The organism is Citrobacter sp. Cpo089, assembly GCF_030332695.1.
Lineage (GTDB): Bacteria > Pseudomonadota > Gammaproteobacteria > Enterobacterales > Enterobacteriaceae > Citrobacter > Citrobacter portucalensis.
The window spans coordinates 1-57,671 of sequence record NZ_JAOWHJ010000028.1 but is presented as its reverse complement, the minus strand read 5'-3'; the positions used below and the strand labels follow the sequence as shown (position 1 = coordinate 57,671).

Sequence of the window (57,671 nt, the reverse complement as noted above, 5' to 3'; positions counted from 1 at the left end):
TACGTGACCAATCGTCAGCACCCCGTGGTTAGCGCCCCAGTTAGCCATGACGGAATAGACGTCGCTGAACGGGCCCTTGCCGGTTAAGCGCGGAGCAAACCAGGTGGTTGGCCATGTGGAGTTGGTACGCGCATCAAGCTGGTCGTGCATATCTTTCGGCAACTCCACGCTCCAGCCTTCCGCGATTTGTAGCACCGGCCCCAACCCTTTGATGATGTTGATACGGCTCATGGTGAACGGCACACCGCCTTCAGTCAGGAAGCGAGATGAGTAACCGCCCCCGCGGAAGTATTCGTGAATAGCCGGGCACCATTCGGTTGCCGCCAGGCATTCATCCGCCTCTTTCTGCGAGATTTCCCAGTGTGGTTTCATGGTCGGTTTACCTTCGCTGTCGCGCTGTTTGCAGGAACCGTCCAGTGCCGCAGAACCGGAGTTAATCAAGTGAATGATGCCGTGCTCAGCAAGGCCGGTCAGCGGTTTACCCGTCACGCGTTCAACCGCCTCTGGCGACCAGTAGGTGCGCACATCGGCAAAGACCTGGGCCGTGCCGGTGAGTTGATGGCCGAACAGCATCGCTACGCCGTTCAGGCTGTCGTTTTCGGTTGCGACAACGAACGGTTCACGAACGCCATTCCAGTCAAAGGAACTGTTGAGCAACGCTTCGGCGGTATCGCCATTTGGGTATTGATCGGTCCAGTGACGTTGCCCCTGGAAGCCCGCGGCGATCGCGTTATAGCCCAGGGATTCTTCGACCAGACCTTTGTCTGCCAGCTTTTTGTTACCCTGCATCATGTCGCGAATGCACATAGCCATCAGCAGGCTTTCTTTCAGCACTGCGTGGCTTTGTTCTGCGTTACGTTTATATTGTTGTGCGTTCTGATCTTCGCCGTAGCGGAAGTTTTTGTCCGCCCACGCCAGCGCCATTTCCAGCTCGGTTTCATCATAGATTTTCTGGTCAATGCGACGACGCAGTTCGGTCATATCAACCGCCTGCACCTTCATACCCAGCCAGGATTCAAAGAAGTTATGGTCGACGATAGAACCGGCGATGCCCATTGATACACCACCGACAGACAGGTAGCTTTTCCCTTTCATACTGGCGACCGCTAAGCCGGCACGGGCAAAGCGCAGCAGTTTTTCTTCAACATCGGCAGGGATAGATGTGTCGTCTGCATCCTGTACGTCATGACCATAGATGGAGAAGGCAGGAAGTCCTTTTTGGCTGTGAGCTGCCAGTGCGGCGGCCAGGTAAACCGCCCCCGGACGTTCCGTGCCGTTGAAGCCCCAGATCGCTTTCGGGCGCATCGGATCCATGTCGATGGTTTCACTGCCGTAGCACCAACATGGGGTAACGGTAATCGTCACGCCAACATTCTGGCTGCTGAATTTTTCTTCACAGGCTGCGGATTCCGCCATGCCGGCGATACAGGTATCGGCAATCACACATTCAATTTGTGCGCCGCAGGCATGACGAAGTTTTTCAGTGATAAGCGCTGCGGTAGCTTTAGCCATATTCATGGTTTGCTCTTCGAGCGACTCACGTACACCCATACGACGTCCGTCAATAACCGGGCGAATACCAATTTTTGGTAAGCTGATTTTTTTCATCACAGATTCCTCACGTTATTCGGATAAATATTCAGTTGGCTGCCGTTTGTGAACGGAAGCGGGCAAAAATAAAGATGATGGCGAAGCAAAGCGCCGGGACCAGTTCAGCGGTCGGGATATTGCCAGCGGCATCGCTGACAAAGCCCATCACCGGGGTCACAATGCCGCCGCCAATGATGGTCATGACGATAAAAGACGAGCCGTATTTGGTGTCTTGTCCCAGATTTTTGATCCCCAGAGAAAAAATGGTTGGGTACTGAATCGACATAAATGCACTGCACAGCGTCAGGGCCAGTAGGCCGATCTGACCACCGGTGAAGGCGGAAATGAGGCACAGGATCATGGCAAGCAGGGCATATGCGGCCAGCACTTTATGCGGCGCAAAGCGACTGATAAGCCAGGTGCCGGAGAAACGACCGATAAAGAAGCACACCATGGTGCCGGTCAGGTAGTTGGCGGCGAAACCTGGCGTCATGCCTGGGATCTCTTCGATTGCGTAGCGAATCAGGTAGCTCCAGCAGGCAGTTTGTGCACCGACGTAGCAGAACTGCGCCAGTACCGCCCAACGCCAGTGGCGAATGCGCACCAGGCGGGAAAGGGACGCGGAGAATGAACTCTGAGCGTTGTCACTGTGATCGTCACTTTGCAGGGTCGGAAACTTGGTAAACATGATCAGCAGGGCGACCAGCAAAACGACCGCGACGATGATCATATAAGGGGTTTGAACCGATAACACCAGGCTGTGCTTGTAGGCGTTTAGCTGTTCTGGCGCCATCTTATCGAGTACGTCTTGAGATTGATGTGGCACATTAGACAAAATAAGACTTTGCCCAAAAACAACCGCAATAATGGCACCAAATGAGTTAAAAGTTTGCGCGAGATTTAATCGGAAGTGACCGCCGCTTTCCGGGCCCAGTACGGTTACAAAGGGGTTGGCAGCCGTTTCCAGACAACCTAAGCCCGCCGCAATAATAAATAGGCCAATCAGGAATAAGGTGTAATTCATTACCTCAGCCGCTGGCCAGAATAATGCTGCACCGATGGCATATAAGAATAATCCGGTAATAATACCTGCTTTATAACTTAGTTTTTTCATCAGGATCCCGGCTGGGATTGGAATGACGAAATAACCAAAATAAAAAGCAGATTGAATCAGACCAGCCTGAAAGTTTGTTAATGTAAAAGCTTGCTGAAATTGTGGTAATAAAATGTCATTAAGATTATTGGCAACCGCCCAAAGAAAAAACAGTGAACAGAGTAACGCGAAGGGAATGACATAATTTTTTGTCTGCCCCCGCTCTACCGCATGAAAACTTTGTGTTTGTATTGATGTGTTTCCCATAGCATCCTCATCAGTTCATAAGCATGTTCAACAGCTTAAGAGTACGATTGGTGATTTTTACCAACCTGCTAATCCAGGTGAGTTCCGGTAACCTGCCAGATAAAATTGGCCTTCATGAATGAACTCATGAATTCATTTTCAAATAAAAACCGGCCATTAATATGATGGTGGTCACATTTATGCTCAGGGTGTGGGTTTATGTGATTATCATCACTTTAATTTCTTTAAAACAATGACCGTTTGAGGAAAATAAATTAAAAAGCCACAGGGATAATGCCCGAATTAATTAGTTAAGTGGAAAACGGGCAATAGTAACAATTTATTCGCAAATGACCGTTTTACAATGGTTTTATTAAGAACGGACATTTTGCAATTGTAATATTATGCTTGCATGTTTTTATTCATCGTTATTAGTTGATGAACATCACAAAATCCAGTGCTAAAAATTCCCTTCTCTTTATTCAGCATGATGATAGTTAGCAAATACCCGCTTAAATCAACAGAGCGTCGAGGTATTAGCAATGTTCTGTTGTCGCATTTTGACTCACTGAGAGAGGTAAGTAATGGAACGAAATACGCTGGCACGGCAGATTATCAATACCTGCCTGGAAATGACCCGTCTGGGGCTGAATCAGGGGACTGCGGGTAATGTAAGTGTGCGTTACCAGGACGGGATGTTAATTACCCCGACGGGTATTCCCTATGACAAACTCACCGAATCCCACATAGTGTACATCAATGCTGAGGGGCAGCACGAAGAAGGGAAATTACCTTCCAGCGAGTGGCGGTTCCATATGGCCGCTTATCAGACGCGTCCCGATGCTCAGGCGGTGGTCCATAATCATGCCGTGCATTGTACTGCTGTTTCTATTCTCAACCGGCCAATCCCGGCAATCCATTACATGATTGCGGCGGCTGGCGGTAACTCAATTCCCTGTGCGCCATATGCGACGTTTGGCACGCGTGAGCTTTCCGAGCACGTTGCGGTAGCGCTGAAAAACCGAAAAGCAACGCTGTTGCAGCATCATGGGCTGATCGCCTGCGAAGAAAATCTGGAAAAAGCCCTGTGGTTAGCGCATGAAGTGGAAGTGCTGGCGCAGCTTTATCTCAGCACGCTGGCGATTACCGATCCGGTTCCGGTACTGGATGATGAGGCTATCGCTATTGTGCTGGAAAAATTCAAAACATACGGATTGCGTATTGAGGAATAGGAGATAAAACGATGGCGAACAGAATGATTCTGAACGAAACGGCATGGTTTGGCCGGGGCGCTGTTGGCGCATTAACCGATGAAGTTATTCGTCGTGGTTATCGCAAAGCGTTGATTGTGACTGATAAAAATCTGGTGCAGTGCGGCGTTGTTGAGAAGGTGACTTCCCGAATGGATGCTGCAGGTCTGGCATGGGAAATCTATTCAGGCGTTATTCCTAATCCAACCATTGCGGTAGTGCAGGAAGGATTGAGTGTCTTTCAGCAAAGCGGCGCAGACTATCTGGTCGCCATTGGTGGAGGCTCCCCGCAGGATACCTGTAAAGCGATTGGCATTATTAACAATAACCCAGAGTTTGCGGATGTACGCAGCCTTGAAGGGTTATCGCCGACACGCTTCCCGAGCGTGCCAGTTATGGCTATCCCAACCACTGCGGGAACGGCGGCGGAAGTGACCATTAACTACGTGATCACTGACGAAGAGAATCGGCGTAAGTTTGTTTGTGTCGATCCACATGACATCCCGCAGGTGGCGTTCATTGATGCTGACATGATGGACGGCATGCCTGCTGCATTAAAAGCGGCTACTGGCGTAGATGCGCTGACTCATGCCATTGAAGGCTACATCACGCGGGCTGCGTGGGCGCTTACCGATGCGCTGCACATTAAAGCCATCGAAATTATTGCCGGGTCATTACGCGGTTCCATTGCGGGCGACAGCCAGGCGGGGGAAGCGATGGCTCTGGGCCAGTACGTTGCCGGGATGGGTTTCTCCAACGTAGGTCTGGGATTAGTGCATGGTATGGCACACCCGTTAGGCGCGTTCTACAACACGCCGCACGGCGTCGCGAATGCCATTTTGCTGCCGCACGTGATGCACTATAACGCCGAATTCACCGGGGAAAAATTCCGCGATATTGCCCGGGTAATGGGGGTTAAGGTTGAAGGACTGACGCTGGCAGATGCACGCAAAGCGGCGGTGGATGCCGTCTTCACCCTTAATCGCGATGTAGGTATCCCACTGCATCTACGCGATGTTGGCGTCCGTAAAGAGGATATTCCTGCGCTGGCGCAAGCCGCATTTGACGATGTTTGTACCGGGGGAAATCCGCGTGAAGCGAGCCTTGGGGATATCGTTGAGCTGTACCATACTGCCTGGTAATCACCTGGCGCTTATCCGGCCTACAGGGTTGTACGATAAGTAGGCCGGATAAGCGCAGCGCCATCCGGAAATAAGACTACCGCGCCAGCCGTAGCTGCTGTAGGTTTCCGTCGATATGTAAGTCCGTTTGCAGCCGCGCGATATCGCGGCACAAAAACGCCATCTCCCGATGTTCTTCGAGTTTCTTGCGCCATTTCTCCGGTACGTCATCCAGATGTTCATACAGCGCCTCCAGCGTTGGAAACTGTGCCAGCAGTTGTGTGGCGCTTTTAGGACCAATACCGGCAACCCCCGGTATTTTAGAACTGCTGATCCCGGCCAGTCCCCAATAATCTGGCAGCTGTTGCGGCAGTACGCCGAACTCTTTCTCGATAAACGGCGCATCCAGCCAGCGTTTCTGGAAATAATCGCGAATCCGCAGCGTTGGGGAGAGTAGCTGACAGTAGCCTTTATCGGTTGAAACGATAGTCGCCTGGTGTCCCGCCTGGCTAACTTTCACCGCCAGAGTGGCGGCTAAATCATCGGCTTCATTCCCGCTGGATACCCAGCAGCAGACGCCGCGCTGTTCAAAAGCGGCGCGTAAGGCGGACATTTCCTGGTGTAAATCGTCAGGCATCGGCGGGCGACCGGCTTTGTAGTCAGGTAACCGTTGGTGACGCCAGCCGCTGTTACGCGCTTCGTCATCAAATACCGCCACGGCGTGCGTGGGTTGACTGTGCACAATCAGCTGATCGAGCGCGTGCTGGCATGTCTCCACGCAGGGGGAGCCCTGTACGGCGTGAATACGGCGGATGAGATTCAGTGCATCAACAATGAGCAGGTGGACGGCCACGGTGTTCTCCCTAACAAATTAGTCTGTAGGGTAACATTCACGACGAGTGGAGACGAGCATTGCGAAAGAGCGCTATCCGAAAGCCTGATAAGCGAAGCGCCAGCAGGCAATAAAAGCCGGATACGGCGAGCGCCTTATCCGGCCTACAGATACGAAAATGTGCTGAGAATTAATCGCAGGTGACAATCTTCATCGCCAGACCACCACGAGAGGTTTCGCGGTATTTGGCATTCATGTCTTTACCGGTTTCGTACATGGTCTCGATAACTTTATCGAGGCACACGCGTGGTTCACTGGTACGGCGCAGCGCCATACGTGCAGCGTTCACCGCTTTAACCGAAGCAATGGCATTACGCTCAATGCACGGTACCTGAACCTGGCCGGCAACCGGGTCGCAGGTCAGACCCAGGTTGTGTTCCATACCGATTTCTGCCGCGATGCATACCTGCATTGGGCTACCGCCCAGCAGTTCAGCCAGACCAGCCGCTGCCATGGAGCAGGCGACGCCAACTTCACCCTGACAGCCGACTTCGGCACCAGAGATAGAGGCGTTCATCTTGTACAGTGAACCAATGGCGCTCGCGACCAGCATGTAGCGTGCCAGCGAGTTAGCGTTCACTTCACGGATAAACTTGTCGTAATACGCCAGTACGGCAGGAACAATCCCGCATGCACCGTTGGTTGGTGCAGTCACCACGCGTCCACCGGCTGCGTTTTCTTCGTTCACGGCCAGCGCGAACATGTTGATCCAGTCAACAACCGCCATCGGGTCGGTGGTGGTTTTGTCGCTGCTGACCAGCATGCGACGCAGCGCAGCAGCACGACGCGGAACGCGCAGTTTGCCCGGCAATACACCTTCGGTGGTGATGCCGCGTTCAATCCCGCTACGCATCACTTCCCAGACGTTAGCAAAGTGCTGTTCCAGCTCTTCTTTGCTGTGCAGCGCCAGTTCGTTTTGCATCATCAGACCGGAAAGCGACAGGCCGGTTTCCTGGCAATGACGTTGCAAATCAGCTGCGGATTTATACGGATATGGCACGTTTACCGGAGAGTTGTTCGGTAAACCAAAATGTTCTTCATCAACGATGAACCCACCGCCAATGGAATAGTAAGTCTGGCTGTAAATGGCCTTTTCGCCCGCCAGTGCGGTAATGCGCATCCCGTTTTCGTGCAGGGACAGATTGTCCGTATGGAAATTCATGCACTTATCGACCGGGAACTCGACCTCATGTTGACCGTCTGCCAGCAGCAAACGCCCATGAGTATTCACATCCTGGATAAAGGACGGAATGGCATCAATGTCTACGGTATCCGGCAAATTACCCGCCAGGCCCATAATAATCGCGATGTCGGTATGGTGACCTTTCCCCGTCAGAGATAAAGAGCCATAGACATCAACCACTACGCGGGTTACGTCAGTGAGAATTCCGCGTGCAATCAGGTCATCCGTGAATTGTTTGCCTGCTTTCATCGGGCCAACAGTGTGGGAGCTGGAAGGGCCAATGCCGATTTTGAAAATATCGAATACGCTAATCATGAGGCGTCCATTGTGTATCGAGATGCGCCGCCCCGAGGAGCGGCGCAGGGGAATTAACTGAACAGAGAGTAGAAAATAGCGGAGATAGCGATCAGGCCCATAATCACAACGAAGACGTTGCTGATATGGCCGCTGTACTTACGCATTGCCGGTACTTTCTGAATGGCATACATCGGCATCAGGAACAGAATCATCGCGATGATTGGGCCACCCAGGGTCTCAATCATGCCGAGGATGCTTGGGTTCAGCGTCGCCACAATCCAGGTGGTTACCAGCATGAACAGCGCAGTGATTTTGTTCAGTTTGTTGATTTCGATGGATTTGCCTTTGCCGCGCAGAGACTTAATCACCATACCATTGAAGCCTTCACGTGCGCCCAGGTAGTGGCCCAGGAAGGATTTGGTGATAGCGATAATCGCGATGATCGGTGCCATCCAGGCAATAATCGGCGCGTTAAAGTGGTTCGCCAGGTAAGACAGAATCGAGATGTTCTGCTCTTTCGCTGCTGCCAGGTCTGCCGGAGTCAGGCTGAATACGCAGCTGAAGACGAAGAACATAACGGTCAGTACCATCATGATGTGAGCGAATGCCAGAATCTTGGAGCATTTTTTCTCTGCTTCATCACCGTACTCTTCACGCTTCGCCACGGCGAAGGAGGAGATGATCGGGGAGTGGTTGAAGGAGAACACCATTACCGGAATTGCCAGCCACAGGGTCAACAGCAGGCCGTTGCCGGTGGTTGCCGCAGAGTCAAAAGACATGGTTTCCAGAATCGCACCGCTCCACTGAGGGATCAGGTACAGCGCCAGCAGCATCAGCGCCGCAACGAACGGGAATACCAGGATGCTCATCGCCTTAACGATCATCTGCTCACCGAAGCGCACGATGGTCATCATGCCGACAATCAGGATCAGTGACAGGATTGCGCGCGGCGGCGGCGTAATCGCCAGCTGGTGGGTCAGGAAGCTTTCAACCGTGTTGGTGATGGCTACGCTGTAAACCAACAGAATCGGGTAGATAGCGAAGAAGTAGAGCAGGGTAATCAGTTTACCTGCACCAACACCAAAGTGTTCTTCTACAACTTCGGTGATGTCTTCACCCGGATTTTTACCGGACAGCACAAAGCGAGTCAGGCCACGGTGTGCAAAGAAGGTCATTGGGAAGGCAAGGATCGCCATGATGATCAGCGGGATCATACCGCCTACGCCTGCGTTAATCGGCAGGAACAATACACCCGCCCCAATCGCCGTGCCGTAAAGGCCCAGCATCCACATGGTGTCTGTTTTGCGCCATGCGCTGCGGGTCTGGCCCGTAACGATAGTGCTGGTTTGAGTGTTTTCCATCTATTTCTCCTGGAGGAAGCTTAAAAAGTCGGGTTTGGGGTCAATCCAATGAGAAAGTACCCGACTGTAAATCGAAATTCGTTGAGCGATTTTTATATAATTTTTCGCCGTAATAATTTTCGGGCGGAAAGATACATTTTAGTAATGAATGTATCAGTGATCGGGATCCCAAATGCAATAATCCACCTTTTATGTGGATAAATTTGGGCCATTAATCTGTTAAAAAATAGTCAAAGCGAATTTACGGGCGCGAAGGCTAACATTAACGACATATCTCATGAAAGCGAAGGCGCGAAGATAGGCGTGTTCAGCTGTAAAAACTGTTGTTTTTAGATGATTTCGGCGACTAATAATAATTTTCTAAGATAAATCACGGTTGGTTTTTCAAGGTAATCGTTTGCGTAGCTCGCTGTTTTTTATGAATCATCACTGGCATTTATATGATTGTCGGAGCTATGTGACTGGTATCACTAAAAAAAGCCGGGAGGCAAGTGCGCCAAACCCGGCTTTGATATGGACAAAACTGTCACCGCTATAGCGCTGCTAGCGGGTGTTGAAGGTTAGGCGCAGATCTCGTAACAAGGGATATACGCAGTGCCCGGTAACTTCATACGATGTTGTGCAACAAAGCCCTGCAGGAGATCGTCCATGCGGCGCATCATTTCGCGGTCACCGTGGATTTTGTACGGGCCAAACTCTTCAATAGCGCGGATCCCGACTTCCTTCACGTTACCTGCCACAATACCGGAGAATGCACGCCGTAAATCGGCGGCCAATACTTCAACGGGTTGATCCGGGTACAGCTTCAGGTTGGCCATGTTTTCATGGGACGGCTCGAACGGCATCTGCAGATCGGGCGCGATACGAATCGACCAGTTAAAGCTGTAAGCATCTCCTGTGTCGCGACGGTTTTCTTTCACCAGCGGCATCGCTTTTTTCATCAGACGCGCCACTTCTGCCGCATCGTCAATGATGATGCGATAGTGGCGACGCGCATCTTCCCCCAGCGTGTGCACGATAAATTCGTCCAGCACGCGGAAGTAATCCGCACTCTCTTTTGGTCCGGTCAGGATCAGCGGTAGAACCTGATCTTTGTTGGCAGGATTCATCAGGATCCCCAGCAGATACAGCAGCTCTTCTGCTGTCCCTACGCCACCCGGGAAGATGATAATACCGTGGGCGATACGCACGAACGCTTCCAGACGTTTTTCAATGTCCGGCATGATGATCAGTTCGTTTACCAGCGGGTTAGGCGGTTCAGCGGCGATGATTGACGGTTCGGTCATGCCAATAAAGCGGCTGTCTTTGTATCGCTGCTGGGCGTGGCCGACCGCAGCGCCTTTCATTGGCGCTTCCATCGCCCCCGGACCGCAGCCGGTACAGATGTTTAGTTCGCGCAGGCCCAGTTGGGTGCCGACGCGACGGGCGTACAGGTATTCATTCTCGTTGATTGAGTGACCGCCCCAGCAGACGACCATGTTCGGCGCTTCACCAACGTGCAGCGCCCGTGCATTACGCAGGATCGAGAATACGAGGTTGGTAATATGCACCGAGCTTTCGAGATCCAGATGCTGAAAACGACCAGCGTTATGGATCTGGCCATTGACGAACAGAATGTCACGCAGCACGGCAAACAGGTTTGCCTGTAGCGCACGAATAATGCGTCCATCAACAAACGCATCTTCAGGTGGGTTGATCAGTTCCAGCTTCACGCCCCGTTCGCGGCGCAGTACGTTAATATCGAAACTTTCAAAGCGTGACAGCAGTTCTTTGCTGTTGTCGGTCAAACTGCCGGAGTTCAGAACGGCAAGCGAACAGTTACGAAACAGTTGATACAGGTCGCTGCTGGCCGTGCGTTTAAGCATATCGACTTCCAGCTGCGACAACATGTCCATTGAGCCAAGCGGGCTAATATGTGTAATCAAGTAAACTCCTTATGGGACGCAACACGTCATTCCCTATTGATTACAATAGCCCTGGCTTATGACCTTTCACAACCTTGCGCGCGGAATCCGACACGCAAAATTGAGAAAAAAGATTACTGACGTACCAGACGACCGGTTGCCGGAGTGAAATCGGTGTTGGTGCGCCATGGGTTAATGTCCAGGCCGCCACGTCGCGTGTAGCGTGCGTAGACGCTCAGTTTCTCTGGCTGGCAGAAGCGCAGAATGTCATTGAAAATACGTTCCACGCACTGCTCATGAAATTCATTATGGTGGCGGAAGGAGACCAGATAACGTAGCAGCTTCTCTCTGTCGATTTTCCGTCCACGATACTGAATTTGTATGGAGCCCCAGTCGGGTTGATGGGTAATCAGACAGTTGGATTTCAGCAGGTGGCTGACCAGCGTCTCTTCCACTGCTTTTTCACCGCTCACGGCATTTTCCAGATACGCAGTGCTGAACTGGTAGTTGTCGATGACGATATCCTGATTGTCGATACAGGTCCCATTAAAGTGGGCTATCGGCTGCCCTTCCAGTTCGTCAAGGCGGTACAGCGCCACGCTGACATCACCTTGAGCGCAGGCGCGAAGATCGTTTTCCAATGTCTGGCGTACCGCGTCCCAGGAATCAAAACGCGTCTGGTTAAAACTGTTCAGGTAAAGCTTAAAGCTTTTCGACTCAATCAGATTTACGCTGGTGTAATCCAGTTCCACGTGACCGACCGCGACTTGCGGTAAGCCGTTGGCATTCAGCCACGACAGTTCATATAGCGTCCAGATATCCGCACCGTGAAAAGGCAAGTTATCGGCCTTTAAATCCAGCGGGTCGCGATTCAGGCTGCGCGGAACGCCCTGCAACAGACTTGCATCGTAATTGTCTCGGTAATCCGTTGATTTACCAAGAGTCAGGCCGTTAAGCGCTTGATGATTTTCATAAGAGGACATGTTTCACCGTCATAAACCAGATACACTATGCGACAAGTGTATCCTGGCTTTTGTGAAGAGAGAAATCAGTGGACGAATTGACAGCGCAGGCGTTGATAGCCTTTACGACGTGTTATTGCGACGCATGGCATGAAAAAAACAACAGTTGGCCGCTCAGCGAAGAGCTGTATGGCGTACCTTCTCCGTGTATCATTTCTTCCACAGACGATGCCGTATTTTGGCGGCCTCAACCTTTTGTCGGCGAAAATAACCTCAATGCGGTTGAACGGGCCTTTGATATTGTGGTACAACCTGCCGTTCACGCTTTTTACACCACCCAGTTTGCTGGTGATATGCACGCGCAGTTTGCGGATGAAAAGCTCACGCTGCTGCAAACCTGGAGTGAAGATGACTTCAGGCGCGTTCAGGAAAACCTGATTGGTCATCTGGTTACGCAAAAGCGCCTCAAGCTATCACCTACGCTTTTTATTGCCACACAAGATAATGAGCTTGACGTCATTTCGGTGTGCAATCTGTCCGGTGAAGTGTGCAAAGAAACGCTGGGAACCCGTAAACGAACGGTGCTGGCGGCTTCACTTGCGGAATTCCTCACTCAACTTAAGCCAGTTCTGTAATCCAGTTTGCCCTGAATCTTGTGAGAGATCTCTTACAAACCCTGTAGGACATTGCCAGGTGATAAGTAAAGACTTAATGAATTGATAAAATAATAATTTATTATTATTCAATTGTTTAGTGTCTTATTGTCAACTTTCATACGAAAATAATCGTAAGGGTAAGCCTGTAAGCATCTTGTAAGACAAAGCGAAACAGGCGATTCTATATCTGTCGACAAGGAGTCGCACAACGAAGAGAACATCAGGATGATGGCTCTTCGACAGGACACACCAGGACGGTGTTGCAAGGACAGGCTTCAGGACGAAGCAAAGAGGAAGACGCTGGATGCGTTAAAGGACACCTCCAGGATGGAGAATGAGAGCCGGTCAGGATGTTCGGCGGGTCTGGATGGCCAGGATACTTCAGGATGAAGTTTTCACATCGGGGTGATGTGAGCAGGATGCAAAAGTTCAGGATGAACACGGTCGTAAGACCACAGGAAAAGTTGTCACGGATGAGCAGGGAGCACTAAAAGTAGCTGGAATGCTGCGAAACGAACCGGGAGCACTGTTTTTACAGTGCTCCCTTTTTTTATTTCCCTTCACTAGTGCTATTCTTCGCGCCAGATTTTTTCATCATTGAGGTTAATTTCATGACGACTCATGACCGTGTGCGCCAGCAGTTACACGCACTTGAAGCGCTACTGCGTGAACATCATCACTGGCGGATGGATGAGCCAGCAGAGCATCTGTTTACCAGTACGCAGCCTTTTTGTATGGATACCATGGAGCCGGTCGAGTGGCTGCAGTGGGTGTTGATTCCCCGCATGCATACGTTGATTGATAACGCGCAGCCGCTTCCGCAGGCTTTTGCCGTCGCACCGTATTACGAAATGGCGCTGGCAGCCGATCACCCGCAGCGCGACATTCTCCTGGCTGCATTGCAGGAGCTGGATGCGCTGTTTACAAGTGATAACGCCTGATGCTGGAAATTCTTTATCAGGACGAATGGCTGGTCGCCGTCAATAAACCTTCGGGCTGGTTGGTTCACCGCAGTTGGCTCGACCGGGATGAGAAAGTGGTGGTGATGCAAACGGTGCGCGACCAAATTGGTCAGCACGTATTTACCGCCCATCGACTCGACAGACCAACCTCCGGCGTGCTGCTGATGGGACTGTCCAGCGAAGCCGGGCGTTTACTGTCCCAGCAGTTTGAACATCATCAAATTCAGAAACGCTATCATGCGATTGTGCGTGGCTGGCTGATGGATGATGCCGTGCTGGATTACCCGCTGGTCGAAGAGCTGGATAAGATTGCCGATAAGTTTGCCCGCGATGATAAAGGCCCGCAGCCTGCTGTCACCCATTATCGTGGCCTGGCAACGGTAGAAATGCCGGTAGCGACCGGGCGTTATCCGACTACCCGTTACGGGCTGGTGGAGCTGGACCCTAAAACCGGTCGCAAGCACCAGCTCAGACGCCATCTGGCGCACTTGCGCCATCCGATTATCGGCGACAGCAAGCATGGTGATTTGCGGCAAAACCGCAGCGCCGCAGAGCATTTCGGTTGCCAGAGATTGATGCTGCATGCCAGCCAGCTTGCGCTGACCCATCCTTTCACCGGCGAACCGCTGGTTATTCGCGCCGGACTGGATGACGTCTGGATGCAGGCGTTATCACAGTTTGGCTGGCGTGGACTTCTCCCTGAGAATGAAAGGGTTGAGTTCAGCGGGCTGTCAGGTCAGGATGAGCAGATAGATTCTTAAGTCCCAGGAGATTACGGTTATGGCGGAAATTGGAATTTTTGTCGGCACGATGTACGGAAACGCGCTGCTGGTTGCCGAAGAGGCCGAAGCTATTTTGACGGCGCAGGGTCATAAAGCTACGGTGTTCGAAGATCCGGAGCTTAGCGACTGGCAGGCATATCAGGATAAATATGTACTGGTGGTGACTTCCACGACCGGGCAGGGCGATCTGCCGGATAGCATCGTGCCGCTGTTTCAAGGGATCAAAGATAATCTCGGTTTCCAGCCAAATCTGCATTACGGGGTAATTGGGCTGGGCGACAGTAGCTACGTTAATTTCTGCAATGGCGGCAAACAGTTCGATGCCTTGTTGCAGGAACAAAGCGCCCACCGTGTAGGAGAAATGCTGCTGATTGATGCCAGCGAGCATCCTGAACCGGAAAGCGAATCCAATCCCTGGGTAGAAAACTGGGGAACCTTGCTTAAATAACTCCCTCGCCCGTACGGGCTGCAACCCCCATTTGAACCGCAAGCCGGGCCAGGCGAAGCCGCCACCCGGCAATAAAACCCCAATTACGTGAACTAACTTCCACTACTTTGGGCTTATGCCCCAAACAACTTCTCACTGCCTCCCTAATGTTGTGTTCATGCACGGTGAGGGCAAGTGGCACTCCTTCATATACTTTTCCCGTCAGTTCCCGGAATGGCAGCGAGTCAGAATAAAACGGCCCTGAGCTGTACCAACACTGCCACACACTAACCTCTCATTCTGATCACCCTACAGGTGCTGTACAGAATGAACTGGCGAAAGCCAGGATTCAGGAGTGCAACAATGAGTTCATTAAGTCAGGCGGCGAGCAGCGCGGAAAAACGCACTAACGCTCGCTACTGGATAGTGGTGATGCTGTTTATCGTCACATCCTTCAACTACGGCGATCGCGCCACCTTATCCATTGCCGGTTCGGAGATGGCCAAAGACATTGGTCTGGATGCGGTAGGGATGGGGTATGTATTCTCCGCTTTCTCATGGGCCTATGTTATCGGCCAGATTCCTGGCGGCTGGTTGCTCGACCGCTTTGGTTCAAAACGCGTTTATTTCTGGTCCATCTTTATTTGGTCCATGTTTACCCTGTTGCAGGGTTTTGTCGATATCTTCAGTGGTTTCGGCATTATCGTTGCGCTGTTTACTCTGCGTTTCCTCGTCGGTTTAGCTGAAGCGCCCTCCTTCCCCGGCAACAGTCGTATTGTGGCGGCGTGGTTCCCGGCACAGGAAAGGGGCACGGCGGTCGCTATCTTTAACTCTGCGCAATACTTTGCCACCGTTATCTTCGCGCCAATCATGGGTTGGCTGACCCATGAAGTGGGCTGGTCGCATGTGTTCTTTTTTATGGGCGGCCTCGGGATCATTATCAGCTTCGTCTGGCTGAAGGTGATTCATGAACCTAACCAGCACCCGGGCGTAAACCAAAAAGAGCTGGAGTACATTGCCGAAGGTGGGGCGCTGATCAACATGGATCAGGCGGCAGCCAAAACTAAAGTGCCGTTTAGCGTGAAGTGGGGGCAAATCAAACAGCTGCTGGGTTCACGGATGATGATCGGGATTTACATCGGCCAATACTGCATTAACGCGCTGACCTACTTCTTTATCACCTGGTTTCCGGTTTATCTGGTGCAGGCTCGCGGTATGTCGATTTTGAAAGCTGGCTTTGTTGCTTCGGTTCCGGCCATTTGCGGATTCGCCGGCGGCGTGCTCGGCGGCATTATTTCCGACTGGCTGATGCGTCGTACCGGTTCGCTGAATATCGCCCGTAAAACGCCAATCGTACTCGGTATGCTGCTGTCGATGGTGATGGTGTTCTGTAACTACGTCAATGTGGAGTGGATGATCATCGGCTTTATGGCGCTGGCCTTCTTCGGCAAAGGTATCGGTGCGCTGGGCTGGGCGGTGATGGCTGATACCGCACCTAAAGAAATCAGCGGTCTGAGCGGCGGTTTGTTCAACATGTTTGGCAACATCTCTGGCATCGTCACGCCAATTGCTATCGGCTACATCGTCGGGACTACCGGCTCGTTTAACGGCGCGTTGATTTACGTCGGGGTACATGCGCTGATTGCGGTGGTGAGCTATCTGGTGCTGGTGGGCGATATTAAACGTATCGAACTGAAACCTGTCGCAGGACAATGATGATGACAACACAATCAAGTCCCGTTATTACCGATATGAAGGTCATCCCGGTGGCCGGTCATGACAGCATGCTGCTCAATATTGGCGGCGCGCATAACGCATACTTTACTCGTAATATCGTGGTGCTCACCGATAATGCCGGAAACACCGGTGTCGGTGAAGCGCCAGGTGGCGAAGTGATTTATCAGACGCTGGTGGATGCGATTCCGCAGGTGTTGGGCCAGGAAGTCGCGCGCCTGAATAAGGTGGTGCAGCAGGTGCATAAAGGCAACCAGGCCGCTGATTTTGACACCTTTGGCAAAGGCGCCTGGACCTTTGAACTACGGGTCAATGCGGTAGCGGCGCTGGAAGCCGCATTGCTCGACCTGCTGGGTAAGGCGCTGAACGTGCCGGTTTGTGAACTGTTAGGGCCGGGCAAGCAGCGCGATGCGGTCACCGTACTCGGCTATCTGTTCTACGTGGGCGATCGCACAAAGACCGATTTACCGTATCTGGAAAGCACGCCGGGAAACCATGAGTGGTATCACCTGCGTCATCAGCAAGCGATGAATAGTGAGGCTGTGGTACGTCTGGCTCAGGCTTCGCAGGATCGCTACGGCTTTAAAGATTTCAAACTCAAGGGTGGTGTACTGCCTGGCGAGCAGGAAATCGACACCGCTCGTGCGCTGAAAAAATGCTTCCCGGATGCACGTATTACGGTTGATCCCAACGGTGCCTGGCTGCTGGATGAAGCCATCTCCCTGTGTAAAGGGCTGAACGATGTTCTGACCTACGCCGAAGATCCATGCGGCGCCGAACAGGGTTTTTCTGGCCGCGAAGTGATGGCCGAGTTCCGCCGTGCAACCGGTCTGCCGGTAGCAACGAACATGATAGCCACCAACTGGCGTGAAATGGGCCATGCTGTGATGCTGAATTCAGTAGATATTCCGCTGGCCGATCCGCACTTCTGGACCCTTTCTGGCGCGGTACGCGTGGCACAGTTATGCGACGACTGGGGCCTGACCTGGGGCTGCCATTCTAACAATCATTTTGATATTTCGCTGGCGATGTTTACCCACGTCGGTGCGGCTGCACCGGGTAATCCAACGGCTATTGATACCCACTGGATCTGGCAGGAGGGCGATTGCCGCCTGACCAAAAATCCGCTGGAGATTAAAAACGGAAAAATTGCGGTACCCGATGCGCCCGGTCTGGGCGTGGAACTGGACTGGGATCAGGTACAGAAAGCGCATGAAGCCTATAAGGCGCTGCCCGGCGGCGCGCGTAATGACGCAGGCCCAATGCAGTATCTGATCCCCGGATGGACTTTTGACCGTAAACGTCCCGTTTTCGGCCGCCACTAATTTTGAATAAGGACTTAATTATGAGCGCACAATTTTCTACCCCATTGGTTACCTCTATGCAGGTTATTCCGGTTGCGGGTCATGACAGCATGCTGATGAACCTGAGCGGCGCACATGCTCCGTTCTTCACGCGCAATATTGTGATTATTAAAGATAACTCCGGTCATACCGGCGTGGGTGAAATTCCCGGCGGCGAAAAAATCCGCAAAACGCTGGAAGATGCGATCCCGTTGGTGGTAGGTAAAACGTTAGGTGAATACAAAAACGTGCTGAATGCGGTACGCAATACTTTTGCCGATCGTGATGCGGGCGGTCGCGGTTTGCAGACCTTCGATTTACGTACCACTATTCATGTGGTTACTGGGATCGAAGCGGCCATGTTGGATCTGTTAGGTCAGCATTTGGGCGTAAACGTCGCCTCTTTGCTGGGGGATGGCCAGCAGCGTAGCGAAGTTGAAATGTTGGGTTACCTGTTCTTTGTGGGTAACCGTAAGGCAACGCCGCTGCCGTACCAGAGTCAGCCGGATGAGAAATGCGACTGGTATCGTCTGCGTCATGAAGAAGCGATGACCCCGGATGCGGTAGTGCGCCTGGCGGAAGCCGCATATGAGAAGTATGGTTTTAATGATTTTAAACTGAAAGGCGGCGTGCTGGCCGGGGAAGAGGAAGCAGAATCTATCGTTGCGCTGGCGAAGCGCTTCCCGCAGGCCCGCGTCACGCTGGATCCGAACGGCGCGTGGTCGCTAAATGAAGCGATTAAGATCGGCAAATATCTGAAGGGTTCTCTGGCCTATGCGGAAGATCCGTGCGGTGCCGAGCAGGGCTTCTCAGGTCGTGAAGTGATGGCGGAATTCCGTCGCGCCACCGGTCTGCCGACCGCCACCAACATGATCGCCACCGACTGGCGTCAGATGGGGCATACGCTGTCGTTGCAGTCTGTTGATATCCCACTGGCGGACCCGCACTTCTGGACCATGCAGGGTTCTGTCCGTGTGGCGCAGATGTGCCATGAGTTCGGGCTGACCTGGGGATCGCACTCTAACAACCACTTTGATATTTCGCTGGCGATGTTTACGCATGTTGCGGCGGCGGCTCCGGGTAAAATAACCGCTATCGATACCCACTGGATCTGGCAGGAAGGCAATCAGCGCTTGACCAAAGAGCCGTTTGAAATCAAAGGTGGCATGGTGCAGGTTCCGGCAAAACCGGGTCTGGGCGTGGAGCTGGATATGGATCAGGTCATGAAAGCGCATGAACTGTACCAGCAACATGGACTGGGTGCGCGTGATGATGCGATGGGTATGCAGTATCTTATCCCGAACTGGACGTTTGATAATAAGCGTCCGTGCATGGTTCGCTAAGTGATCCAGGACCGCTCCTATAGAGTGAGCGGTTTTGCTCCTGGTGTATGCTTAACATAGTCAACATGCGTAAGGATGCTTTATGAAAATAGTAATCGCACCAGATTCCTATAAGGAAAGTTTGAGTGCGCTTGAGGTGGCAACGGCTATAGAGCAGGGGTTTCGTGAGATCTGGCCCGATGCGGATTACGTGAAGATTCCGGTTGCAGATGGCGGTGAAGGAACGGTCGAAGCGATGGTTGCCGCAACGCAAGGTCACCTTGTGCATGTTGATGTTACCGGCCCTTTGGGCAACACAATTCAGGCATTTTATGGTTTATCTGGTGATGAGCGCTCGGCGTTTATCGAAATGGCGGCCGCCAGCGGACTGGAACAGGTTCCTGTGGGGTTACGCGATCCGCTGAAAACGACATCCTGGGGAACCGGGGAGTTAATCCGTCATGCGCTGGACGCTGGCGTTGAACATATCATCATTGGGATTGGCGGTAGCGCCACCAATGATGGCGGTGCCGGGATGGTGCAAGCGCTGGGAGCAAAACTGCTGGATGCGCAAAATAACGAAATTGCGCAAGGCGGAATCGGTCTGGAATCTCTGTCCCGGATTGATATTTCTCAGTTAGACAGCCGTCTTGCCGGGTGCCGTATTGAAGTTGCTTGCGATGTGACCAACCCGTTGACTGGAAAAAAGGGCGCATCTGCGGTTTTTGGTCCGCAAAAAGGGGCGACGCCGGAGATGATTACCCGCCTGGATCGGGCGCTCACGCACTTTGCGCAACTCATTGCCCGCGATCTGGACGTCAACGTGCTGGATCTGGCCGGTGGTGGTGCGGCTGGTGGTATGGGGGCGGCGCTGTATGCGTTTTGCGGCGCACAGTTACGCTGCGGTATTGAGATAGTGACCGATGCGTTACACCTTGATGCCTGCGTTGCGGATGCGGATTTAGTGGTCACGGGTGAAGGGCGCATTGATAGTCAGACTATTCACGGTAAGGTTCCGGTTGGCGTGGCGAAGGTCGCAAAACGTTACAACAAGCCGGTTATCGGTATCGCAGGTAGCCTGACGGCCGATGTCGGTGTGGTCCATGAGCATGGGCTGGATGCGGTTTTCAGCGTCATCTACTCCATTTGTACCCTGGATGAGGCGCTGAAGAACGCGAACGACAACGTACGAATGACGGCGCGAAACGTAGCCGCAACGCTTAAAGCAGGGCAGCAATTACGCTGAGTTGTAGGGCGGTCACGCCGCCTTCCGGCAAATATTACCCCAACAGCTTCTTTGCTTCGCGTGCAACGTTGTCCATCTCATCCAGAAGCTCTAAAAACTCAGGTTCCAGCTCTTCTTCTTTGGTTCCACTGCGTAGCTGTTGTTCAATGAGCTGACACAGGTTTTTCATGCGGGGGACACCACTATAACCGCAACTGCCGTGCAGCTTGTGAATCATATCCACTAGCCCTTCGGGGTTCTCTCCGACCAGTTGCTCTTCGATTTTGTTACGCACCTCAGGCAGAAAATCGATCAGCATTTGCAGCATATCCCGCGCCAAATCGTTCTTACCCGCGGCTTGCCTTAATGCCAGTTGCCAGTCGAGCGTCGTGTTCGGATTGACGACTGGCTCAAGAGGTTCTGCGGTGAGTGCCCGCAGCGATGTGCTTGCACCCGGTTTGTAACGTAACAGCAGATTATGTAGCTTATCTTCCTCGATAGGCTTCGCCAGGTAATCGTTCATCCCGGCGCTGAGTAGCTTCTCTTTCTGCCCGGCCATGGCGTGTGCGGTGACCGCAATGACAGGTGTCTGCTGTTGATGAGGAAGCTGGTGGATAAGTTCACAAGCGCGAATGCCGTCCATATCAGGCATCTGAATATCCATCAGGATCAGATCAAATTGCATTTGTCTGGCGCGATCCACCGCCTGATGCCCGCTGTCGCAGAGCACGACGTGCTGTACCTTATCTTCCAGCAATGCGCCAATCAGCTTGAGGTTCGCCGGGTTGTCGTCTACCGCCATGACGGTCATCGCGATTTTGCTCTCGTCTACCAGCAGCGGATCCGCGCTGTGGTTCAGCTGACAATACTCTGTCAGCGCAGGCAGTAAGCGGGTTGAGGTGAGCGGTTTCAACAGACACGCCGCCGCGCCGCCCTGTTTTAACTTCTCGGCGTTAATCTGCGCATGGCAAGGGAGGGCCAGTAACAAAAAGTCGGTCATCGCCGCTGCGCTTGCCAGCCGCTCATGCTGCATGGTGAGCGGTTCGCGTAAAGTGACCGGAATGCCGAGCAGCAGAATATCGTAGTGATCCTTCGGCAGCCCGGAGAATGAAGGGCTGTAAATCACCTCCAGCGGTGTTTCACTCAATATATCTAACGTGCATTGTGCGGCGGTGGCGTTAGGTTCGACGTAGGCCAGTCGTTTACCGGCCAGGCAGAGCGTGGTTGAGCGGTCAACGAGAACATTAGGGTTAAGATCGAGGCTGATATGGAACCAGAACGTGGAGCCCCGGTTCGGCTGGCTGTGGAAGGATATATCCCCACCCATTTCGTTGACCAGTTTTTGCGTAATGACCAGGCCTAGCCCGGTTCCGCCATGACGCCGGGAAATACTGGCATCCGCCTGGCGGAAGGCCTGGAACAGACGGGATTGATCGCGCTCAGGAATACCGATCCCGGTATCGCGGATTTGTACTTCAATTTGCACTTTCGTGTTACTAAGGGCTCGCTTCTCGACCAGGATGTCGATGTTACCGCCTTCGGTAAATTTGATGGCATTGCCGACCAGATTGGTGATCACCTGCTGTAAACGCAACGGGTCACCGATGACGTTGTCCGGTACGTCATTCTTAATATTCAGCGTCAGCTCAAGCCCTTTATCATGGGATGAATGTGCTAACAGTGTGACGACATCATCCAGCGTGCTGCGCAGCGGGAACGGAATGCTTTCAAGAATCAGCTTGCCCGCCTCAAGTTTGGAGAAGTCGAGTACATCATTGATGATGGCCAGCAGATTGTTAGCTGAGCGTTCAATGGTATTCAGGTGATCGCGCTGTGTGGTGTTGAGTTCGGTTTTTAGCGTAAGACGGGTGAAGCCAATCACGCCATTCAGCGGTGTTCGCAGCTCGTGGGACATGTTTGCCAGAAACTCAGACTTAATACGAGCCGCTTCCTGGGCGCGTTTCTTCGCCAGATCCAGCTCGACGTTCTGAATTTCCATCTGCTCCAGCGTTTCGCGCAGGTCAGAGGTGGCCTGATCGATGTTGTGCTGCATCTCTTCATGGTAAGCCGCGAGAGACATCGCCATCGAGTTGATGCCATTTTTAAGCATATCCAGCTCGCCCAGCATGAAACCTTCCACGCGGCTGTCGAGCTGTCCTCTACGTATTCGGTCAACGGTATTCACCATATTGCGAATCGGGCCGGTCACGTCGCGCATAAGACGCCAGCCGAAAATTAACGCGATACCAATACAAAACAGCATCATTACGCTGGAGATAAAGATCTCTTTGTACTGCTGCAATCGTACGGACTTAAGGTCCAGCTCAAGCGCCACATACCCCAGCATATTTTTGGTGTTTTTCGCATCACTAACGGCGGATTCATCCGGTGAATAGCTTTCCGATATAATAGGGGTACGCAGGATCATGATATCCCCGTGCCGGGTGACGCTCAGCTTACGGGGAAACGGTGAACCGGTCGCCAACTGCATTTCAGACGGATCGAGATGAAAATTAGAGGTGACGAAAAGTCGGTTATTTTCGTCATAAACAGAAATTGCCCGCACGATATCGGAATGGCGACGATGCAGCACGCTGATAAGCTGGCCGATGGATTCCCTGTTTTGCAGGTTCATGCCATATTCGCTGGAGACCGCGAGTGGTTCAATGATGCTGGCACCAGCATCTTCCAGTTGACGCTGCAAGTCGTTATAGCGATGCACAACAAAAAAGATACTGAGCAACAAACCTATCAGGACGGTCGGGGCCAGGATCAGAATCATCATGCGTGCGCGCAGGCTGTAGTTGGTCATGGAGTTCCGTTATGGGACAATTAGGGTCACACTGTTAAATAGAGAAATATCTCGTCGATGGCGCAATTCTACTCTGCAAAACGACGCGTGACGACGCGTCAGATCATAACCGTTACCGTCAATGACCTCGATCCTTTTGGTCAGGGCGTCGCTCGCCATAACGGAAAGGCGTTATTTATACCGGAATTGCTACCCCAGGAAAGCGCCGAGGTGGTGATTACCGAAGATAAAAAACAGTTTGCCCGCGCGCAAGTAAAACGACGTTTAAACGACAGCCCACAGCGAGAAGTGCCACGTTGCCCGCATTTTGGCGTGTGCGGCGGTTGCCAGCAGCAGCATGCCAGCATCTCATTGCAGCAGCGTAGCAAAAGCGCGGCGTTGTCGCGTTTAATGAAATGTGAGGTGTCAGATGTTATAGCTGATGCCCCGTGGGGCTATCGTCGTCGCGCACGTTTGAGCCTGAACTATCGGCCAAAAGAACAAAAATTGCAGATGGGGTTTCGCAAATCCGGTTCCAGCGACATTATCGATGTCAAACAATGCCCTATTTTGGTGCCCCAGCTTGAGGCGTTATTGCCCCATCTCAGAGCGTGTCTGGAAAGTCTGCAAGGGTTACGCCATCTAGGCCATGTTGAGCTGGTACAGGCGGGAAGCGGAACCCTGATGATTTTGCGCCACACGGCGCCATTGAGTGCTGCGGATAAAGAAAAACTGGAATGCTTTTCGCATTCTCAAGGGCTGTCTTTGTTTCTGGCCCCGCAAAGCGAGATACTGGAATCAATATCAGAAGAATCGCCCTGGTATGACTCAAATGGACTACGGTTAACCTTCAGCCCGCGCGATTTTATTCAGGTCAATGAAGGGGTAAACCAACAAATGGTCGCCCGTGCGCTGGAATGGCTCGATGTACAACCTGAAGATCGTGTACTCGATTTGTTCTGTGGCATGGGCAATTTTACCCTACCGCTGGCAACTCGGGCAGCAAGCGTGGTTGGTGTGGAAGGTGTTCCTGCGTTGGTGGAAAAAGGCCGAGAAAACGCGCTGAATAACGGATTACACAATGTGACATTCTTTCATGAAAACCTTGAGGAAGATGTTACCCGACAGCCGTGGGCGAAAAACGGATTCGACAAAGTATTGCTCGATCCTGCGCGTGCGGGGGCTGCAGGTGTGATGCAACATATTATAAAATTAGAACCTATACGCGTTGTTTATGTATCCTGTAACCCAGCAACGCTGGCTCGTGACAGCGATGCTTTGCTCAACGCTGGATACGCCATACGGCGACTGGCGATGCTCGATATGTTTCCGCACACTGGACACCTGGAATCAATGGTCCTGTTTGAGCGTTTGTAATGAATTTTGTACCCATTGGATTTCGGGTTGTAATGCAGCATGAAAGACAATGGGTAGGGCTTGTCGACTTCGACAGGCCTGGCCCCTTAAGGAGAGGACAATGGTTGCGGTAAGAAGTGCACATATAAATAAAGCTGGTGAGTTTGATCCAAAGAAATGGATCGCGAGTCTGGGGATCTCCAGCCAGCAGTCGTGTGAACGCTTAGCCGAAACCTGGGCGTACTGCCTCCAGCAGACACAGGGGCATCCGGATGCGGATCTGCTGCTGTGGCGTGGCGTGGAGATGGTAGAAATTCTCTCTATGTTGAGCATGGATATCGACACGCTGCGTGCAGCAATGCTGTTCCCTCTGGCTGATGCCAACGTGGTCAGTGAAGACATCCTGCGCGAGAGCGTGGGCAAATCCATTGTTCATCTTATCCACGGTGTGCGTGATATGGCGGCGATACGTCAGCTTAAAGCCACGCATACCGATTCAGTTTCTTCCGAGCAGGTCGATAACGTCCGCCGCATGCTGCTGGCAATGGTAGATGACTTCCGCTGTGTGGTCATCAAGCTGGCAGAGCGGATTGCCCATCTGCGTGAAGTGAAAGACGCGCCGGAAGATGAACGCGTTCTGGCGGCAAAAGAGTGCACCAATATTTATGCGCCGCTGGCCAACCGTTTGGGAATCGGGCAATTAAAATGGGAGCTGGAAGATTATTGCTTTCGTTATCTGCACCCGGCTGAATACAAACGCATAGCCAAGCTGCTGCATGAACGACGTATCGACAGGGAACATTACATTGATGAGTTCGTCGGTCATTTGCGCTCAGAGATGAAAACGGAAGGCGTCAAAGCTGAAGTGTACGGACGTCCGAAGCATATCTACAGTATCTGGCGCAAAATGCAGAAAAAGCAGTTAGCCTTCGATGAACTGTTCGATGTACGCGCAGTGCGTATCGTGGCAGAGCGTTTACAGGACTGCTATGCCGCACTCGGGATAGTACATACTCACTATCGCCATCTGCCGGATGAGTTCGATGATTACGTTGCTAATCCGAAACCCAATGGCTACCAGTCAATCCATACGGTTGTGCTGGGGCCGGGCGGGAAAACCATCGAAATTCAGATCCGTACCAAACAGATGCACGAAGATGCCGAACTGGGCGTCGCGGCGCACTGGAAGTACAAAGAGGGTACCGCTTCAGGCGCGGCGCGTTCTGGTCATGAAGATCGCATTGCGTGGCTGCGTAAGCTGATTGCCTGGCAGGAAGAGATGGCGGATTCCGGTGAAATGCTGGATGAAGTCCGTAGCCAGGTCTTTGATGACCGCGTGTACGTCTTTACGCCAAAAGGCGACGTTGTAGACTTACCTGCGGGCTCCACGCCGCTCGATTTTGCTTACCACATTCATAGCGATGTGGGGCATCGATGCATTGGCGCGAAAATTGGTGGGCGCATTGTACCGTTTACCTACCAGCTGCAGATGGGCGATCAAATTGAAATTATCACCCAGAAACAGCCAAACCCAAGCCGCGACTGGTTGAACCCTAACCTTGGCTACGTAACCACCAGTCGTGGGCGTTCGAAGATCCACGCCTGGTTCCGTAAACAGGACCGTGATAAGAACATCCTTGCAGGTCGCCAGATCCTCGACGATGAGCTGGCGCATTTAGGCATCAGCCTGAAAGAGGCGGAAAAACACCTGCTACCGCGCTACAGCTTCAATGAGCTGGACGAGTTGCTGGCGGCGATTGGTGGGGGAGACATCCGCCTCAACCAAATGGTGAACTTCCTGCAGGCGCAGTTTAATAAGCCAAGCGCTGCCGAACAGGATGCCGCCGCACTGAAACAGCTTCAGCAGAAAACGCAGGCACCGCAGAGTCGTCGTAAAGACGACGGTCGTGTGGTGGTGGAAGGGGTAGGTAACCTGATGCACCACATCGCCCGCTGCTGCCAGCCGATTCCAGGCGATGAGATTGTCGGGTTTATTACCCAGGGACGCGGTATTTCCGTGCACCGGGCGGATTGTGAACAGCTGGCTGAACTGCGCTCCCATGCGCCGGAACGTATTGTTGATGCGGTCTGGGGCGAAAGCTACTCGGCAGGGTATTCGCTGGTGGTTCGCGTCCAGGCCAACGATCGCAGCGGCTTGTTACGTGATATCACCACGATCCTCGCCAACGAGAAGGTGAACGTGCTGGGAGTTGCCAGCCGAAGTGATACCAAACAACAGCTGGCCACCATCGATATGACCATCGAAATTTATAACCTGCAGGTGCTCGGGCGCGTGCTCGGCAAGCTGAACCAGGTACCGGATGTGATCGACGCACGTCGCTTGCACGGTAATTAATGATTTTGTAGGCCGGATAACCTTGTAGGCCTGATAAGACGCGTTAGCGTTGCCATCAGGCATTGCTATGTTGCTGGATGTCGGTTGTCGCGTTATCCGGTCTACTATATTGAAATTTCAGGACATTCCAATGAATCAAATCGACCGACTGCTCGGTATTATGCAGCGCCTGCGCGACCCGGAAAACGGCTGTCCGTGGGACAAAGAGCAGACATTCTCCACTATTGCTCCTTACACTCTCGAAGAAACCTATGAAGTGCTGGACGCGATTGCGCGTGAAGACTTTGACGACCTGCGCGGAGAGCTGGGCGACCTGCTGTTCCAGGTGGTGTTTTACGCCCAGATGGCGCAGGAAGAAGGACGCTTCAACTTTGATGATATTTGTGCTGCGATAAGCGATAAGCTTGAACGCCGTCATCCACATGTTTTTGCTGATGTTTCTGCCAGTAACAGTACTGAGGTTTTGACCCGCTGGGAAAAAATCAAAAGTGAAGAACGCGCCCAGAAGGCACAGCATTCCGCACTCGACGATATTCCCCACAGTTTACCGGCATTAATGCGCGCCCAAAAAATCCAGAAACGCTGCTCAAATGTTGGCTTCGACTGGAAAACATTAGGACCGGTTGTCGACAAGGTTTACGAAGAGATCGACGAAGTCATGTTTGAGGCTAAGCAGGCTGTTGTCGACCAGGCTAAACTGGAGGAGGAAATGGGCGATCTGCTGTTTGCTACGGTCAATATGGCCCGGCATTTAGGCACTAAAGCAGAGACCGCATTGCAGAAAGCGAACGAGAAGTTTGAGCGGCGTTTTCGTGAAGTTGAGCGAATTGTGGCTTCGCGCGGTCTGGAAATGACTGGTGTTGATCTGGAAACTATGGAAGAAGTCTGGCAACAGGTAAAACGGCAGGAAATTGATCTCTAAGGGATTTCGTCGGTCAAGGGCGATTTGTGTGATTTTTTAAATAACAAGCGCTTGATTTACGTCAAAAACATTTACCCCAAAGGGGCTATTTTCTCACTCCCGATGTTAATGTGAGCCTGGTGAAGAGGAGGAATAATGAAAGTTTGTGGCGCTCGTCATGTTCGGGTATACTACTTTCCCGTCTTGGTAATTCCATCGTTTCACCCTAACTTCTCAGGTCCAGCATGACAACGAACTATATTTTTGTGACCGGCGGGGTCGTATCCTCTCTGGGAAAAGGCATTGCCGCAGCCTCCCTGGCAGCCATTCTTGAAGCCCGTGGCCTCAATGTAACCATGATGAAACTGGATCCGTACATCAACGTCGATCCAGGTACTATGAGCCCAATCCAACACGGGGAAGTGTTCGTTACCGAAGACGGCGCTGAAACCGACCTGGACCTGGGTCACTATGAGCGTTTCATTCGTACCAAAATGAGCCGCCGCAACAACTTCACTACGGGTCGTATCTACTCCGACGTTCTGCGTAAAGAACGCCGTGGCGACTACCTGGGCGCAACAGTTCAGGTTATCCCGCACATCACGAATGCCATTAAAGAGCGCGTTCTGGAAGGCGGTGAAGGTCATGATGTTGTTCTGGTCGAAATCGGCGGAACCGTTGGGGATATCGAATCTCTGCCGTTCCTTGAAGCGATTCGCCAGATGGCCGTAGAAATTGGCCGTGAGCACACGCTGTTTATGCATCTGACGCTGGTTCCGTACATGGCGGCGGCAGGTGAAGTCAAAACTAAACCGACTCAGCACTCTGTAAAAGAGCTGCTTTCTATCGGTATTCAGCCAGATATCCTGATTTGCCGCTCCGATCGCGCAGTTCCGGCTAATGAACGTGCAAAAATTGCATTGTTCTGTAACGTTCCGGAAAAAGCGGTGATTTCTCTGAAAGATGTCGATTCCATCTATAAAATCCCGGGCCTGTTGAAATCTCAGGGCCTTGACGATTATATTTGTAAACGATTCAGCTTGAACTGTCCGGAAGCTAATCTGTCAGAATGGGAACAGGTTATCTACGAAGAAGCGAATCCGGCAGGCGAAGTGACTATCGGTATGGTCGGCAAGTACATTGAACTGCCGGATGCCTATAAGTCAGTTATCGAAGCGCTGAAGCACGGTGGTCTGAAGAATCGTGTCACCGTCAACATCAAGCTGATCGATTCGCAAGATGTCGAAACGCGTGGCGTTGAGATCCTGAAAGGTCTTGATGCAATCCTGATCCCTGGCGGCTTCGGCTACCGCGGTGTTGAAGGTAAAATCGCGACGGCGCGTTTTGCGCGTGAGAACAATATTCCTTATCTGGGCATTTGCCTGGGTATGCAGGTTGCGTTGATTGAGTTTGCACGTAACGTAGTGGGTATGGACAACGCCAACTCCACGGAATTTGTGCCAGACTGTAAGTACCCGGTGGTGGCCCTGATTACCGAATGGCGCGATGAAGACGGCAACGTCGAAGTCCGTACAGAGAAGAGCGATCTGGGCGGCACAATGCGCCTTGGCGCGCAGCAGTGTCAGTTGAGCGACGATAGCCTGGTTCGTCAACTGTACGGCGCGCCGACAATTGTTGAACGCCATCGCCACCGTTATGAAGTCAACAATATGCTGTTGAAACAGATTGAAGCTGCGGGTCTGCGTATTGCAGGCCGTTCCGGTGATGATCAGTTGGTCGAGATCATTGAGGTACCGAATCATCCGTGGTTCGTGGCCTGTCAGTTCCACCCGGAATTTACTTCCACGCCACGTGATGGGCACCCGCTGTTTGCCGGCTTTGTGAAAGCCGCCAGTGAACATCAGAAGCGTCAGGCGAAGTAAGAAGTAAATAAGTTAGAACGGCAATGCACCCATCAGGGTGCATTGTTTGTCTGGAGTTTTAGTTTAACTTGTACTGAGGAAAATCTAATGTCCAAAATCGTTAAAATCATCGGTCGTGAAATCATCGACTCCCGTGGTAACCCGACTGTTGAAGCCGAAGTACACCTGGAAGGTGGTTTCGTAGGTATGGCAGCAGCTCCGTCAGGTGCTTCTACTGGTTCCCGCGAAGCACTGGAACTGCGCGATGGCGACAAATCCCGTTTCATGGGTAAAGGCGTACTGAAAGCTGTTGCAGCTGTTAACGGCCCAATTGCTCAGGCTCTGCTGGGTAAAGATGCTAAAGATCAGGCTGGCATCGACAAGATCATGATCGATCTGGACGGTACTGAAAACAAATCCAACTTCGGTGCAAACGCCATCCTGGCTGTGTCCCTGGCGAACGCCAAAGCAGCAGCAGCTGCAAAAGGCCTGCCGCTGTATGCACACATCGCTGAACTGAACGGTACTCCGGGTAAATACTCCATGCCGGTTCCGATGATGAACATCATCAACGGTGGTGAGCACGCTGACAACAACGTCGACATCCAGGAATTCATGATTCAGCCGGTTGGCGCTAAGACTCTGAAAGAAGCCGTTCGTATGGGTTCTGAAGTGTTCCACAACCTGGCTAAAGTTCTGAAAGCTAAAGGTATGAACACTGCAGTTGGTGACGAAGGTGGCTACGCGCCGAACCTGGGTTCCAACGCTGAAGCTCTGGCTGTAATCGCTGAAGCGGTTAAAGCAGCTGGCTACGAGCTGGGCAAAGACATCACCCTGGCGATGGACTGTGCAGCTTCTGAATTCTACAAAGACGGTAAATACGTTCTGGCTGGCGAAGGCAACAAAGCATTCACCTCCGAAGAATTCACTCACTTCCTGGAAGAACTGACCAAACAGTACCCGATCGTGTCCATCGAAGATGGTCTGGACGAGTCTGACTGGGACGGTTTCGCATACCAGACTAAAGTACTGGGCGACAAAATCCAGCTGGTTGGTGACGATCTGTTCGTAACTAACACCAAGATCCTGAAAGAAGGCATCGAAAAAGGCATCGTTAACTCCATCCTGATCAAATTCAACCAGATCGGTTCTCTGACCGAAACTCTGGCTGCGATCAAAATGGCGAAAGACGCTGGCTACACCGCTGTCATCTCTCACCGTTCTGGCGAAACTGAAGACGCTACCATCGCTGACCTGGCTGTTGGTACCGCTGCAGGCCAGATCAAAACTGGTTCTATGAGCCGTTCTGACCGCGTTGCTAAGTACAACCAGCTGATTCGTATCGAAGAAGCTCTGGGTGAACAAGCACCGTACAACGGTCGTAAAGAGATCAAAGGTCAGGCGTAATCCTGTTCTTTAACTCTTAACGTAAAAACCCGCTGCGGCGGGTTTTTTTATGCCCTTAAAGCAGTAGAGGAAGGGTTGCGCTGGCGGTTTGCTGGCTCACATCACTGTACTTTTCATCCAGAGCAATCAGCGACGTAGTCAGTAGCTCTACCAACAGCATCACTCCCACCTTGGCGTTTAGCGCGCCAGCACTCAACGGACCTTCTGGTTTGGCTGCGACCAGTTGAATATCGCTCAGCGAAGCCAACGGGCTGCGCGGCGTATTACTTAACGCCAGTACGCGCACGCCTTGCTTACGCGCCAGTTTAACGACATGCAGTAGATCGCGCGTCGAACCTGAACTGGAAATCGCTACCACCAGCGTGTCTTTGTTAAGCGTTGTGGCGTTCATGGCTGCACGATGCATGTCACTGAACAATTGTGCAGGTTTGCCGAGGCGCAGGAGTTTGTAATGTAAATACTCCCCCAGAATAGCGCTGGCCGCTACGCCATAAATCTGTACCGACTGGGCCTGATGCAGTGCCAAAGCGGCGGATTCCAGTAATGTCCTGTCGAGTAATTTTGCTGTGTCCTGCAACGCTTGTACGGATTCATTGACCACATTGTCAATTTCATCCCCGCTGTGCTCTACCGGCTGTCCTTGCTGGAGATCGAGTGCCAGCGCCATTTTGAATTCGTTATAACCCTTACACCCAAGTGCGCGGCACAGACGTGTGACGCTCGCCTCGCTGGTGTCGCTTTCACGCGCCAGTTCGGTAATCGTCAGGTAGACAACTTTTGCCGGATCGCTGAGCACAAACTCTCCCAGCTTCTGCTGTGTTCGGCTATATCCGTCAACGCCCTGGCGCAATCTCAGCAGCAGGTTTTCATTTTCTGACATGCAAAATCCTTAATGCGTTTCTCTGTTGATAGTGTGGCGGAAAGCAGGGGAGAGATGCCAGTCATTTTAAAAAAGTATGATCGGCTTCCTGGATTCTGATGATAATTTTCATTATATATATTAAATATGATAAAAATTTTCATCATTAATCGGAGAGATGAAAAAATGATGCAAATGTTTAGCGGCGCTTCATCGGGCGCATGGTTCGAAAAGGCACAGCGGTTCGGCAAATCGTTCATGCTGCCGATTGCGGTACTGCCTGCTGCGGGGCTGTTGTTAGGGATTGGCGGCGCGCTGTCGAATCCAAACACATTGACTGCTTATCCATTTTTGGACGTTGACTGGTTACAGGCAATTTTCACGATCATGACCAGCGCAGGTTCTATTGTGTTTGCCAACCTGTCGGTGCTTTTTGCGGTAGGTGTCGCAGTAGGACTGGCGAAAACGGATAAAGGCACCGCCGGGCTTGCGGCATTGCTGGCATTTCTGGTGATGAACGCCACCATCAACGCTTTATTGACGCTCAACGGAACGCTGGCGCACGAGAATCCCGGTGCCGTAGGCCAGGGGATGACGCTGGGTATTCAGACACTGGAAACGGGTGTGTTCGGTGGGGTGGTGATTGGGCTTGTCACCTGCGCGCTGCATAGCCGTTTCAATAAAGTCTCATTACCTCAGTTCCTTGGTTTCTTCAGCGGTTCGCGCTTTGTACCGATTATTAGCTCCCTTGCCGCGATTGTCGTGGGTGCGGTCATGACGGTGGTTTGGCCGCATTTCCAGAAACTCATTTTTGGACTGGGTGGTCTGGTGGATGCGACAGGCTATCTGGGGACGCTGTTGTATGGCTTCATCCTGCGTATGCTTGGCCCACTGGGTTTACACCATATCTTTTATTTGCCGTTCTGGACGACAGCGCTTGGCGGAAGTGAAATCGTCAACGGCCAGTTAGTTGAAGGTACTCAGCGTATTTTCTTCGCGCAACTTGCCGATCCGAATACGCAGCAGTTCTATGCGGGCACCTCGCGCTTTATGTCCGGGCGCTTCATCACCATGATGTTTGGCCTGCTTGGCGCATGTCTGGCGATGTACCACACCGCCAGGCCTGAGAACAGAAAACTTGTCGCTGGTCTGCTGTTGTCAGCGGCCCTGACCTCTTTCCTGACAGGTATCACTGAGCCTATCGAGTTCTCCTTCCTGTTTGTCGCACCCGTGTTATACGTCATTCACGCCTTCTTCGATGGTCTGGCGTTTATGATGGCGCATATTTTACATATCACCATCGGGCAAACCTTTTCGGGTGGGCTTATCGATTTCCTCCTTTTCGGCGTGCTACAGGGGGAAGCTAAAACCAACTGGATGTACGTCCCCATGGTGGGGATCCCGTGGTTCTTCCTTTACTACTTCACCTTCCGCTATTTGATTAACCGCTTTAACTGGTTGACACCAGGTCGTGAAAACGCAGCGCCGACTGAATCCGGCCTGCCGCAGAGTGAGCGAGCTGCGGCAGTGATCGCCGGGCTGGGAGGCAAAGAGAATCTGGAAGAGGTGGATTGTTGCGCCACACGCCTGCGCGTGACGGTGAAAGAGAGCAGCAAGGTCGATGAAGCGGCGCTGAAAGCGACCGGAGCCCGTGGCGTCATTATTCGCGGCAACGGGGTTCAGGTGATTTATGGCCCGCATGTCACCATCATTAAAAACGAAGTCGAAGAGATCTTATCGTAATGAAAACTGTACTGGATTCCCTGAAAGGTAAATTAATTGTCTCCTGTCAGGCGCTGGAAAATGAGCCCCTGCACAGCCCGTTTATTATGTCACGTATGGCGCTGGCGGCAGCGCAGGGCGGTGCGGTAGGTATTCGTGCGAACAGCGTGGTGGACATTCGCGCGATCAAAGAGAGCGTCTCCCTGCCGGTGATTGGGATTATCAAGCGTGATTATCCGGGTAGCGATGTGTTTATCACGGCCACTTTACAGGAAGTCGATGAACTGATGACCGTTGAGCCGGAAATTATTGCTCTGGATGCGACAGCGCGCCCGCGCCCCGGTGGGCAATCGCTGGAAGAACTGGTCACGCAAATCCGCGCTCGCTATCCGTCCGTACTGCTGATGGCGGATATTGCCACCGTAGACGAAGCGGCGACCGCCGAGCGCCTGGGTTTTGACTGTGTGGGCACCACGCTCTACGGTTATACCGCTGACACTGCCGGGCATGTGCTGGCGGAAAACGACTGCGGTTTTTTACGTGATGTGTTGGCTGCGGTCAGCGTCCCGGTTGTGGCGGAAGGGAACGTTGATACCCCTGAACGTGCTGCACGATGCCTGGCATTAGGCGCTCATACCGTGGTGGTTGGTGGAGCTATCACGCGCCCGCAGCAGATAACGGCACGCTTTGTCGCGGCGATCGCCTCGTAAAGCATCGATGGGGCATGATACTTTGGCGGGGATCTGCGATAATTATCGTTTATCCCCATATTGAGAGCGCTATGCAGTACCCGATTAACGAGATGTTCCAGACCCTGCAAGGTGAGGGTTACTTTACCGGCGTCCCCGCCATTTTTATTCGTTTACAGGGATGCCCGGTTGGCTGTGCCTGGTGCGATACCAAACACACCTGGGATAAGCTTGAGGATCGGGAAGTCTCCCTGTACAGCATCCTGGCCAAGACCAAAGAAAGCGATAAATGGGGCGCTGCGAGCAGCGAAGATCTGCTGGCGGTCATTTCGCGTCAGGGCTATACCGCCCGTCACGTGGTGATCACTGGTGGTGAGCCCTGCATTCATGACCTGATGCCGCTGACTGACCTGCTGGAAAAGAACGGCTTTAGCTGCCAGATTGAGACCAGCGGCACGCACGAAGTACGCTGTACGCCGAATACCTGGGTGACCGTATCGCCGAAGGTGAATATGCGTGGTGGCTATGATGTGCTGTCACAGGCACTGGAGCGCGCGAATGAAATCAAGCATCCGGTTGGCCGTGTCCGCGATATTGAAGCGCTGGATGAACTGCTGGCGACGTTGAATGACGATAAACCGCGAATCATCGCCTTACAGCCAATCAGCCAGAAAGAGGATGCGACGCGTTTGTGCATTGATACCTGTATTGCGCGAAACTGGCGTCTGTCGATGCAAACCCATAAGTATCTGAATATTGCCTGATAACTGTGCCGGGGGCGTTTCGCTTACCCGGCCATAGTTTATTGCTCAATGCAGGCCGGAGAAGATGCGTTGCCATCCGGCAAGCCTACAATCACTCGCCGCGATAAACGCAGCCCGCTGTGCAGGTCTCTTTCACCATTACAGCACTCAGCAGAGGGACCACAGGTTTAACCTGATCCCAAATCCATTTGGCCAGCACTTCGCTGGTTGGATTTTCTAAGCCAGGAATATCGTTCAAATAGTAGTGATCGAGTCTGTCGTAAGTCGGCTTAAACGCGGCTTTTAACTCAGCAAAATCCATGATCCAACCGGTATGCGGATCGACTTCACCGGTAATTTCAAGACGCACCATAAATGAGTGACCATGCAGGCGGCCACACTTATGCCCTTCCGGTACATGCGGCAGGTGGTGAGCGGCTTCGAAGGTGAAATCTTTAAACAAGGTGGTGGACATTATTTACTCTCAAGAATGCGAAAAACCGCGGTAGGGTACCGTAAAGAGGAAATTTTATCATTATTTAAAAGGGTGCTGAGTATCAGAACGATTCATTCATGACGTTAATATTTGGTAATTTTTTATATATCAAATGCTTATATAATCTGTTTTGCAGTTAATAACTATAACTAAAACAGGTTAGTCCATTTGGTTATTTGTTATTTCCATCCCTTCTTTAGTTGTTACTATCCCCGCCGTTAACCTTATCTTCAGTTTGGGTTTTATTGCTGAAATCCGCTTTGCTTACTGGAACATGACAACGCATGACGACACAGGCCCCACCTTCCACTTTGCTACCGCTAAACCCGGAGCAACTGGCACGCCTTCAGGCGGCCACGACCGATTTCACTCCCGCACAGCTTGCGTGGGTTTCTGGCTATTTTTGGGGCGTGCTGAATCAGCAGCCTGGCAGCAACGCGGTGGCGCCTGCGCCTGTCGCTGAAATGCCAGGCATTACGCTTATCTCCGCCTCACAAACCGGTAATGCGCGCCGTGTGGCGGAAGCCCTGCGCGATGATCTGATCGCCGCGAAGCTCAACGTCACTCTCATCAACGCTGGCGACTATAAATTCAAACAAATCGCCAATGAAAAACTGCTGATCGTGGTGGCGTCAACGCAAGGGGAAGGTGAGCCGGCGGAAGAAGCCGTGGCGTTGCATAAATTCCTGTTCTCGAAAAAAGCGCCAAAGCTTGATAACACTGCTTTTGCCGTGTTTGGTCTTGGCGACACCTCTTATGAGTTTTTCTGCCAGGCAGGAAAAGACTTCGATACCAAATTGGCTGAGCTGGGCGGTGAACGTCTGCTCGATCGTGTAGATGCCGACGTCGAATACCAGGCCGCCGCTGCGCAGTGGCGTGCTCGCCTCGTTGATGTCCTGAAAGCGCGTGCGCCTGCGGCACCGTCTGTGCAAGTTGCCGCGAGCGGTGCAGTAAATGAAGTACACACCAGCCCATACACCAAAGAAGCGCCGCTGACGGCGTCGCTTGCGGTGAATCAGAAAATTACCGGCCGCGACTCTGAAAAAGACGTGCGCCATATTGAGATTGATTTAGGCGATTCCGGCCTGCGTTATCAACCGGGCGATGCGCTGGGCGTCTGGTATCAGAATGACCCGGCTCTGGTTAAAGAACTGGTTGAACTGCTGTGGCTGAAAGGTGATGAGCCGGTCACGGTTGAAGGCAAAACCCTGTCGCTTGCTGAAGCGTTGCAGTGGCATTTCGAGCTGACGGTTAACACCGGCAATATCGTAGAAAACTATGCCACCTTAACCCGCAGCGAAACTTTGCTGCCGTTAGTGGGTGACAAAGCACAGTTGCAGCATTACGCCGCAACCACGCCCATCGTCGATATGGTGCGCTTCTCTCCGGCGCAACTGGATGCTCAGGCGTTAGTTGATCTTCTGCGTCCGCTGACGCCGCGTTTGTACTCCATTGCTTCTTCCCAGGCGGAAGTGGAAAGCGAAGTGCACGTTACCGTGGGTGTGGTGCGTTATGAGATAGAAGGTCGCGCCCGTGCTGGTGGTGCTTCCAGTTTCCTTGCCGACCGCGTGGAAGAAGAAGGTGAAGTTCGTGTGTTCATTGAACACAACGACAACTTCCGTCTGCCAGCGAACCCGCAGACGCCGGTAATTATGATTGGACCGGGTACGGGGATTGCGCCGTTCCGTGCATTCATGCAGCAACGTGCGGCTGACGGAGCCGAAGGCAAAAACTGGCTGTTTTTTGGTAACCCACACTTTACCGAAGATTTCCTGTATCAGGTGGAATGGCAGCGTTACGTCAAAGAGGGCGTACTGAGCCGTATCGATCTCGCCTGGTCCCGCGATCAAAAAGAAAAAGTCTACGTACAAGATAAACTGCGCCAACAGGGCGCGGAACTGTGGCGCTGGATTAACGACGGTGCGCACATTTATGTCTGCGGCGACGCCAATCGCATGGCGAAAGACGTTGAGCAGGCGTTGTTGGAAGTGATTGCCGAATTCGGTGGTATGGATATCGAAGCGGCGGATGAATTTTTAAGTGAGCTGCGCATTGAGCGCCGTTATCAGCGAGATGTCTACTAATGAGCGAAAAACATCCAGGACCATTGGTGGTCGAAGGCAAACTGTCCGACGCTGAGCGTATGAAGCTGGAAAGCAACTATCTGCGCGGTACCATTGCCGAAGATTTAAACGACGGCCTGACCGGCGGGTTTAAAGGCGACAACTTCCTGCTGATCCGTTTTCACGGTATGTACCAGCAGGACGACCGTGATATCCGCGCCGAACGTGCCGAGCAAAAGCTGGAGCCGCGTCACGCGATGCTGCTGCGCTGTCGTCTGCCGGGGGGGGTGATCACCACCAAGCAGTGGCAGGCGATCGATAAGTTCGCCCATGACAACACCATTTACGGCAGCATTCGTCTGACCAACCGTCAGACCTTCCAGTTTCACGGCATTCTGAAGAAGAACGTTAAGCCGGTACACCAGATGCTGCATTCCGTCGGGCTTGACGCTTTGGCGACCGCCAACGACATGAACCGTAACGTGCTGTGCACCTCCAACCCGTATGAATCTGAGCTGCACGCGGAAGCCTACGAGTGGGCGAAAAAGATCTCCGAACATCTGCTGCCGCGAACCCGCGCCTATGCAGAGATCTGGCTGGATCAGGAAAAAGTCGCGACCACCGACGAAGAGCCGATCCTCGGTCAAACCTATCTGCCGCGTAAGTTTAAAACCACGGTCGTGATCCCACCGCAGAACGACATCGATCTGCACGCCAACGACATGAACTTCGTGGCGATTGCGGAAAACGGCAAGCTGGTGGGCTTTAATCTGCTGGTGGGCGGTGGATTGTCGATTGAGCACGGCAATAAGAAAACCTATGCCCGTACGGCAAGCGAGTTTGGTTATCTGCCGCTTGAGCATACGCTGGCCGTGGCTGAGGCGGTGGTGACCACGCAGCGTGACTGGGGTAACCGTACCGATCGTAAAAACGCGAAAACCAAATACACGCTGGAACGCGTAGGCATTGAGACCTTTAAAGCTGAAGTTGAGCGCCGCGCGGGGATCAAATTTGAGCCGATCCGCCCGTACGAGTTTACCGATCGCGGCGATCGTATCGGCTGGGTGAAAGGGATCGACAATAAATGGCATCTGACGTTGTTTATTGAAAACGGACGAATCCTCGATTATCCGGGCCGACCGCTGAAAACCGGTCTGCTTGAGATCGCGAAGATCCACAAAGGTGAGTTCCGCATTACCGCGAACCAGAACCTGATCATTGCCGGTGTTCCTGAGAGTGAAAAGGCGAAGATCGAAAAGATTGCGCAGAAGAGTGGCTTAATGAACGCGGTCACTCCGCAGCGTGAAAACTCGATGGCCTGCGTCTCGTTCCCGACCTGTCCGCTGGCGATGGCGGAAGCCGAGCGTTTCCTGCCAACGTTTATCGACAACATCGACACGCTGATGGCGAAGCACAGCCTGAGTGATGAAAACATTGTCATGCGTGTTACCGGCTGCCCGAACGGCTGCGGCCGCGCGATGCTGGCGGAAGTTGGTCTGGTGGGTAAAGCACCCGGACGTTACAACCTGCATCTGGGGGGCAATCGTATCGGAACCCGAATTCCCCGGATGTTTAAAGAGAACATCACCGAGCCGGAAATTCTGGCATCGCTGGATGAACTGATTGGGCGCTGGGCGAAAGAGCGCGAAGCGGGTGAAGGCTTCGGCGACTTTACGGTGCGTGCGGGCATTATTCGCCCGGTGCTCGATCCAGCGCGTGATTTCTGGGAATAACCTGAATTGCCGGATGGCGGCATAAATGCCTTATCCGGCCTACAGCCTGCGTAGGCCTGATAAGCGAAGCGCCATCAGGCAAGGCATACAGTGAGGAACTTATGTCCCAGCTCGATCTAAACAAGCTAAACGAACTGCCAAAAGTGGATCGCGTATTAGCGCTGGCCGAAACCAACGCCCAGCTGGAAAAACTGAGCGCCGAGGATCGCGTAGCATGGGCGTTGGAAAACCTGCCTGGTGAATATGTACTGTCATCAAGTTTTGGTATCCAGGCGGCAGTGAGCCTGCATCTGGTAAATCAGATTCGCCCGGATATCCCGGTGATCCTCACCGATACTGGCTACCTGTTCCCGGAAACCTATCAGTTTATTGATGAGTTAACGGACAAGCTTAAGCTTAATCTGCAAGTCTACCGGGCGAAGGAAAGTGCGGCCTGGCAGGAAGCGCGCTACGGCAAACTGTGGGAGCAGGGCGTTGAAGGCATTGAAAAATACAATGACATCAACAAAGTCGAGCCGATGAACCGGGCGCTGCAGGAGCTGAACGCGCAAACCTGGTTTGCCGGTCTGCGTCGAGAGCAATCGGGCAGTCGTGCGCATTTGCCGGTGCTGGCTATCCAGCGCGGTGTGTTTAAAGTTCTGCCGATCATCGACTGGGATAACCGTACAGTTTACCAGTATCTGCAAAAACACGGTTTGAAATACCATCCGTTGTGGGATCAGGGCTATCTGTCGGTAGGCGATACCCACACCACCCGCAAATGGGAGCCGGGTATGGCGGAAGAAGAGACGCGTTTCTTCGGATTGAAGCGTGAGTGCGGACTGCACGAAGGGTAACAGGAAAGGGGCCGGTAAGATTTACATCCTACCGGATCCCTTCTTCAGGATTTACCCGCTTTTGCCAGTTCTTTTACCAGTGGCAGCATAATGCGTACCACGTCGCGGCTACGGTGCTCTATCCGGCCCGGTAACGCTTTATCGATATGCTGCTGGTTATCCAGTCGCACATCGTGCCAGCTGTTGCCTGCCGGGAATGAGGCGCTTTTGGCGCGCTGCTGATAGCCATCTTTCTTGCCCAGGTTCCAGTTGGTCGCTTCAACGGAGAGAACGGCAATCCCCGCGTTGTCGAAGACCTCTGCATCGTTACAACATCCAGTGCCTTTCGGATAGTCTTTGTTCAGACCTGGATTGGTGCTGGCAACGATACCGCGGCTGTGCGCGATAGCCAGTGCCCGGTCGCGCGTCAGTTTTCGCACCGCTTCCGGGGTTTTCTTACCGCTATTGAAATAGAGCTTATCGCCGACGATCAGATTATCGAGGTTGATAACCAGCAGCGTGTTTTTCTTCTCGGCGGCGCTCATTCGCTTCAGGATGTTCTCCGCGCCCAGTTTGCCTTCTTCCTCGCCGCTGGTGGCGATAAATCGAATACCGTATTGTGTCGGCACGTTTTTGAGTTTTTCCGCCAGTTCCAGCATTACGCCAACACCTGCGGCGTTGTCATCGATACCTTGCAGAGTTAATCCACCCAGATTGGCATCGGAATCGGCGTCGCTTTGTGCGGCGTAGGTGTCGAGGTGCGCCATAATAATAATCTGCTGCGGCGCTTTACCTTCATGTGCTGCAATAACGGTGCTTCCCGTTACGTTATGCCAGTTTTTACGGTTATCTTTGGCGGTATAAACATAACGGCTATTAAACGTCCGAATATCGCTGCTATAGCCCATCTGCTGAAATTGTTGACGTATATAATCAGCAGACAACATTTCAGCCGGAGATCCCGTCACGCGGCCAGGGAAAAACGTTGCGATATATCGAGCCTGGGTATTTGCGATATCTCCGGGCTCCGAAGATGTTGCCTGTGCGGGAAAGATGAAGCACGCGCCGAGCGCCAGGGCGGTAGTCAGGTGGCGCGATGCGAGAAACATAATGAGTCCTTAAGAGCCTATCCCATTTGGCTATTTTATTTGTCATTTTGAATCCGGGCAGTGCTCACAATCCTCACGTACTGCATGTACGCTCCGGTTGTTCCGCGCTGTCCGTATCCAAACTGACAGCAACAATGTACGCCTAATGGGATAGGCTCTGAATACCAAGCAGAAATTTTTAGCCGCTAGTATGAAACCGTGATCGAGGTAAAACAATTTCATTTGCTCCTAAATGCCCGAATTCCGGTAGCTTAAGCACTTTTTGATATTTGCTTTTCCGGATCGTTATTCCTTTGAGGAACTACTCATTCCAATTCGTAATTTCATTCGCCCTCCAGCCCTCCCTATAGTCAGGTTATCTGAGCATCGTTAGCAAAATAACGGCATTACATAGGAACGGTTATGGATCAAAAACGACTTACCCACCTGCGGCAACTGGAAGCGGAAAGCATCCATATCATTCGTGAGGTGGCCGCCGAGTTTTCTAATCCGGTGATGATGTATTCCATCGGCAAAGATTCCAGCGTAATGCTGCATCTGGCGCGTAAAGCGTTTTATCCGGGCACGCTGCCGTTCCCATTGCTGCACGTTGATACTGGCTGGAAATTCAGCGAAATGTACGAGTTTCGTGACCGCACGGCGAAAGCCTACGGCTGCGAACTGCTGGTGCATAAAAACCCGGAAGGGGTGGCGATGGGCATCAACCCGTTTGTCCACGGTAGCGCCAAGCATACCGACATTATGAAAACTGAAGGGCTGAAGCAGGCACTGAATAAATACGGTTTCGATGCCGCGTTTGGCGGTGCTCGTCGCGACGAAGAGAAATCGCGTGCTAAAGAGCGCATTTACTCTTTCCGCGATCGTTTTCATCGCTGGGACCCGAAAAATCAGCGCCCGGAGCTGTGGCACAACTACAACGGGCAGATTAATAAGGGCGAAAGCATTCGCGTATTCCCGCTCTCTAACTGGACTGAACAGGATATCTGGCAGTACATCTGGCTGGAAAATATCGACATCGTGCCGCTGTACCTGGCGGCGGAGCGTCCGGTGCTGGAACGCGACGGCATGCTGATGATGATTGATGACGACAGAATCGATCTGCAGCCTGGTGAAGTGATTAAAAAACGCATGGTGCGTTTCCGTACGCTCGGTTGCTGGCCGCTGACAGGCGCGGTGGAGTCGAATGCGCAGACGCTGCCGGAAATTATCGAAGAGATGCTGGTCTCAACCACCAGTGAACGTCAGGGCCGCGTGATTGACCGCGACCAGGCGGGCTCCATGGAGCTGAAGAAACGTCAGGGGTATTTCTAAGGAGCCGCCATGAATACGACACTTGCACAACAAATTGCTAATGAAGGCGGCGTTGAAGCCTGGATGGTTGCCCAGCAACACAAAAGTCTGCTGCGTTTTTTAACCTGCGGTAGCGTGGATGACGGGAAAAGTACCCTGATTGGCCGTCTGCTGCACGACACACGTCAGATTTATGAAGACCAGCTTTCATCGCTGCACAATGACAGTAAACGTCACGGCACTCAGGGCGAAAAGCTCGATCTGGCGTTATTGGTTGACGGCTTGCAGGCCGAGCGCGAGCAGGGCATCACCATCGACGTGGCGTACCGTTATTTCTCTACCGAGAAGCGTAAATTTATTATTGCGGACACTCCCGGACATGAGCAGTACACCCGTAACATGGCGACCGGTGCGTCGACCTGCGATCTGGCGATCCTATTGATCGATGCGCGTAAAGGCGTGCTGGATCAGACTCGTCGTCACAGCTTTATCTCCACGCTGCTTGGGATCAAACACCTGGTGGTGGCGATCAACAAAATGGATCTGGTGGACTTTAGCGAAGAGACATTTAACCGCATTCGCGAAGACTATCTTACTTTTGCTGAACAACTGCCGGGCAGTCTGGATATCCGGTTTGTGCCGCTCTCTGCGCTGGAAGGCGATAACGTGGCTTCGCAAAGCGCCAGTATGCCGTGGTACAGCGGTCCGACGCTGCTGGAAGTGCTGGAAACCGTTGAGATCCAGCGCATTGTTGATACTCAGCCGATGCGCTTCCCGGTGCAGTATGTGAACCGACCGAATCTGGATTTCCGTGGTTATGCCGGAACGCTGGCCTCCGGTAGCGTGAAGGTTGGACAGCGCGTCAAAGTGTTGCCGTCCGGCGTGGAGTCGAGCGTGGCGCGGATCGTAACCTTTGATGGCGATTTACAGGAAGCGCATGCGGGTGAAGCGATCACCCTGGTGCTGAAAGATGAGATCGATATCAGCCGGGGCGACCTGCTGCTTGATGCCGGTGAAACGCTGCCGACAGTACAAAGCGCTGCAGTTGATGTGGTGTGGATGGCGGAACAACCGTTGTCGCCCGGGCAGAGCTACGACATAAAAGTCGCAGGCAAGAAGACCCGCGCACGCGTAGATAGCGTGCAGCATCAGGTCGATATAAACAACCTGACCCAACGTGACGTTGAAGCGCTGCCACTGAATGGCATCGGTCTGGTTAATCTGACTTTTGATGAGCCGCTGGTGCTGGATACCTATCAGCAGAATCCGGTTACGGGTGGGCTGATTATCATTGATCGCCTGACTAACGTTACCGTTGGCGCGGGGCTGGTGCGTGAACCAATCGTCCAGGAGCTTGCCACAGCTTCTCAGTTCAGCGCGTTTGAGCTGGAGCTTAATGCACTGGTGCGTCGCCACTTCCCACACTGGGGTGCGCGCGATCTGCTGGGAGGAAAATAATGGCGCTGCATGACGAAAACGTCGTCTGGCATGCCCATCCTGTTACACCGCAACAGCGGGAACAACGCCACGGTCATCGTGGTGTTGTGCTGTGGTTTACCGGGCTGTCAGGTTCTGGTAAATCCACGGTAGCAGGAGCGCTGGAAGAGGCGCTGCATAAGCTAGGGGTGAGCACCTATCTGCTGGATGGCGATAACGTGCGTCACGGTCTGTGCAGCGATCTTGGGTTTAGCGATGCCGATCGCAAGGAGAATATTCGTCGGGTTGGTGAAGTGGCTAATCTAATGGTAGACGCCGGCCTGGTGGTGTTGACTGCGTTTATCTCTCCACATCGCGCCGAGCGAAAAATGGTTCGCGAGCGCGTGGGCGAAGGGCGTTTTATTGAGGTTTTTGTCGATACGCCATTAGCAACGTGTGAAGCTCGCGATCCAAAAGGGCTGTATAAAAAAGCGCGAGCGGGGGAATTGCGCAATTTCACCGGAATTGACTCGGTTTACGAAGCGCCTGAATCGCCAGAGATTCATCTTGATGGTGAACAATTGGTAACAAATTTGGTTCCTCAATTATTAGACCTGCTGAGGCAGGAAGATATTATCAGATCCTGAGACACCCGAGCTTGCATGCCCGGTCAGTCACAGTCACAGGATTAGATATGCGTAACAGCCATAACATTACTATTACAGAGTCAGATACCTTCGCTGCCGACGACGAAACTACCTGGTCACTCCCAGGAGCCGTGGTCGGTTTTATCGCGTGGTTGCTGGCGCTGGGATTCCCGTGTCTGATGTATGGCCCTAACACACTGTTTTTCTTCCTCTATACCTGGCCCTTTTTCCTCGCGTTGTTGCCCGTGGCGATTGTCGCGGGTATTGCCCTGCATTCGCTATTGAAGGGGAGATTGCTGCTGAGTATTGCCTGTACGCTGCTGGTGGTTGGCGCAATGTTTGGCGCACTGTTTCTGTGGCTACTGGGTTAGGCATACGTCCTTTCACGCGATCGCCGCTGTTGTTCACTGTCTGGCCATAATTCAAACCGTAACCAACAATGAGATTATGTTCTCCTTACACGGGGTATACGTAACAACGAGCAAATGTGGTACATTTGCCCGCGTTGTCGCGGCATTCCCGTCCGTTGATGTAAAGTTGTCAGCGGAGTTTATGGGATGTTGATGCCGTTTTTCAGGGGGCAGGATGGGTAAACTTACGTTGCTGTTGCTGGCTTTATTAGTCTGGCTACAGTATTCGCTGTGGTTCGGTAAGAACGGCATACATGACTATAGTCGCGTCAACGATGATGTTGCGGCGCAGCAAGCTACAAACGCGAAACTGAAAGCGCGTAACGATCAGCTTTTTGCCGAAATTGACGATCTCAATGGCGGGCAAGAGGCTATCGAAGAGCGCGCGCGTAACGAACTCAGTATGACTAAGCCAGGCGAAACCTTTTATCGTCTGGTGCCTGACGCGTCTAAACGCGCTCAGACTGCAGGGCAAAACAATCGATAAACCGTCCAGGGATTTAACATGGCAGCCACTTTAATGGACGTTTGCGCCGTGGTGCCGGCTGCCGGGTTTGGCCGCCGAATGCAAACAGAGTGTCCTAAGCAGTACCTCTCTATTGGCAATAAAACCATTCTCGAACACTCGGTTGATGCGCTGCTGGCTCATCCCCGGGTGACGCGAGTCGTCATCGCTATTAGCCCAGGCGACAGTCGCTTTGCCCAACTTCCACTCGCAGCGCACCCGCAAATTACCGTGGTGGATGGTGGCAACGAGCGTGCCGATTCTGTCCTGGCCGGTTTGCAAGCCGCAGGTGAGGCCAGTTGGGTACTGGTGCATGATGCCGCGCGTCCGTGCCTGCATCAGGAAGATTTATCTCGTTTGCTGGCAATAAGTGAAACCAGCCGCATCGGCGGGATCCTTGCTGCGCCGGTGCGCGACACGATGAAACGCGCGGAGCCGGGCCGAACAGACATCGCACATACGGTCGATCGCACCGATTTATGGCATGCGTTGACGCCGCAGTTTTTCCCTCGCGAGCTGTTGCATGACTGTCTGACCCGTGCGCTAAACGAAGGCGCAACCATTACGGACGAAGCCTCGGCGCTGGAATATTGCGGTTTTCATCCGCTGCTGGTCGAAGGACGCGCTGACAACATCAAAGTCACCCGCCCGGAAGACCTGGCGCTGGCGGAATTTTATCTGACCCGAACTATCTAGATACATCATTCTTCAGGCTGCCTAGAGGATGTTGTGTATATCAGGAGAAGGCATAATGCGAATTGGACACGGTTTCGACGTACACGCTTTTGGCGGAGTTGGCCCAATTATCATTGGTGGTGTGCGCATCCCGTATGAAAAAGGATTGCTGGCGCATTCTGATGGCGACGTGGCGTTACACGCGTTAACCGATGCTCTGCTGGGCGCGGCTGCGCTGGGGGATATCGGTAAACTCTTCCCGGACACCGACCCGGCCTTTAAAGGTGCAGATAGTCGTGAATTATTGCGTGAAGCCTGGCGGCGTATTCAGGCCAAAGGCTATACGCTTGGTAATGTGGATGTGACGATTATTGCTCAGGCGCCGAAGATGCTGCCGCACATTCCGCAAATGCGCGTGTTTATTGCCGAAGATCTCGGCTGCCATATGGATGATGTTAACGTGAAAGCGACCACCACGGAAAAACTCGGTTTTACCGGGCGTGGGGAAGGGATTGCCTGTGAAGCGGTGGCGTTACTCATTAAGGCAACGAAATGACTGCGTTTGAAGATCTGACGTATCTCCATGGCAAACCACAAGGCCATGGCGTTCTGAAAGCGAATCCGGAAGACTTTGTCGTCGTCGAAGATTTAGGCTTCGAACCGGATGGCGAAGGCGAGCACATTTTGGTGCGTATCCTGAAAAACGGCTGTAATACCCGTTTTGTGGCTGACGCGCTGGCGAAGTTCCTGAAAATTCACGCCCGTGAAGTGAGCTTTGCTGGCCAGAAAGACAAGCATGCAGTCACGGAACAGTGGCTGTGCGCGCGCGTGCCGGGCAATGCAATGCCTGATTTAAGCAAATTTGAACTCGAAGGCTGTAAAGTGCTGGAGTACGCGCGCCACAAGCGTAAGCTGCGTTTAGGGGCGTTGAAAGGTAACGAATTTACGCTGGTGCTGCGTGAAGTGAGCCAGCGAGAGGACGTTGAAGCGCGTTTGCAGGCGATTAGCGAGCGCGGCGTACCGAACTATTTTGGCGCTCAGCGTTTTGGTATTGGCGGCAGCAACCTGCAAGGGGCGCTGCGTTGGGCGCAAAGCGATGCGCCAGTGCGCGATCGCAATAAGCGCAGTTTTTGGTTGTCGGCGGCCCGTAGCGCGTTGTTTAATCAGATAGTCAGTGAACGCTTGAAAAAAACAGACTTTAATCAAGTTGTTGACGGCGATGCGCTACAATTGTCGGGACGCGGAAGTTGGTTTGTCGCCACGCAGGAAGAACAAACCGAATTACAGCGTCGCGTCGATGATAAAGAATTGATGATTACAGCGGCATTACCGGGCAGCGGTGAGTGGGGAACTCAGCGCGACGCGCTGGCGTTTGAAGAAGCCGCTATTGCTGATGAAACCGCGCTGCAGTCGCTGTTATTGCGCGAGAAAGTCGACGCATCGCGTCGTGCTATGTTGCTGTATCCACAACAATTAAGCTGGAACTGGTGGGATGACGTAACCGTTGAGTTACGTTTCTGGCTACCGGCAGGTAGCTTCGCCACCAGTGTTGTAAGGGAACTTATTAACACAATGGGTGATTATGCGTATATTGCTGAGTAACGATGATGGGGTCCACGCACCCGGTATACAAACGCTGGCGAAAGCGCTGCGTGAGTTTGCTGACGTACAGGTGGTTGCCCCGGATCGTAACCGCAGTGGCGCGTCTAACTCGCTGACGCTGGAATCCTCACTTCGCACGTTCACCTATGATAACGGTGATATCGCCGTACAAATGGGTACACCTACCGATTGCGTCTATCTGGGCGTGAACGCATTAATGCGTCCGCGTCCGGACATTGTCGTGTCTGGTATTAACGCAGGTCCTAATCTGGGCGATGATGTTATCTATTCCGGTACCGTTGCGGCGGCGATGGAAGGTCGTCACCTGGGCTTTCCTGCGTTGGCGGTCTCACTTGATGGGCATAAACACTACGATACTGCTGCCGCAGTAACCTGCCGTATCTTACGGGCGCTGAGTCGTGAACCGCTGCGCACCGGGCGAATTTTGAATATCAACGTGCCGGATTTACCGCTGGATCAGATTAAAGGTATCCGCGTCACCCGCTGCGGTAGCCGCCATCCTGCGGATCAGGTGATCCCACAGCAGGACCCGCGCGGTAATACGCTGTACTGGATCGGGCCGCCGGGCGAAAAGTGCGACGCCGGACCGGATACAGATTTTGCCGCCGTCGATGAAGGCTATGTTTCCATTACGCCGCTGCATGTCGATTTAACCGCCTACGGCGCGCATGAAGTTGTTTCTGACTGGTTAGACAGCGTGGGAGCCGACACGCAATGGTAAGCAGACGCGTACACACTCTTCTTGAACAATTACGTGCGCAGGGCATCAGAGATGAGCTTGTTCTCGATGCACTTGCCGCCGTGCCGCGTGAAAAATTCATTGATGAGGCGTTTGAACATAAGGCCTGGGACAATATTGCTCTGCCGATTGGTCAGGGGCAGACGATTTCGCAGCCCTATATGGTTGCGCGGATGACCGAGCTGCTTGAGTTAACGCCGCAGTCCCGGGTGCTGGAAATTGGTACCGGCTCTGGTTACCAAACGGCGATTCTGGCACACCTGGTGCACCATGTATGCTCTGTTGAGCGCATTAAAGGTTTGCAGTGGCAGGCGCGTCGTCGACTTAAACAGCTTGATTTACATAATGTTTCTACCCGTCATGGTGATGGATGGCAGGGCTGGCAAGCGCGAGCCCCGTTTGACGCTATCATTGTTACGGCAGCGCCGCCTGAGATCCCAACCGCATTGATGATGCAGTTGGATGAAGGCGGTATTCTCGTCTTACCCGTGGGCGACGAGCACCAGTTTCTGAAACGGGTGCGTCGTCGGGGAGGCGAATTTATTATCGATACCGTGGAGGCCGTACGTTTCGTTCCCTTAGTAAAAGGGGAGCTTGCGTAGATACAGGCTCTGAATACCTGGAGTTTTCCTGGATATTCTGGAATTAGTAAGCGTATCGTGGTCACGTTTCCAGTGCCCAGTCCGATGCCTTGCACGGTGATTACGTCACTGGTTTTAACCAAATTTTCCTGGGGGATAAATGAGCGCGGGAAGCCACAAATTTACCGTTCGCCGCATTGCGGCATTGTCACTGGTTTCATTATGGCTGGCAGGTTGTTCAAATACCTCGAATCCACCAGCGCCGGTCAACTCGGTTGGTGGCAGTGCATCAACGAACACCAATTCCGGCATGCTGATTACGCCTCCACCAAAAATGGGCTCGACGTCGACAGTACAGCAAACGCCACAGATCCAGCCGGTGCAGCGTCCGACCACACAGTCAACACAGATCCAGCCTGTCGCGGAACAGCCTGTGCAGATGGAAAACGGTCGTATTGTGTACAATCGTAAGTATGGGAACATTCCGAAAGGTAGCTATACGGGCGGCAGTACCTATACTGTTAAGAAAGGCGATACCCTTTTCTATATTGCCTGGATTACCGGGAACGATTTCCGTGATCTCGCACAACGCAATAACGTTCCGGCCCCGTATGGCCTGAATGTCGGTCAAACTCTGCAAGTGGGCAACGCGTCGGGTACACCGATTACTGGTGGTAATGCTATTACCCAGGCGGATGCAGCACAGCAAGGAGTTGTGACCAACCCTGCACAAAATTCCACCGTTGCTGTTGCTTCGAAACCAACAATTACGTATTCTGAGGATTCAGGTGAACAAAGTGCTAATAAAATGTTGCCGAACAACAAGCCTGCTGGGACCGTTGTCACAGCGCCTGTAACGGCTCCAGCAGTTAGCGCAACCGAATCAACTGCAAGCTCAACGTCAACCAGCTCGCCAATCTCTACCTGGCGCTGGCCGACTGACGGCAAAGTAATCGAAAACTTTGCGGCTACTGAAGGTGGCAATAAAGGGATCGATATTGCAGGCAGTAAAGGACAGGCTATTGTCGCGACCGCAGATGGACGCGTCGTATATGCCGGTAACGCACTGCGCGGTTACGGTAATCTTATTATCATCAAACATAACGATGATTACCTGAGTGCCTACGCCCATAACGATACAATGCTGGTCCGGGAACAACAAGAAATCAAGGCGGGGCAGAAAATAGCTACCATGGGTAGCACCGGAACCAGTTCAACACGCTTGCATTTTGAAATTCGTTACAAGGGGAAATCCGTAAACCCGCTGCGCTATTTACCGCAGCGATAATTCGGCGGAACCAGGCTTTCACGTGCTAGTTCCGTTAGGGATCACGGGTAGGAGCCACCTTTATGAGTCAGAATACGCTGAAAGTTCATGATTTAAATGAAGATGCGGAATTTGATGAGAACGGAGTAGAGGCTTTTGATGAAAAAGCCTTGAGTGAAGAGGAACCCAGTGATAACGACCTGGCTGAAGAAGAGCTGTTATCGCAGGGGGCCACACAGCGTGTGTTGGACGCGACTCAGCTTTACCTTGGTGAGATTGGTTATTCACCACTGTTAACAGCCGAAGAAGAAGTTTATTTTGCGCGTCGCGCACTGCGTGGGGATGTCGCATCCCGCCGTCGCATGATTGAAAGTAACCTGCGTCTGGTGGTGAAAATTGCTCGTCGTTATGGCAATCGTGGTCTGGCATTGCTGGACCTGATTGAAGAGGGCAATCTGGGACTGATCCGTGCAGTCGAGAAGTTTGACCCGGAACGTGGGTTCCGCTTCTCAACATACGCAACCTGGTGGATCCGCCAGACGATCGAACGGGCGATTATGAACCAAACCCGTACGATCCGACTGCCAATTCACATTGTAAAAGAGCTGAACGTCTATCTGCGTACCGCGCGTGAGTTGTCGCATAAACTGGACCACGAACCGAGCGCAGAAGAGATTGCTGAACAACTGGATAAACCGGTTGATGACGTCAGCCGTATGCTCCGACTCAACGAGCGTATTACCTCGGTAGACACCCCGCTGGGTGGCGATTCCGAAAAAGCGTTGCTGGATATTCTGGCCGATGAAAAGGAAAACGGCCCGGAAGACACCACGCAAGACGATGATATGAAACAGAGCATCGTCAAATGGCTGTTCGAACTGAACGCCAAACAGCGTGAAGTGCTGGCACGTCGTTTTGGTCTGCTGGGGTACGAAGCTGCGACACTGGAAGATGTGGGCCGTGAAATTGGTCTCACCCGTGAACGTGTTCGCCAGATTCAGGTTGAAGGTCTGCGTCGTCTGCGTGAAATTCTGCAGACTCAGGGACTGAATATCGAAGCGCTTTTCCGCGAGTAAGCACAAGTTCTATCAAGAAAGGCCAGTCTCATTGAGACTGGCCTTTTTCTATGTTTGTTGCCTGATGGCACTGCGTTTATCAGGTCTACGGGGAGCAGGACTTTGTAGGCCGGATAAGACATTTATGTCGCCATCCGGCAGATTAGTTCATCATCTTACGCACCAGACGTGTGAACTGCTCACGTTCTTCATCAGATAATCGCCCCAGAAACTCATCATCCACGCTATCGCCTAACGGAGTTGCGCTGGCCAGTAATTCTTCTCCTTGTGCGGTCAAATAAACAAACCGCCGACGTTTATCTGCCGGGTCATGTTCACGCCTGACCAGCTCCCGTTTTTCCATTCGGCTTAGCATTTCCGCAAGGGTTGCCTTGGTACAGACTGCGGCTTCGGTCAGGTCAACCTGCTCAATGCCGGGACGTTCAGCAATGGCACGCATTACCGCATACTGTGGTTTGGTCAGGTCCGGTAATTCATGTTGCCAGCGGGACGTATGCTGCTGGAAGAGCTGACGTAAAAGGTGAAATGCTTTATTTCGTAACGGCATGAGCGCTCCGGAATTCCTGTCAGTCTCTATCATAGCGGGTTGCGCATCTTTTTTTAACAATTGCGGCTTTAGCGATCTGTGCGCGATGGCCTTGCCCGAAATGTTATGTGAGAGTATTTTAATCAAAATGTTCGTACACGAACAAAAATTGAGAAACTAAATGAGATTAATTGTCGGAATGACCGGGGCAACCGGCGCACCGCTTGGCGTGTCGCTATTGCAGGCGTTGCGGGAAATGCCCGAAGTGGAAACCCATCTGGTGCTGTCAAAGTGGGCCAAAACCACTATTGAACTGGAAACGCCGCACAGCGTCCGTGATGTGTCTGCGTTGGCCGATTATTGCCACAACCCGGCGGATCAGGCGGCGACCATCTCCTCTGGATCGTTTCGCACTGACGGCATGATCATTATCCCCTGCAGTATGAAAACCCTGGCCGGTATTCGTGCAGGCTACGCGGAAGGGCTGGTGGGTCGGGCTGCTGATGTGGTGCTGAAAGAAGGGCGCAAGCTGGTTCTGGTACCGCGTGAAATGCCGCTTAGCACGATTCATCTGGAAAACATGCTCGCGCTTTCCCGCATGGGCGTGGCGATGGTCCCGCCGATGCCCGCGTATTACAACCACCCGCAAACGGTCGATGACATTACGCAGCATATCGTTGCGCGTGTGCTCGATCAGTTTGGTCTGGAACACCCCAACGCCCGTCGCTGGCAGGGTTTACGGCAGGCGCAGAATTTTTCACAGGAGAATGAATAATGGCATTTGATGATTTGCGCAGCTTTTTACAAGCGCTGGATGACCAGGGGCAATTGCTGAAAATCAGTGAAGAAGTTAACGCCGAGCCGGATCTGGCTGCGGCAGCCAATGCGACCGGACGCATTGGTGATGGTGCGCCAGCGCTGTGGTTTGACAATATTCGTGGTTTTACCGACGCCCGCGTGGCGATGAACACTATTGGTTCGTGGCAGAATCACGCCATCTCTTTAGGCCTGCCGCCAAATACCCCGGTGAAAAAACAGATTGATGAGTTTATTCGCCGTTGGGATAAATTTCCGGTTACGCCGGAGCGTCGCGCCAATCCGGCATGGGCTGAAAACTGTGTTGATGGTGATGAGATCAACCTGTTTGATATTCTGCCGCTGTTTCGCCTGAACGATGGCGACGGCGGTTTCTATCTTGATAAAGCCTGCGTGGTGTCGCGCGATCCGCTGGATCCGGACAACTTCGGTAAACAGAATGTCGGCATTTATCGTATGGAAGTGAAGGGCAAACGCAAGCTTGGCCTGCAGCCGGTACCGATGCATGATATCGCGCTGCACCTGCATAAAGCCGAAGAGCGCGGTGAAGATCTGCCGATTGCCATCACGCTGGGTAACGATCCGATCATTACCCTCATGGGGGCCACGCCGCTGAAGTACGATCAGTCGGAATACGAAATGGCGGGAGCGCTGCGTGAAAGTCCGTATCCGATCGCTACCGCGCCGCTCACCGGCTTTGACGTGCCATGGGGTTCAGAAGTGATCCTCGAAGGGGTAATTGAAAGCCGTAAGCGTGAAATCGAAGGGCCGTTTGGCGAGTTTACCGGGCACTATTCCGGTGGACGTAATATGACGGTCGTGCGTATCGATAAAGTCTCTTATCGCACCAAACCGATTTTTGAATCGTTATATTTGGGGATGCCGTGGACGGAGATTGACTACCTGATGGGTCCGGCAACCTGCGTACCGCTTTATCAACAGCTGAAAGCCGAATTTCCGGAAGTGCAGGCGGTGAATGCCATGTATACCCACGGTTTGCTGGCGATTATCTCCACCAAAAAACGCTACGGCGGCTTTGCCCGTGCGGTAGGGTTGCGTGCAATGACGACGCCGCATGGCCTGGGTTACGTGAAAATGGTGATTATGGTTGATGAGGATGTTGATCCGTTCAACCTGCCGCAGGTGATGTGGGCGCTGTCTTCGAAGGTCAATCCGGCGGGCGATCTGGTGCAATTGCCGAATATGTCGGTGCTGGAGCTTGATCCGGGTTCCAGTCCGGCGGGGATTACCGACAAGTTAATTATTGATGCGACTACGCCGGTTGCGCCGGATAACCGTGGGCACTACAGCCAGCCGGTATGCGATTTACCAGAAACGAAAGCCTGGGCAGAAAAACTGACCGCCATGCTGGCCAACCGTAAATAAGGAGTAGCAGATGATTTGTCCACGTTGTGCCGATGAACATATTGAAGTGATGGCAAACTCGCCGGTAAAAGATGTCTGGACGGTATATCAGTGCCAGCATTGTCTATACACCTGGCGTGATACTGAGCCTCTACGCCGTACCTGCCGCGAGCACTACCCGCAAGCGTTTCGCATGACGCAGAAGGATATTGATGACGCACCGATGGTGCCGAGTATTCCACCGCTGCTGGCAGAAGATAAGCGCTAATCAACACGCCGGGTGCGGCTTCGCCTTACCCGGCCTACATATAGCGATATTTTGCAGGCCCGATAAGCGTATCACTATCGGGCATTACGGCGTTACACCAGACTCTTCAACCGGTAGAGCCACTCCAGCGCCTGACGAGGCGTTAGCGAATCCGGGTCGAGGTTTTCCAGGGCTTCAACGGCGGGCGACGTTTCTTCCGGAGCTGACAGGAGCGACATCTGTGTGCCGTCGACCTGAGTTGCAGCAACATTCGGCGCGATGCTTTCCAGTTCGCGCAGTTTTTGCCGCGCGCGTTTAATAACCTCTTTTGGTACACCTGCCAGGGCAGCTACCGCCAGACCATAGCTCTTGCTTGCCGCACCATCCTGTACGCTGTGCATGAAGGCGATGGTATCGCCGTGCTCTAACGCATCCAGATGCACATTTGCTACGCCTTCCATTTTCTCCGGTAACTGAGTCAGTTCGAAATAGTGGGTGGCAAACAAGGTTAATGCTTTGATTTTATTAGCCAGGTTTTCCGCGCACGCCCACGCCAGCGACAGGCCGTCGTAGGTGGAGGTGCCGCGTCCAATCTCATCCATCAGCACCAGGCTGTTCTCGGTGGCATTATGCAGAATGTTGGCGGTTTCAGTCATTTCTACCATGAAGGTAGAACGACCGGAGGCCAGATCATCCGCCGCACCGACGCGAGTAAAGATCCGATCGATCGGGCCTATTTCCACTTTCTGCGCCGGAACGTAGCTGCCGATGTAGGCCAGCAGCGCAATTAACGCAGTCTGGCGCATATAGGTACTTTTACCCCCCATATTCGGGCCAGTGATGATCAGCATCCGTCGCTGAGGCGAGAGGTTAAGCGGGTTGGCGATAAACGGCTCGGTCAGCACCTGTTCAACCACCGGATGACGTCCCTCGGTAATACGAATACCAGGCTTGTCGGTGAAGGTCGGGCAGGTGTAATTCAGGGTATAAGCGCGTTCTGCGAGGTTGACCAGTACGTCCAGTTCTGCCAGCGCGCTGGCGCTTTGTTGCAAATCAGCCAGGTGCGGCAGCAGCATGTCGAACAGCTCATCGTACAGCTGTTTTTCCAGCGCCAGCGCTTTGCCTTTTGATGTCAGAACTTTGTCTTCGTACTCTTTCAGCTCCGGAATAATGTAGCGTTCGGCGTTTTTCAGCGTCTGGCGACGCACATAGTTAATCGGCGCCAGATGACTTTGCCCGCGACTGATCTGAATGTAGTAGCCGTGAACGGCGTTAAATCCAACCTTCAGCGTATCAAGGCCGGTGCGCTCGCGCTCACGGATTTCCAGTCTGTCCAGATAGTCAGTTGCGCCATCAGCCAGCGCTCGCCACTCGTCCAGTTCTTCGTTATAGCCCGGGGCGATGACGCCACCGTCGCGAACCAGCACAGGTGGAGCTTCCACTACGGCACGTTCCAGCAGTTCACGCAGGTCAGCAAACTCACCCATTTTCTCGCGCAGCATCTGTACGGGGGCACTGTCTACGCTTTCCAGTTGCGCGCGCAGTTCCGGTAATTGCTGGAAGGCATGACGCATACGGGCCAGATCGCGCGGGCGCGCAGTACGCAGGGCCAGGCGCGCCAGGATACGTTCAAGATCGCCGACCTGACGCAGCACGGGTTGCAATTCACTGGTGGAATCCTGTAGCGCGCCGATGGTCTGTTGGCGCTCAGTGAGGACTTTGGTGTCGCGGACCGGCATATGCAGCCAGCGCTTGAGCATACGGCTGCCCATCGGCGTCACGGTGCAGTCGAGTACCGAAGCCAGCGTGTTTTCAAAGCCGCCTGCCAGGTTCTGGGTAATTTCCAGATTGCGGCGCGTGGCGGCATCCATAATGATGCTGTCCTGCTGACGTTCCATGGTGATGGAACGAATATGCGGCAGCGAGGTACGCTGGGTATCTTTTACGTATTGCAGCAGGCAGCCAGCCGCGCATAATCCACGCGGGGCGTTTTCCACGCCAAAACCAATCAGATCCCGCGTGCCAAACTGCAGGTTTAGCTGCTGGCGAGCAGTATCGATTTCAAATTCCCATAGTGGACGACGACGTAATCCGCGACGTCCCTCAATCAGTGAGGTTTCAGCGAAATCTTCGGCATACAGCAGTTCAGCGGGATTGGTGCGCTGCAATTCTGCAGCCATCGTCTCGCGGTCGGCAGGTTCGCTGACGCGAAAACGCCCGGAGCTGATATCCAGCGTGGCGTAGCCGTAACCTTTACTGTCCTGCCAGATAGCGGCCAGCAGGTTGTCCTGGCGTTCCTGCAACAGCGCTTCATCACTAATGGTACCTGGCGTGACGATACGCACCACTTTGCGCTCAACCGGACCTTTGCTGGTCGCCGGATCGCCAATCTGCTCACAAATAGCAACGGACTCACCCTGGTTGACCAGCTTAGCGAGGTAGTTTTCTACCGCATGGTGAGGAATGCCCGCCATCGGGATAGGCTCGCCCGCAGACGCGCCGCGTTTGGTCAGGGAGATATCAAGCAACTGAGACGCACGTTTCGCATCGTCATAAAACAGTTCGTAAAAGTCGCCCATGCGGTAAAACAACAGTATCTCCGGATGCTGGGCTTTCAGCTTGAGATACTGCTGCATCATTGGGGTGTGGTTCGTGAAGTCCGTATCAAGTGACTCTTTCATATCGCTTTTGCTCTTTTTTTAATCTTTTTGGGGACCTGGGCAGTCTCACGTGAGCCCCTGGAAACTCACATAAACCCACAAATTTGTCATTCGAAAGCCGCCTGATGGGCAGTAACGACGAGCGTTGGCTCGACCTGAATGGTCTATCTTATCACCGACAACGACTGAGATTCATCCGTAGGTTTTGCCGCCAGAACGCTTATTGGGTGATGCTGCCAACTTACTGATTTAGTGTATGATGGTGTTTTTGAGGTGCTCCAGTGGCTTCTGTTTCTATCAGCTGTCCCTCCTGTTCAGCTACTGACGGGGTGGTGCGTAACGGCAAAAGCACTGCCGGACATCAGCGCTATCTCTGCTCTCACTGCCGTAAAACATGGCAACTGCAGTTCACTTACACCGCTTCTCAACCCGGTACGCACCAGAAAATCATTGATATGGCCATGAATGGCGTTGGATGCCGGGCAACTGCCCGCATTATGGGCGTTGGCCTCAACACGATTTTACGTCACTTAAAAAACTCAGGCCGCAGTCGGTAACCTCGCGCATACAGCCGGG

Annotated in this window: 49 protein-coding genes and 1 pseudogene (1 of these 50 running past the window's edge); 37 read left to right on the top strand and 13 right to left on the bottom strand. The window is 52.8% G+C overall.

The window, feature by feature from the left end:
• A protein-coding gene (fucI, locus tag OGX92_RS04105; RefSeq protein WP_267455141.1) for an L-fucose isomerase crosses the window boundary here: on the bottom strand, nt 1-1,608 show its 5' portion. It extends 168 nt beyond the left edge of the window; 1,608 of the gene's 1,776 nt are visible here — the first part of the coding sequence; the start codon lies at nt 1,606-1,608; the stop codon falls past the left edge of the window.
• Between the two features lie 31 nt (nt 1,609-1,639).
• Entirely contained in the window at nt 1,640-2,950 is a 1,311-nt protein-coding gene (gene fucP, locus OGX92_RS04100; RefSeq protein WP_286586268.1) for an L-fucose:H+ symporter permease, read from the bottom strand.
• A 563-nt stretch (nt 2,951-3,513) separates the two neighbouring features.
• Here fucP and fucA point away from each other — a divergent pair.
• Nucleotides 3,514-4,161: an L-fuculose-phosphate aldolase gene (gene fucA / locus OGX92_RS04095; RefSeq protein WP_003825656.1), complete on the top strand. Its 648-nt coding sequence runs from the start codon at nt 3,514-3,516 to the stop codon at nt 4,159-4,161.
• A gap of 11 nt (nt 4,162-4,172) precedes the next feature.
• Nucleotides 4,173-5,321: a lactaldehyde reductase gene (gene fucO / locus OGX92_RS04090; RefSeq protein WP_286586267.1), complete on the top strand. Its 1,149-nt coding sequence runs from the start codon at nt 4,173-4,175 to the stop codon at nt 5,319-5,321.
• A 76-nt stretch (nt 5,322-5,397) separates the two neighbouring features.
• Here the strand turns inward: fucO and xni are convergent, their stop codons facing one another.
• The 5 genes from xni to queF all read right to left on the bottom strand — a co-directional run bounded on the left by xni (nt 5,398) and on the right by queF (nt 11,920).
• Nucleotides 5,398-6,153, bottom strand: coding sequence for a flap endonuclease Xni (gene xni / locus OGX92_RS04085; RefSeq protein ID WP_063940943.1), 756 nt, complete (start codon nt 6,151-6,153; stop codon nt 5,398-5,400).
• A 169-nt stretch (nt 6,154-6,322) separates the two neighbouring features.
• Nucleotides 6,323-7,690 (bottom strand): L-serine ammonia-lyase, encoded by a 1,368-nt coding sequence (locus OGX92_RS04080; RefSeq protein ID WP_003825661.1) that lies wholly within the window; start codon nt 7,688-7,690, stop codon nt 6,323-6,325.
• A 53-nt stretch (nt 7,691-7,743) separates the two neighbouring features.
• Entirely contained in the window at nt 7,744-9,033 is a 1,290-nt protein-coding gene (locus OGX92_RS04075) for an HAAAP family serine/threonine permease (protein WP_003034073.1), read from the bottom strand.
• A 560-nt stretch (nt 9,034-9,593) separates the two neighbouring features.
• A complete protein-coding gene (gene ppnN, locus OGX92_RS04070; RefSeq protein ID WP_003034076.1) occupies nt 9,594-10,958 on the bottom strand; it encodes a nucleotide 5'-monophosphate nucleosidase PpnN in 1,365 nt (454 codons plus the stop codon).
• A 113-nt stretch (nt 10,959-11,071) separates the two neighbouring features.
• Nucleotides 11,072-11,920, bottom strand: coding sequence for an NADPH-dependent 7-cyano-7-deazaguanine reductase QueF (gene queF, locus OGX92_RS04065; protein WP_003825665.1), 849 nt, complete (start codon nt 11,918-11,920; stop codon nt 11,072-11,074).
• 68 nt (nt 11,921-11,988) lie between these two features.
• Between queF and syd the strand changes: the two genes are divergently transcribed.
• From syd to OGX92_RS04025, 8 genes are all read left to right on the top strand, one after another.
• Entirely contained in the window at nt 11,989-12,534 is a 546-nt protein-coding gene (syd, locus tag OGX92_RS04060) for a SecY-interacting protein (protein WP_286586266.1), read from the top strand.
• A gap of 632 nt (nt 12,535-13,166) precedes the next feature.
• Entirely contained in the window at nt 13,167-13,496 is a 330-nt protein-coding gene (locus tag OGX92_RS04055) for a YqcC family protein (protein ID WP_003825670.1), read from the top strand.
• Nucleotides 13,496-14,278: a tRNA pseudouridine(65) synthase TruC gene (truC, locus tag OGX92_RS04050; protein WP_003825671.1), complete on the top strand. Its 783-nt coding sequence runs from the start codon at nt 13,496-13,498 to the stop codon at nt 14,276-14,278. Before OGX92_RS04055 ends, truC begins: the two co-directional genes overlap by 1 nt.
• A gap of 19 nt (nt 14,279-14,297) precedes the next feature.
• A complete protein-coding gene (locus OGX92_RS04045; RefSeq protein ID WP_003825676.1) occupies nt 14,298-14,747 on the top strand; it encodes a flavodoxin in 450 nt (149 codons plus the stop codon).
• A 342-nt stretch (nt 14,748-15,089) separates the two neighbouring features.
• The gene (gene gudP, locus OGX92_RS04040; RefSeq protein ID WP_003825678.1) at nt 15,090-16,442 is read left to right on the top strand and encodes a galactarate/glucarate/glycerate transporter GudP; all 1,353 of its coding nucleotides are present in this window, start codon (nt 15,090-15,092) and stop codon (nt 16,440-16,442) included.
• Nucleotides 16,443-16,444: 2 nt separating this feature from the next.
• Nucleotides 16,445-17,785 (top strand): enolase C-terminal domain-like protein, encoded by a 1,341-nt coding sequence (locus OGX92_RS04035; RefSeq protein ID WP_048215648.1) that lies wholly within the window; start codon nt 16,445-16,447, stop codon nt 17,783-17,785.
• A 20-nt stretch (nt 17,786-17,805) separates the two neighbouring features.
• Entirely contained in the window at nt 17,806-19,146 is a 1,341-nt protein-coding gene (gudD, locus tag OGX92_RS04030; protein ID WP_003034111.1) for a glucarate dehydratase, read from the top strand.
• A gap of 82 nt (nt 19,147-19,228) precedes the next feature.
• Entirely contained in the window at nt 19,229-20,371 is a 1,143-nt protein-coding gene (locus OGX92_RS04025; protein ID WP_286586265.1) for a glycerate kinase, read from the top strand.
• 34 nt (nt 20,372-20,405) lie between these two features.
• Here the strand turns inward: OGX92_RS04025 and barA are convergent, their stop codons facing one another.
• Nucleotides 20,406-23,162, bottom strand: a complete 2,757-nt coding sequence (gene barA, locus OGX92_RS04020) for a two-component sensor histidine kinase BarA (protein WP_003825687.1) — start codon at nt 23,160-23,162, stop codon at nt 20,406-20,408.
• A gap of 57 nt (nt 23,163-23,219) precedes the next feature.
• On the opposite strand from barA, the gene rlmD reads away from it, so the two are divergent.
• From rlmD to eno, 5 genes are all read left to right on the top strand, one after another.
• Nucleotides 23,220-24,518 (top strand): 23S rRNA (uracil(1939)-C(5))-methyltransferase RlmD, encoded by a 1,299-nt coding sequence (gene rlmD / locus OGX92_RS04015; RefSeq protein ID WP_008785684.1) that lies wholly within the window; start codon nt 23,220-23,222, stop codon nt 24,516-24,518.
• Nucleotides 24,519-24,618: 100 nt separating this feature from the next.
• Nucleotides 24,619-26,853, top strand: a complete 2,235-nt coding sequence (gene relA, locus OGX92_RS04010) for a GTP diphosphokinase (protein ID WP_003825690.1) — start codon at nt 24,619-24,621, stop codon at nt 26,851-26,853.
• Nucleotides 26,854-26,983: 130 nt separating this feature from the next.
• Nucleotides 26,984-27,775: a nucleoside triphosphate pyrophosphohydrolase gene (gene mazG / locus OGX92_RS04005; RefSeq protein WP_286586264.1), complete on the top strand. Its 792-nt coding sequence runs from the start codon at nt 26,984-26,986 to the stop codon at nt 27,773-27,775.
• Nucleotides 27,776-27,999: 224 nt separating this feature from the next.
• Nucleotides 28,000-29,637 (top strand): glutamine hydrolyzing CTP synthase, encoded by a 1,638-nt coding sequence (gene pyrG, locus OGX92_RS04000; protein WP_003034127.1) that lies wholly within the window; start codon nt 28,000-28,002, stop codon nt 29,635-29,637.
• Nucleotides 29,638-29,724: 87 nt separating this feature from the next.
• Complete coding sequence (gene eno, locus OGX92_RS03995; protein ID WP_003034129.1) at nt 29,725-31,023, top strand: phosphopyruvate hydratase; 1,299 nt, start codon at nt 29,725-29,727, stop codon at nt 31,021-31,023.
• Between the two features lie 55 nt (nt 31,024-31,078).
• Here the strand turns inward: eno and OGX92_RS03990 are convergent, their stop codons facing one another.
• Entirely contained in the window at nt 31,079-31,903 is an 825-nt protein-coding gene (locus OGX92_RS03990; RefSeq protein WP_063940947.1) for a MurR/RpiR family transcriptional regulator, read from the bottom strand.
• Nucleotides 31,904-32,068: 165 nt separating this feature from the next.
• Between OGX92_RS03990 and OGX92_RS03985 the strand changes: the two genes are divergently transcribed.
• From OGX92_RS03985 to queE, 3 genes are all read left to right on the top strand, one after another.
• Nucleotides 32,069-33,625, top strand: a complete 1,557-nt coding sequence (locus tag OGX92_RS03985) for a maltose/glucose-specific PTS transporter subunit IIC (RefSeq protein WP_003825703.1) — start codon at nt 32,069-32,071, stop codon at nt 33,623-33,625.
• On the top strand, nt 33,625-34,314 hold the full coding sequence (locus OGX92_RS03980; RefSeq protein ID WP_126317481.1) for an N-acetylmannosamine-6-phosphate 2-epimerase: 690 nt from the start codon (nt 33,625-33,627) through the stop codon (nt 34,312-34,314). Before OGX92_RS03985 ends, OGX92_RS03980 begins: the two co-directional genes overlap by 1 nt.
• A 71-nt stretch (nt 34,315-34,385) precedes the next feature.
• Nucleotides 34,386-35,057, top strand: coding sequence for a 7-carboxy-7-deazaguanine synthase QueE (queE, locus tag OGX92_RS03975; protein ID WP_286586263.1), 672 nt, complete (start codon nt 34,386-34,388; stop codon nt 35,055-35,057).
• Nucleotides 35,058-35,148: 91 nt separating this feature from the next.
• Here the strand turns inward: queE and queD are convergent, their stop codons facing one another.
• Nucleotides 35,149-35,511 carry a 6-carboxytetrahydropterin synthase QueD gene (queD, locus tag OGX92_RS03970; protein WP_003825707.1) on the bottom strand — a complete coding sequence of 121 codons (363 nt, stop codon included), beginning with the start codon at nt 35,509-35,511 and terminating at the stop codon, nt 35,149-35,151.
• A gap of 305 nt (nt 35,512-35,816) precedes the next feature.
• On the opposite strand from queD, the gene cysJ reads away from it, so the two are divergent.
• From cysJ to cysH, 3 genes are all read left to right on the top strand, one after another.
• A complete protein-coding gene (cysJ, locus tag OGX92_RS03965; RefSeq protein ID WP_286586262.1) occupies nt 35,817-37,616 on the top strand; it encodes an NADPH-dependent assimilatory sulfite reductase flavoprotein subunit in 1,800 nt (599 codons plus the stop codon).
• Nucleotides 37,616-39,328 (top strand): assimilatory sulfite reductase (NADPH) hemoprotein subunit, encoded by a 1,713-nt coding sequence (gene cysI, locus OGX92_RS03960; RefSeq protein ID WP_267398328.1) that lies wholly within the window; start codon nt 37,616-37,618, stop codon nt 39,326-39,328. The genes cysJ and cysI overlap by 1 nt, the downstream gene beginning before the upstream one ends.
• 101 nt (nt 39,329-39,429) lie before the next feature.
• Nucleotides 39,430-40,164 carry a phosphoadenosine phosphosulfate reductase gene (gene cysH, locus OGX92_RS03955; protein ID WP_003825712.1) on the top strand — a complete coding sequence of 245 codons (735 nt, stop codon included), beginning with the start codon at nt 39,430-39,432 and terminating at the stop codon, nt 40,162-40,164.
• A 44-nt stretch (nt 40,165-40,208) separates the two neighbouring features.
• On the opposite strand, the gene OGX92_RS03950 is transcribed toward cysH, so the two are convergent.
• Nucleotides 40,209-41,252 (bottom strand): aminopeptidase, encoded by a 1,044-nt coding sequence (locus OGX92_RS03950; RefSeq protein WP_286586261.1) that lies wholly within the window; start codon nt 41,250-41,252, stop codon nt 40,209-40,211.
• A 402-nt stretch (nt 41,253-41,654) separates the two neighbouring features.
• Here OGX92_RS03950 and cysD point away from each other — a divergent pair, with 402 nt between their 5' ends.
• From cysD to rpoS, 12 genes are all read left to right on the top strand, one after another.
• Nucleotides 41,655-42,563 carry a sulfate adenylyltransferase subunit CysD gene (cysD, locus tag OGX92_RS03945; protein WP_003034152.1) on the top strand — a complete coding sequence of 303 codons (909 nt, stop codon included), beginning with the start codon at nt 41,655-41,657 and terminating at the stop codon, nt 42,561-42,563.
• A 9-nt stretch (nt 42,564-42,572) separates the two neighbouring features.
• Nucleotides 42,573-44,000: a sulfate adenylyltransferase subunit CysN gene (cysN, locus tag OGX92_RS03940; RefSeq protein ID WP_286586260.1), complete on the top strand. Its 1,428-nt coding sequence runs from the start codon at nt 42,573-42,575 to the stop codon at nt 43,998-44,000.
• Nucleotides 44,000-44,605 (top strand): adenylyl-sulfate kinase, encoded by a 606-nt coding sequence (gene cysC, locus OGX92_RS03935; protein WP_003034157.1) that lies wholly within the window; start codon nt 44,000-44,002, stop codon nt 44,603-44,605. The genes cysN and cysC overlap by 1 nt, the downstream gene beginning before the upstream one ends.
• A 47-nt stretch (nt 44,606-44,652) precedes the next feature.
• Entirely contained in the window at nt 44,653-44,976 is a 324-nt protein-coding gene (locus OGX92_RS03930; protein WP_003825718.1) for a DUF3561 family protein, read from the top strand.
• 214 nt (nt 44,977-45,190) lie between these two features.
• Nucleotides 45,191-45,502 carry a cell division protein FtsB gene (ftsB, locus tag OGX92_RS03925; RefSeq protein ID WP_003034163.1) on the top strand — a complete coding sequence of 104 codons (312 nt, stop codon included), beginning with the start codon at nt 45,191-45,193 and terminating at the stop codon, nt 45,500-45,502.
• Between the two features lie 18 nt (nt 45,503-45,520).
• Nucleotides 45,521-46,216 carry a 2-C-methyl-D-erythritol 4-phosphate cytidylyltransferase gene (gene ispD / locus OGX92_RS03920; protein ID WP_003825722.1) on the top strand — a complete coding sequence of 232 codons (696 nt, stop codon included), beginning with the start codon at nt 45,521-45,523 and terminating at the stop codon, nt 46,214-46,216.
• Between the two features lie 55 nt (nt 46,217-46,271).
• Nucleotides 46,272-46,751, top strand: coding sequence for a 2-C-methyl-D-erythritol 2,4-cyclodiphosphate synthase (gene ispF / locus OGX92_RS03915; RefSeq protein ID WP_003034167.1), 480 nt, complete (start codon nt 46,272-46,274; stop codon nt 46,749-46,751).
• On the top strand, nt 46,748-47,797 hold the full coding sequence (gene truD, locus OGX92_RS03910; protein WP_003825726.1) for a tRNA pseudouridine(13) synthase TruD: 1,050 nt from the start codon (nt 46,748-46,750) through the stop codon (nt 47,795-47,797). Before ispF ends, truD begins: the two co-directional genes overlap by 4 nt.
• On the top strand, nt 47,778-48,539 hold the full coding sequence (gene surE / locus OGX92_RS03905) for a 5'/3'-nucleotidase SurE (protein WP_003825728.1): 762 nt from the start codon (nt 47,778-47,780) through the stop codon (nt 48,537-48,539). The genes truD and surE overlap by 20 nt, the downstream gene beginning before the upstream one ends.
• Complete coding sequence (locus OGX92_RS03900; protein ID WP_003034172.1) at nt 48,533-49,159, top strand: protein-L-isoaspartate(D-aspartate) O-methyltransferase; 627 nt, start codon at nt 48,533-48,535, stop codon at nt 49,157-49,159. The genes surE and OGX92_RS03900 overlap by 7 nt, the downstream gene beginning before the upstream one ends.
• A 184-nt stretch (nt 49,160-49,343) precedes the next feature.
• Nucleotides 49,344-50,426, top strand: coding sequence for a murein hydrolase activator NlpD (gene nlpD, locus OGX92_RS03895; RefSeq protein ID WP_223240872.1), 1,083 nt, complete (start codon nt 49,344-49,346; stop codon nt 50,424-50,426).
• A 62-nt stretch (nt 50,427-50,488) separates the two neighbouring features.
• Nucleotides 50,489-51,481: an RNA polymerase sigma factor RpoS gene (rpoS, locus tag OGX92_RS03890; protein WP_000081498.1), complete on the top strand. Its 993-nt coding sequence runs from the start codon at nt 50,489-50,491 to the stop codon at nt 51,479-51,481.
• Nucleotides 51,482-51,623: 142 nt separating this feature from the next.
• Here rpoS and OGX92_RS03885 read toward each other — a convergent pair whose 3' ends face one another.
• On the bottom strand, nt 51,624-52,028 hold the full coding sequence (locus OGX92_RS03885; protein ID WP_003825812.1) for a MarR family winged helix-turn-helix transcriptional regulator: 405 nt from the start codon (nt 52,026-52,028) through the stop codon (nt 51,624-51,626).
• 160 nt (nt 52,029-52,188) lie between these two features.
• On the opposite strand from OGX92_RS03885, the gene OGX92_RS03880 reads away from it, so the two are divergent.
• The 3 genes from OGX92_RS03880 to OGX92_RS03870 are packed head-to-tail and all read left to right on the top strand — an operon-like array spanning nt 52,189 to nt 54,456.
• Nucleotides 52,189-52,782, top strand: a complete 594-nt coding sequence (locus OGX92_RS03880) for a non-oxidative hydroxyarylic acid decarboxylases subunit B (RefSeq protein WP_063940954.1) — start codon at nt 52,189-52,191, stop codon at nt 52,780-52,782.
• Nucleotides 52,782-54,209, top strand: a complete 1,428-nt coding sequence (locus tag OGX92_RS03875; RefSeq protein WP_003825816.1) for a non-oxidative hydroxyarylic acid decarboxylases subunit C — start codon at nt 52,782-52,784, stop codon at nt 54,207-54,209. The genes OGX92_RS03880 and OGX92_RS03875 overlap by 1 nt, the downstream gene beginning before the upstream one ends.
• 10 nt (nt 54,210-54,219) lie before the next feature.
• Nucleotides 54,220-54,456, top strand: coding sequence for a non-oxidative hydroxyarylic acid decarboxylases subunit D (locus tag OGX92_RS03870; RefSeq protein WP_126956672.1), 237 nt, complete (start codon nt 54,220-54,222; stop codon nt 54,454-54,456).
• A gap of 92 nt (nt 54,457-54,548) precedes the next feature.
• Here the strand turns inward: OGX92_RS03870 and mutS are convergent, their stop codons facing one another.
• Complete coding sequence (gene mutS / locus OGX92_RS03865; RefSeq protein WP_286586259.1) at nt 54,549-57,116, bottom strand: DNA mismatch repair protein MutS; 2,568 nt, start codon at nt 57,114-57,116, stop codon at nt 54,549-54,551.
• Between the two features lie 260 nt (nt 57,117-57,376).
• On the opposite strand from mutS, the pseudogene OGX92_RS03860 reads away from it, so the two are divergent.
• Nucleotides 57,377-57,671 (top strand): annotated as a pseudogene (locus tag OGX92_RS03860) (IS1-like element IS1A family transposase); the annotation flags it as partial.

Coding starts and splice junctions, on each gene's coding strand:
- fucP (WP_286586268.1), bottom strand. CDS start 2,950: ATGGGAAACACATCAATACAAACACAAAGTTTTCATGCGGTAGAGCGG.
- fucA (WP_003825656.1), top strand. CDS start 3,514: ATGGAACGAAATACGCTGGCACGGCAGATTATCAATACCTGCCTGGAA.
- fucO (WP_286586267.1), top strand. CDS start 4,173: ATGGCGAACAGAATGATTCTGAACGAAACGGCATGGTTTGGCCGGGGC.
- OGX92_RS04080 (WP_003825661.1), bottom strand. CDS start 7,690: ATGATTAGCGTATTCGATATTTTCAAAATCGGCATTGGCCCTTCCAGC.
- OGX92_RS04075 (WP_003034073.1), bottom strand. CDS start 9,033: ATGGAAAACACTCAAACCAGCACTATCGTTACGGGCCAGACCCGCAGC.
- queF (WP_003825665.1), bottom strand. CDS start 11,920: ATGTCCTCTTATGAAAATCATCAAGCGCTTAACGGCCTGACTCTTGGT.
- OGX92_RS04055 (WP_003825670.1), top strand. CDS start 13,167: ATGACGACTCATGACCGTGTGCGCCAGCAGTTACACGCACTTGAAGCG.
- truC (WP_003825671.1), top strand. CDS start 13,496: ATGCTGGAAATTCTTTATCAGGACGAATGGCTGGTCGCCGTCAATAAA.
- OGX92_RS04045 (WP_003825676.1), top strand. CDS start 14,298: ATGGCGGAAATTGGAATTTTTGTCGGCACGATGTACGGAAACGCGCTG.
- gudP (WP_003825678.1), top strand. CDS start 15,090: ATGAGTTCATTAAGTCAGGCGGCGAGCAGCGCGGAAAAACGCACTAAC.
- OGX92_RS04035 (WP_048215648.1), top strand. CDS start 16,445: ATGACAACACAATCAAGTCCCGTTATTACCGATATGAAGGTCATCCCG.
- gudD (WP_003034111.1), top strand. CDS start 17,806: ATGAGCGCACAATTTTCTACCCCATTGGTTACCTCTATGCAGGTTATT.
- OGX92_RS04025 (WP_286586265.1), top strand. CDS start 19,229: ATGAAAATAGTAATCGCACCAGATTCCTATAAGGAAAGTTTGAGTGCG.
- barA (WP_003825687.1), bottom strand. CDS start 23,162: ATGACCAACTACAGCCTGCGCGCACGCATGATGATTCTGATCCTGGCC.
- rlmD (WP_008785684.1), top strand. CDS start 23,220: ATGGCGCAATTCTACTCTGCAAAACGACGCGTGACGACGCGTCAGATC.
- relA (WP_003825690.1), top strand. CDS start 24,619: ATGGTTGCGGTAAGAAGTGCACATATAAATAAAGCTGGTGAGTTTGAT.
- mazG (WP_286586264.1), top strand. CDS start 26,984: ATGAATCAAATCGACCGACTGCTCGGTATTATGCAGCGCCTGCGCGAC.
- pyrG (WP_003034127.1), top strand. CDS start 28,000: ATGACAACGAACTATATTTTTGTGACCGGCGGGGTCGTATCCTCTCTG.
- eno (WP_003034129.1), top strand. CDS start 29,725: ATGTCCAAAATCGTTAAAATCATCGGTCGTGAAATCATCGACTCCCGT.
- OGX92_RS03990 (WP_063940947.1), bottom strand. CDS start 31,903: ATGTCAGAAAATGAAAACCTGCTGCTGAGATTGCGCCAGGGCGTTGAC.
- OGX92_RS03985 (WP_003825703.1), top strand. CDS start 32,069: ATGATGCAAATGTTTAGCGGCGCTTCATCGGGCGCATGGTTCGAAAAG.
- OGX92_RS03980 (WP_126317481.1), top strand. CDS start 33,625: ATGAAAACTGTACTGGATTCCCTGAAAGGTAAATTAATTGTCTCCTGT.
- queE (WP_286586263.1), top strand. CDS start 34,386: ATGCAGTACCCGATTAACGAGATGTTCCAGACCCTGCAAGGTGAGGGT.
- queD (WP_003825707.1), bottom strand. CDS start 35,511: ATGTCCACCACCTTGTTTAAAGATTTCACCTTCGAAGCCGCTCACCAC.
- cysJ (WP_286586262.1), top strand. CDS start 35,817: ATGACGACACAGGCCCCACCTTCCACTTTGCTACCGCTAAACCCGGAG.
- cysI (WP_267398328.1), top strand. CDS start 37,616: ATGAGCGAAAAACATCCAGGACCATTGGTGGTCGAAGGCAAACTGTCC.
- cysH (WP_003825712.1), top strand. CDS start 39,430: ATGTCCCAGCTCGATCTAAACAAGCTAAACGAACTGCCAAAAGTGGAT.
- OGX92_RS03950 (WP_286586261.1), bottom strand. CDS start 41,252: ATGTTTCTCGCATCGCGCCACCTGACTACCGCCCTGGCGCTCGGCGCG.
- cysD (WP_003034152.1), top strand. CDS start 41,655: ATGGATCAAAAACGACTTACCCACCTGCGGCAACTGGAAGCGGAAAGC.
- cysN (WP_286586260.1), top strand. CDS start 42,573: ATGAATACGACACTTGCACAACAAATTGCTAATGAAGGCGGCGTTGAA.
- cysC (WP_003034157.1), top strand. CDS start 44,000: ATGGCGCTGCATGACGAAAACGTCGTCTGGCATGCCCATCCTGTTACA.
- OGX92_RS03930 (WP_003825718.1), top strand. CDS start 44,653: ATGCGTAACAGCCATAACATTACTATTACAGAGTCAGATACCTTCGCT.
- ftsB (WP_003034163.1), top strand. CDS start 45,191: ATGGGTAAACTTACGTTGCTGTTGCTGGCTTTATTAGTCTGGCTACAG.
- ispD (WP_003825722.1), top strand. CDS start 45,521: ATGGCAGCCACTTTAATGGACGTTTGCGCCGTGGTGCCGGCTGCCGGG.
- ispF (WP_003034167.1), top strand. CDS start 46,272: ATGCGAATTGGACACGGTTTCGACGTACACGCTTTTGGCGGAGTTGGC.
- truD (WP_003825726.1), top strand. CDS start 46,748: ATGACTGCGTTTGAAGATCTGACGTATCTCCATGGCAAACCACAAGGC.
- surE (WP_003825728.1), top strand. CDS start 47,778: ATGCGTATATTGCTGAGTAACGATGATGGGGTCCACGCACCCGGTATA.
- OGX92_RS03900 (WP_003034172.1), top strand. CDS start 48,533: ATGGTAAGCAGACGCGTACACACTCTTCTTGAACAATTACGTGCGCAG.
- rpoS (WP_000081498.1), top strand. CDS start 50,489: ATGAGTCAGAATACGCTGAAAGTTCATGATTTAAATGAAGATGCGGAA.
- OGX92_RS03885 (WP_003825812.1), bottom strand. CDS start 52,028: ATGCCGTTACGAAATAAAGCATTTCACCTTTTACGTCAGCTCTTCCAG.
- OGX92_RS03880 (WP_063940954.1), top strand. CDS start 52,189: ATGAGATTAATTGTCGGAATGACCGGGGCAACCGGCGCACCGCTTGGC.
- OGX92_RS03875 (WP_003825816.1), top strand. CDS start 52,782: ATGGCATTTGATGATTTGCGCAGCTTTTTACAAGCGCTGGATGACCAG.
- OGX92_RS03870 (WP_126956672.1), top strand. CDS start 54,220: ATGATTTGTCCACGTTGTGCCGATGAACATATTGAAGTGATGGCAAAC.
- mutS (WP_286586259.1), bottom strand. CDS start 57,116: ATGAAAGAGTCACTTGATACGGACTTCACGAACCACACCCCAATGATG.